The organism is Microvirga aerophila (genome assembly GCF_003332305.1).
GTDB lineage: Bacteria > Pseudomonadota > Alphaproteobacteria > Rhizobiales > Beijerinckiaceae > Microvirga > Microvirga aerophila.
Map to the genome: position 1 here is coordinate 1 of NZ_QOIO01000045.1, position 49318 is coordinate 49318.

Genomic DNA, 49318 nt, shown 5'->3' on the forward strand with positions numbered 1-49318 from the left:
ATCAGCTCCGCCCCGGAAGTCCCTGACCGACCGGGGACCGATGCCCGCCAACCGTCGCACTTCGGCTTGATTCCACAGATCTCTAAAATGAGATCGGTAGGAATGGGGAAATCACCTTCTGATAGGCGAAGGCGCTTTCTCGGTGCGGCTGGCACGGAAACTCCGACTTCTTTGCAAAAAGAACCGTCATTGGCTCCATAGCGCCGGTCGCTTGGCAGGAAGACGGTTCGCCCAAGACTGGGTCCTTAGAGCTTCCTCTCCATGAAAATCGTGATGGGCTGCAAGCTTAACGGAACCGCCCGGAAAGGGCTGCTGCGGGTGAAGCCAAAGGCCTCGTACAGCGCTATGGCGTCGGTCATGAACGTGACGGTTTCCAATCGCACGCCTGCGTATCCGTCATCGCGCATTCTCTCTAAGCAGGCGGTCATAAGGCCCTTCGCAACGCCTTTGCCTCTTGCCTCGGCGCGAACGTACATTTTCTGTAATTCGGCAATCCCGTCATTTGACCTCGAATAGCCAGCGCACCCGGCAACATCTTTGTCCACGCGGGCCAAGAAGAATGCCGCGCCGCGTTGGCTGAACTTTTCCATCAGAGTTTCTACAGTGTGTCCGTAGATGTATTCCATCAATTCAACATCGGGCACGCCGAACCTGCGAGACTGTTCGGCGTCCCATGTGCCCATGGCATTGATGAGCGCATGCGCCTCTTCAAAGTCAGGCAGAGAACTGATTGCGTGGATTTCCATGAAGCGGCCCTCCCAAAGGGAGCAACTGCCGAGTGGCAGATCCTACCTTATAGCGCAGATTCGCTTAATTGCGCCGATGCACCGGTGCTTTAGGCGGAGGTCCTGGCCTCGTGGTCCACAGATCGCAGCGGGCCGGTAGGGCTTGGCGATAAACACCGCCTGCTCGGGCAGATCGCCGTGAGCCGGTGCGGCGCGACCGGACACGATGCTGATGCGCGGCCAGCAATCGCGGGCCTGTCGAGCCAGTTCGAAGCCGTTCATCGAGCCGCAGTCCATCTCGGGCCATTCGACAACTTCACGGTGATGCTTGTGCGAGGTGATGGCACCCAGATTGTCTTCAAGCATGCCAACTTCCGCGATTCATCCAGCAGAGCCGGTCCAACTGACTGACCAAAATGCGGAGCGTTAACATAACCAATAACCTATCCTATCGGGAGCGGACGGTCGCGAGTGAGCGGAGAGGAGCGGCTGTTACGATAAACCTCACAAAGCGTTGAGCTTACTCAGGTAGCCCTGCCGCTTGCATGCCCTCGACGAGGCGCTGCGTATCCTCAGGGCGTTTAAGCAACTCTTTCGTAGCAAGGCAGGTCAGCGAGAAGTCAGGTGTCCGATTAAGCACCTCCGCTGCATGATCACGGGCGCGATCCATCTGGCCCAGGAGCGCGCAGCATGCAGCCTGATAGGCATGAGCCCAGACCGGTGTTGATGAAGAACGACGAAACGCCGCGAGGGCCTCGTCATATCGGGAGGCTACAAAATGAGCCACTCCAACCATGTTCCACCACCATGCCGGATCAAAATAGGGGTCGATCCGCTTGGCCTGCTCAAGCCAAGCGATGCCTTCATCGGCCCGCCCCAAGAACGTGTAGAGGACGCCCATGCCAGCGATCTGCTCCGGATCACACGGGTTGAGTTCAAGCGCCCGCAGCTTGTGCTGCTCGGCAAGATCGAAGGCTTTCCAGTGCAGATACACCCAACCCAGGATGTCGTGGCAGACCCTGTCATGCTGATCTAAGGCAACGGCCTTCTTTGCAAGTCCCAGGGCGCGATCCAACAGAGACTGCGATAAGCTCATCTCCCACCACCACTCAAGGGTGAGCAGGTAGGCAAGCCGTGCATGGGCCTGAGCGTAGTTTGGATCAAGCTCAAGAGCCCTCTCGTAGAGGCGGCGGGCCTCCGCCTCAGCCTCGGGCTCAACCACGGGGAGTGAGCGCCCATGCAGAACGCACTCATAAGCGGCCAGACTCGCAGGTGGCTTGCGCTTCGCGCGCTCGGCACCTGCTGCTCCAAGCCGCCCCACCAAGGACGCAACAATGACACGAACGATCTCGTCTTGGATCGCGAAGATATGCTGTTGGGTACGGTCGAAGCGTTCAGACCAAAGATGATTGCCGGAGATGGCATCAGTCAGTTGGGCTGTAATCCGAAGCCGGTCACCCAGGCGACGAACGCTTCCCTCGACGATGTAGTCAACGCCAAGCTCCTGCTTTAGCTGCCATCCGTCCACATTTCGGTCGCGCCACCCAAAAGTGGAGCTTTTCGCCCTGACAGTAAGCTCATGAAAGCGGGACAGATCAGTGATGATGTCCTCGGTGATGCCGTCGCTGAAATACTGCTGTGCCGGATCATCGCTCAAATTAGCGAATGGCATGACAGCAATCGTCAACCTGCCGCCATCGCTTCGGGATGCTTCTTTGCCACGCCTCTGCTTGTGCTCCATGATAGTGGGATCGGCGACATGATAAACCTGAACCGGCTCTTCCATGTTCTTGACGACATGTGAACCAAGATCATTGTAGGCCAGAGGCAGGACTTTTCTGACAAAGGCATGCGCTGTGCCTGAAATGCACACACCCCCTGGCTCAGCAAGGCTCTCCAGCCGAGCCGCAATATTGACCCCGTCGCCCATCAGATCGCCGTTTTGAACCATCACGTCTCCAACATGGACCCCGAGCCGAAACCGGACACGCTGCTCGTCAGGGATATCCAGGTTGGCCTGTGCAAGTGCCGCCTGCACCGCAATGGCACACTGGACCGCATCAACGGCACTCGGAAACTCGGCCAGGACGCTATCGCCAGCCGTATTGGCGATCCGCCCACCATGCTCGGCGATAAGGCGGCTCATGATCTGACGATGAGCCGTCAGAGCGTGGAGAGTTCCGACCTCATCCTGCTCCATCAGGCGCGAATAATTTGCCACGTCAGCCGCGAAGATCGCTGCCAGTCGCCGCTCGATCTTATGCTCCTTCCGAGCCATGGGACCCTCGGTGCGGTTCCGGAAAGGATTCCGATGCGGGTGAGGTGTCCAGCCTCGGCCTGCACTGGGCAGCCCTTTGACTGTCAAGCTTCAGCGAGACCATCATGAAAAGACCCGCCGGAACGGGTCTTCAACTCCTGCGATCCTCAGTTCTCTGGTGCGGGTTGCGAGTCAGGGACCTCGGGTGGGCTCACCTGAAATGCGACAAACTTCAAGGGCGTCTGGTCCGTGTTGGTCGCGCGCATGACCGTGTTGATCGGCTCCAGGTATGCCTCACCCGCCTTGGTGACAATCGGGTCCTTTCCCTTGATCTCGACGGTTGACGTGCCCTCGATCACGTAAACCACAACAGGGGTCGGATGGGTGTGCCACCCGCCGATCTTCCCCGGTTCGAGGGTTGCGGTCTCAACCGGCGCCTCAAGCCGGTCCGCCTTCGGGAAGTTGGTGGTGACCTCCTTGAGGATAAAGGGTGAGGGTGATGCTTGCTGTTGCGCTTGGGCAGATAAGGCGACACACGCACAGGCGGCTCCGAGAACGATGCTCTTCATATCGTGCTCCTCCCTGTGAGGGAGGAGCATTATAGCACGAACGCAGCCATCGTTGCTGACCTCCTTCGAGCCACTCTGGATCGACAGAGCCTGCCACGTGAACCCCGCCCGTGGGGGATTTAACTTTGACAAGTTAGCCGATGAGGAATGGAATCGTTGATGCCGCCTGCGTCCCTTGGACGGTGATGGGTCATACATGGAGGAGACCATGGGTGAAATTGACCGGCGATCTGCTCTTCTGGACATCTACTCGCCCCTGAGGGACAGAGCCGGAAGGAATTGCTGCGATGACGGGGATTGTCGCCCTGCGCCCTACCGGGTGATGCCGACCGGGGTACAGATGGGTACCGTCAAGTTGTCGGAGAAGGATACGCGAACCCTGGTTTGAGGCTGGATCAGGCGACAGTCACGACGCCGGTTATCTCAGTCCAGGCCTGGAACGCCCGAGCTCGGGCACGGCGATGATCAGCGGCCTTGGAGTGGGTAGAGCGGCGGAAGAGGTTTGCTACCTGATCGTGGACTGAGAGAAAGCGTTGGGCCTGACCGGCTGACTTGAAGCGCTTCATGATCCGCTCCCGTCGTCGGGTCGGCTGATGGCTGTTTTCCGCGCGATTGTTTAAGCCCTTATGCTGCCGATGCTCGACGCCGGGCATGACTTCTCGCTTTGCAGCGGCATAGCTGGCCAGTTTGTCGGTGATCATTACGCGAGGAGCGATCCCCTGCTTCTTGAGCAGCTTCCGCAGCAAGCGTTTGGCTGCTTTGGCATTGCGGCGGCTCTGAACCAGGATATCGAGCACGGCCCCGTGCTGGTCAACGGCGCGCCACAACCAATGCTTCTTGCCGGCGATGCTGATCGCAACCTCATCAAGATGCCATTTGTCTCCGGATGCGGGCAAACGCCGGCGGATCTGCTTGGCAAAGCTCTGGCCAATCTTCATCGCCCATTGCCGCACCGACTCATGACTGACCAGGATACCGCGGGCTGCGAGCAGCTCTTCGACCATGCGCAGGCTCAACGGAAACCGGAAGTACAGCCAGACGGCGTAGCTGATCACTTCAGCCGGAAAGCGGTGGCGAGCAAAGCGGGAATGGCGAAGCGGTGTCATTTCTCACGTATGCCCCGATCCGGTCACCTTCGGGTTAATTTGACGGTGCCGCCGGGCCTGCCGACGAGGTAGGCTCGGCTCCCTCGGACGGGGCGCATCGGACACCTGCACCCCATTGGCAAGGCGCGACACTACGTTTGCAGGTGCGCCCTGAACTGGAGGACACGCAATGGTCAACAGCCCGACACACCGCCTCCAGGCGTATAGTGAGTTTTCACTCGTGCTCGACCCGTCCATCTACGAGGCACTGCCTGACGACTGGCTCATCGGGATAACGGACGTTGTCGACTCGACCTCAGCCGTCAAGGCGGGGCGTTATAAAGACGTCAACTACGCAGGCGCCTCCGTGATTGCCGCTCTTGGCAATGCCTGGGGTACGTTCGACTTTCCTTTTGTGTTTCGGGGCGACGGAGCTGCCTTTGCTTTGCCGCCACAGGGCCTCATGGTCGCGACCTCGGCTCTCCAACAGGTTGCGGCTTTTGCCAGAGCCAGTCTTGGTCTCACTCTTCGTATAGGGCTGCTGTCGGTGCGCGACATCCGCTCCCGCGGACGCGACGTGAGGATTGCCCGATACGCGGTCTCGGCAAGCGCGACCTATGCGATGTTCGCCGGGGCGGGCTGAAATGGGCGGAGCAGCAGATCAAGAACGAGCGGTATCTCGTCAAGCCGGGTAAGCACACCACGCAGCCGGACCTGACCGGGCTGACCTGTGACTGGACGCCCCTTCCCAGCCAGCAGGGCGATATACTGTCGCTATTGGTCGAGCCTCATGATCATACCAGTCCGGAAGTCTTTGCTGGGGGTGCCAAGCGGGAAGTACGGCATCAGCCACCGCGACCTTGCCGAGATGATGCAGGAACGTGGTGTCACCGTTGATCCATCCACGATCTTTCGTTGGGTTCAGCGCTATGCCCCAGAGAACGAGAAGCGGATCCGACCGATAGCAGAGTCGTCCCCGGTGTCTCGGTTCCCGGGACGCCAATCGTTGATCACGCGCTCGAGTACGCCCGACAGAGATGAAAGCCGTACCTGTATAATCACGTCGTTCGCTCATGGCTCTTTGCCACCCGGCTCGGACAGCTTCAGAGCATTGAGCACGACTCGGAGGTCGTTGCCGTTCTGCACCGGGTCACTCCTCACGAGGTGGAGGACGTCACGCTATCCTCATTGAGACCGGACTTCGCCTGATCGAGGCCCACTCAACTCACCCGCCCCCCTCAACATCATTACCGCATCGCACGTCGGTTTAGTGCAGAAGCGCTTATCGGCGCCGGAGCAGCGAGAACAGTGTGATGCCAAGTGCGACAATGTCGGGAGAGATCTCCGCCAAATGCATCTCGAAAAGGCGGCACGGTCCCGCATAGAGAGGCTTTCATGCAAGACCGTGCCGTTCAATACTCACATACGGGGCTTCGCGTTCTGCCCCTACAACCGAGTTTATTATACCCGTAATGCATGGCTGATGTATCAGTAGGGCGAAGGAACAGACAGGGCAAATGGCGTGATTGCAGGAAGTAGATTGCGGGAACGCACTCATTCGCTCCGCAAGAGGTGGTCTGGATCATGCTCTCTCGGCCGGCAGCTCGGGGGTACCTCCTGTCAATGGCAATGTCTGCCCGCCGCGGCCGCGAACTGTCTTTACAGGTCCGGCGTATGCATGTGTAGCCGCGGCGCCGGTCCTGACTTCACGTCAGGCCCCTTGTAGGTGTAGCGGAAGGTACAGCATGGGGCTCCGGCCATGATCGTTTGGTCACGCTGCAGCGTCATGTTCGGATCGTATCCCTCGCAGAACGTGCCGTCTCGATTGCAGGACAGGAGGTGCCCAATTTCACCAAGTCCCATTTCCTTGTACATCTCAGCGTAACGGCAGCGGGTGACGTTGAAGTCGAACTTGGTGTCGCTGGCCTCCAGCACGTCGATCTCAAGGGCGCCGTCGGACGTCCAAAGGTTATACAAGGCGATGAAGTCCCTCATGGACGTTTGCCCCTCGGGAGCCCGTTGGGCGAAGTACTGGCCTTCGGCGATTGCGGCCTTGCGGATGGCGGCGTCGAGGATCTCGGCCGCTTTCTCCTCGCCGAGTTGGCGGACCATCTCCTCGTAGATCGGCCCGATGACCTGAGCCTGCAGGCGGCGCTTCGTCAGTGTCGGTGTTTCATTCATCTTTCCGCTCGTGCTGTTTCAGATCGAACCAGCCAACCCGACCAGGCAGCCGAGACTGGCGAACCCGCTCGCGCATGAGCCAGAATATCAGGAGGTCGACATTGGCGACAGCACAAACTCTGACTGGAGGCTCGTGGTAGGGTGGACGGTCTGTCATTGGAGTTCTCCTGGTTGACTGTATGGTCCTGTTTCGTGTTCCCGCGGATCAGATGCCCATGTAGACGAGCTTGGTGAACAGGCTGGGGTTCACGGCGAACTGGCCCCACTTGGCGTCATAGGAAGCGGTCGGCTTGGCTGCGATGGTGTCATCCAGCGACCGGCCCTGTTTCTTGAGGGCAGCCACCTTGTCGCGGATGTCGACGAGCATGTCGCGGTAGGCCTTGAGCTCCGTCTTGTTGCTGGCCGGAGGCCCATGGCCGGGGATCACGATCGTGTTGTCCTGCGCCGCCGCCAGATTGGCCTCGGCGGCCCGGATCGTCCCGTCGATGCTGCCGCCGGTCGAGTAGTCGATAAACGGATAGAACCCATTCCAGTACGTATCGCCGGTATGCAGGATATCCGCCTCCATGAAGGTGACAGAGAGGTCGCCGTCCGTATGGGACGGCCCGTAGTACTTCAGTGCAAGCGTCGCACCGTTCGCCTTCAGGGTTCTGTCGGTGGCGACCACCTCGCTCGGAACGGCGTCGGCCGGGGAGGGAGGGAAGTTGAAGTTCCAGTCCTCGACCCGCGTAGCCTCTGCGAGATGTTTGCGGGCATTCTCATGGGCGATGATGGTGGCGCCTTCCTTCCTGAGCCACTCGTTGCCGTCGGCATGATCGAAGTGCCAGTGGGTGTTGATCAGGTAGCGGACCGGATCCTTGCTGAGGCTTCCTAGGGCTTCCAGGATGCGTGGACGAGACGCAGTGATGCCAGCGTCCACCAGAACCTTGCCGTCGGAGCCGGTGAGCACGGCGATGTTGCCGCCGGAGCCTTCGAGCACGTTGACGTTGCCTCTCAGCTTGTGGATCTTGATCGACGCTTCCGCGGCCGATGCCCGGATGTTATCGACGATGGTTTTGGCTTGGGCAAACACCTCGCTTGGGGAGGGCCAACCGCCCGTGGCCGCGAAGGTGGTCGCGCCAACACAGCACAGGCAGAAGCCGCGGCGCGAGAGATAGGGGTGGTGGACATAGGTCATGCGAGAGCCTCCTCAATCCTTCCGACGACGGAAGGGTGGGCATGGACGACAGACGCGACAGGCAACAGCCGCAATATACACCAGCCAGCGAGGTTTGTGAGCAGTCGGTTTGGGGGTGAGCCTCCAGGGTCGCGTTGCGGCTTTGAGGTCAATACTTCATCAAAGCGAGGTGATGGGAGACAATGCCTCCCACCCCTCAACCATCATTCAGCAGACCTGCCGTCTGCGGCCGAAGCGCTTACAAACGGCCTGCTCACCCTGGACAACAACCACCTGATCATCAGGTGGTCGTGAGCGGCGCCGGGCTTGCCTATAGCAATGAAAAGATCATGCGCCTGAGATCGCATCAGCCCACAAGGCAAAACACAATCCACATCATCAGCTGATGCGGGCCTCGCACAAATTCAAATCGTCATTGGGCAATTGAACATGATCTGGAGCCCTCCGACCTGTACTGGTGCGCAACAAGCGGCTGTTGATCAGACAGTATGAACCCGCTATCGAATGGATGGTGCGTACATCAGGCCGCTCTCCATCCGTGAAGAATTCATGCTTGGCCGGAAGGGAAGCGCGGCAGCGGAGCAGCACCCGATCAGCGTGCCGACGATTCCCGCATTCCAAGCCTCGACAGGTAGCTCAGCGAACATGAATGCAGCGCAGGCCAAGCCTATGCCGAAAAGCAAGTTGGTCCACTTCAACCCCTTATTTGGACCTTCATATCTTATCTTGACGTCCTTTCTCGTCTGGTACCGGAGCACCTCAACATCTGAGTTGAGGTGGTTCGTGCGAGAAGAAAGCGGCAGTGCGGCGCACACGCCTATCCTACCCAAGCATCTGTTGGGCTATGCTAAGGAATAAATCGTCTAGACGTCGGACTAGATATGCATAGCGAAGCAATAGGGTCACACCATGCTTCGGTATAGGAGAAGATGACCTCTCGATAGATAGCCGCTCGCTGCCTGATATTGAAAAATGCATGTAGGTTCGACGAAGCGCATGAGCGGCATTTGCTCCAATGAACTCGAACACCAAGCATGCGGTTCAAAATGGCATCGGGAAGGCCGGCAGGTGGTTCTCCGCGAAACACGGATGAGCCATATGAACAGAATCGGGCAAGCATGCGCCGCTCGCTGGATCTTGGTCGCCCTGGTGATTGTCGCGCTCAGCGCCTGCACCTCGCGGTCGGGACCTGAAGTGCTGCAGCCGTCCGGTGTGGTTCGCGGCAGCAAGATCGTCACCATTTTTGTCGCGACCCTGCGAACGCCGGAGCCTGGATCGGCAACTGCATTCAGCAGCGGCCAGTCGCAGACACTTCGCTTCGCCCGGTACGTGATCTCGATCCCACCGACACACCGAACCGATGCGATCGAGTGGCCAAGTGACCCGCCTGATCCGGCTACCGATTTTGTCACCGTCGAGGCGGCGCGCCTCTCGGAGGCTGAGTTCCGATCCGGCATTGCCGGGGCGGAGAACAATGGACGGTCCATTCGGCTTTTCGTTCACGGATATAATAACAGCTTTCAGGAAACAGTTTATCGCCTCGCGCAGATTACCGCAGATGCTCACGATAATCGGGTCGCGGTGCTGTTTGCCTGGCCGTCCCATGGAAATCCGCTTAGCTACAGCGCGGACCTAGCGGCGGCGGGAGCATCGACGGACGGTCTTGCGAGGACCATCGAAATCCTGGCTGAGCGGCCGCGAGCGCGGGTCGTGTTGCTTGCTCACAGCATGGGAGGATGGCTGACGATGGAGACACTGGCCAAAATGAGCCGCGAGCGTCGTCGAGCGATGTTCGAGCAGTTCTCGAATGTCGTTTTGGCCGCTCCCGATATCGACGTCGTCGACATGGTACACCAGCTCGAGATCATCGGTCGGCTTCCGCGTCCTCTCACGCTGCTCGTATCGAGCGATGACACCGCTCTGACCCTGTCCCGCATCATCACCGGGGGGCGGCGTGTCGGCGCCGACGATGTCCACGATCCGTGGGTTCAGGCGGCGGCCAGGCGATATGGCGCCCGCGTTGTCGACATCTCGGAACTGACGACGTCCGACAGCTTCAGGCATGCGCGCTTTACCGCAATGGTCGCTCTCTACTCAAAATTTCAGGCTCAGATCGAAGACCCGCTCGGAAAGCGCTATGCTGGACCAGGCGTGTTCGTGTTCAAAGCCGCGACCTCGACGCTAGAGCCAATCGACCGGTGAGCGGCCGATTCGATCAACACTCTTAAAGCTGGGTCAGGGGCAGATGGCATCGTCGCAAGGAACAGATACTTCATCGCGAGGAACAGAGAATGCATGCATTCGCGCCCCTACGCTCGGGGCGGCCAAGGCTGCTGGCACGCGGACCACGCTTTATGTCGGTCTCACCCTGTGTCTGATTGCGCTGACGGCCGCCGTCCTGCTTGCCATGGGTCGGATGCCGATCTGCACCTGCGGGACAATCGAGGTCTGGCACGGGACAGTCAAGGATTCGGGCAATTCCCAGCACCTGACAGACTGGTACACCCCATCCCACATTATTCACGGCTTTCTGTTTTATGGCGGCACGTGGCTCGTCGGCATCGTGCGAGGGCGGCCGCTGCCGCTGGGCGTGGCGTTCCTGCTGGCTCTCGGCATCGAATGCGCCTGGGAACTGGCCGAGAACACGAACACGGTTATCGACCGCTACCGTGCGACGAATATTGCTCTCGACTACTATGGCGACAGTGTCATCAACTCAGTCATGGACATTGGCGCCATGATCGTTGGCTTCTGGCTCGCTCGGATCTGGCCCGTCTGGCTGACGGTGATGGTCGCTCTGCTCATGGAGCTAATCGTCGGATACTGGATCCGCGACAATCTCACCCTCAACGTCATCATGCTGATCTATCCCATCGAGGCCATCAACCAGTGGCAAGCGGGGAACTGACCAACCTGCTATCAAGCTGACCCACACTTCTTCATGTTTTAAGCGGTCAGCCGATCAGGCCTACTCGCGTGTTCTCAGCTCGGCGATGGCAGCAATCAAGCCGGATTGGTACTTCTCGAGCAGGAGCGCTATCACGTTCCCGGCGCTCTGACTTCCAACTCTTTTGACCAGGAAGCGGTTTAAGCTATCCTGTCTTGCACGGCATCGCTCAAACGCTTGCTCTGCAAGTTGCTCTGCCGTCTGGTTCGCCTGAAGCCTTCCCCTTATGACGGATGCAGCACAGACCTGCCATTGATCGTTGAGGGCTCTTGCCTCCTCAAAGACCGTGAGAGGATCGAACTCGTCAGCCTCGACGGAGGGGCCAACAATCAATGAGGCGACCAGGCATCCGGCGGCCAGCACACTACGCCAGCCATTCACTCGAATACGTGCGGATAGAAAAGTACCCGTATGTTCGGCCAGCGGAAGAGCGCGCCGGAGGGAATGCCGCCCGAGATCGACAGGGTGGCGGTGAACGGGAACCAACGGGACATCATACATGCTTATGCGTCCCGGTTGAGATGCTTAAGGCACGCAGAACCTGCTCTACCCAAGCGGAGCAATCCGCCTCCATTTGGCAGGGCGGGTTGGGCATGAGAACACGCTCCATCGCGTGCGCCAAACACCACCTCGCGAACTGCTCCGCGGTGGAATGGGTGTCCTGGATCTGGATGCTGCCGGCAGCCACGTGGATGTCGAGGTACTCCGCAATCCGTTCGACCGTCGGGCCAAGGGTTTGCGTGAAGAACTCTTCGCCCAGACGTGGGAAACGGCCGAGGGCACCGATGACCAGGCGCAGGGTAGCCACTGTCGCTGGAGCTTCCATGACCTTGAGAATTGCGATCCCGATCTGCCTCAGAGCAGCGGCTGAGTTCGGATCCTCCAGATCGGGGGATGGCAGCTCCCTTATGATGCACCCTGCTTCCGCGCCGATCAGCGACCTGAACAAATCATCCTTACTGTCGAAGTGGTTGTAGAGCGTACCCTTCGAGACTCCCGCTTGGACGGCGATCTCGTCCATGCTGGCTTCCGCATAGCCGTTTAGGAGGAAGACCTGTCGGGCGCCGTCGAGGATCTGACGCTTCTTGAGGATGCTCCGAAGATCAGCGGTACGGCCGTCACCCGCGGGAGGTATGTTACCGTGCATGATACATCCTTGAAACCTGTGACGTGGTTGATGGTGGGCCCCGGCACCGCTGCCGGGGCCCGGCGGGATGCTCATGGGGCCTGCGTGGAGGGGGCACAGGACTGCAAGCTGAGCTTCCCGCGGTGGGTAGATCGTTGTCGACGTGGACGCTCAGCGCGGTTTGATCGCGCTCCACTGTTTAGCGGAACCGCCTGAAGCGGGATCTCGTCCAGCTCTCGATTCACCTGAGGCCGGGGTTGCAACACAACCGGCTCCGATGACTGTTCAGCCTGCGATTTTGCGTATCGGGAAAGGCCGACCTTGATCGCGATCAGCGCGGGCGCGGCGACGACAAAAAGCAGGGCCACTGCATTGAACGCCGTATCGAAGGCGATCACGGTGGATTGACCTGTAACGACCCTGCCCAGCAGGCTCATGGCGGCGCGGCTGGCGGCCACGGCGTCCATTCCTTTTGCTGCCAGCATGGCTGTTGTCGTCGTCAGCCGCTCACTGACCGCAGGAACGCCTGCGGTGACGTGGGAGCCCAGCACCGCGACGTTGCCAGCGACGTTATGGTCGATCAGGGTCTGGAGCCAGGCGACTCCCATGAGGCCGCCAAGCTGACGCCCCGAGTTGAAGAGACCAATCCCGGACGCAAGATTGCGGCTGCTGAGATTGGTGAACGCGATCAGGGTGATTGACAGAAACAGAAAGCCGAGACCCAGGCCCCGCAACAGGATGGCCGCCATCATGTCGTCCGCGCCGCTTTCGCTGGTCGAGCCCGACAGCATCCACATCGCAACCATGATCAGCAGGATTCCAAAGGGCACCGTGGCGAACGGAGGAACGCGGCGGACCTGTATGAGGAAGGCGGCGATAAGGAGTGCTCCGACAAAAAGGGCGCCACTTGGCAAAAGGAGCAGGCCGGCATCGGTCGGCGTGAACGCAAGGATGGAGACGGCGAATGAAGGGATCAGGAACGCGCTCCCGAACAAAGCGGCGCCGGCAACAAAGCTGACGACAAAGGCAAAGGTGAAATCGTCAGACCGGAACGAGGTAAAATCAAGCAGGCCCTGATCCTTTGCCATGACTTGTTGGCCAAGAAAGGCCAGCAGGGTGGCTGTGCCGATCACCGTCAGCCACAGAATGCGTGGCTCCTCGAACCAGTCCCATCGGCTGCCCTGGCTGAAGACATAGGTGAAGCAGAAAAGCGTGACGGAGATCAGGACAAAGCCGATCCAATCAAACGGACGGCGCGGGGTTGTCGCGGGCGTTGGGCCGTCCGCAATCAGGAGCAGGCCAGCGGCCGCTAGCGCTACCGGAACAACGCTGAAGAAGATCCATGTCCAGGAGTGGGTATCGAGCAACCAGCCTTGTAGGGCAGGGGCGATCGTCGCGGGCGCGACGACCGACCCCATCGCAAACAGGGCCTGAAGGATCGGCTGGTGAGATTTTGGATAGGCGAGAAAGATGATCGCCTGCCCTCCTACAAGCAGGGTGCCGCCGGAGAAGCCTTGTATGACGCGGAGCGCGACCAGTAGGTCCAACCGAGCGGTGAGGGCGGCCAAACCGCAGGCAGCGCCCATAATCAGGATTGAGCCGATAATCAGACGACGCGGATTGATCCGTGTCATAAGCCAAGGAGCAGCGATGAACCCGATCAGCTTGCAAGCGGTGTATCCGACATCGAGCCAGGCGAACTCATCCGGCGTGGCATAGGTGTCGCCGATGATATCGCCCCGCCCAAGTGACAGGACGGTGCTGGCGATCGCCTCCGTCAGCGCGGCAAGCACGATGCCTGTAACAAGAAGGACTCCTGTCGCAGGCTTGTCGCGGCTCGGCAGGGCGACGACGGCCGTGGTCACGAGCCGCTTCCTTCGGTGATCTCGACCCGCGCGGACAGGCCGGGCACGAGGCGGCCGGGCAACGGATTGTTGGCGAACCGGATCTTGACCGGAACGCGCTGGACGACGCGAACGAAGTTTCCTGTCGCATTGTCTGCAGGGAGCAAGCTGAAGGCGGACCCGCTCCCGGGCGCGAAGCTGTCCACCACGCCTTCGAGCGCCTCATTCGGATAGCCATCGACGGTGATCCGGGCGTGCTGACCGGGCCGGATATGCTCGAGCTGGGTTTCCTTGAAGTTCGCCACGATCCATACATCGGCGACTGGAACGATATCGAGCAGGGCGCCGCCCGGCGCGACCAGCCGGCCAACGCGGACTTGGCGGTTGCCGATCACACCGCCGACCGGCGCATGGACCACAGTATTGTCGAGATCGATCTGGGCAAGATCGCGTGCCGCCTGGGCCTGCGCCACGGCCGCCACGGCCGCTTCGCGCTGCGTAGCAAGGACGGCGATACGCCGCTGCTGAGCCTCAACCGTTGCTGCCGCCGCCGATAGGCCCGCCTCGGCTTGCAATCGTGCCGCGTCGCTCTCATCGATCTGGGCCTGGCTGACAGCGTTGCTGCGGATCAGCTGGCGGTGGCGGCCGGAGGCTTTGGTCGCGCGGTTCAACTCGGCCACAGCCGATTGCTTCTGGGCTTCGGCCTGCCGGATGAGCGCATGCTGGAGTTCAGTCTCGGCATCGACATTGGTCAAACGAGCCTGAGCCGCTTCAATATTAGCAACAGCCTGCGCAAGCCGGGCCCGGTAGTCCCGATCGTCAATCCGGAACAAAACGTCGCCCGCCCGGACCGTTTGATTGTCCTCGATCTCGACCTCGGTGACGTAGCCCGCGACCTTCGGGGCGAGGGAGGTCACGTCGCCGCGAATGTAGGCGTTGTCCGTCGACGTCTCGTCGCCTGAGCGGGCCCAGGCCCATCCCGCAGCTGGAACCACCACGGCGCCAAGGCAGAGCAACAGGCCGATCCGCTTTTTCTTGCTGAGACGCGCCATGGCGCCCTCCGGTAATGGTTGTTACCAGCCGAATACGGTAATGCGCGTTACCAGTCAAGAGGATCTAAGCACCTGGATCTCATGCTCAATCTTCTTGATGCAGTCTGTTAGTGCAGTGCCTTGGAGCATGACCATTCAACGGACGTCGCGCTATTAATCTGGTGGCGTGGGCATCCACTCGATAGGTCTACGACGACTAAACGGAAGTTTAGGTTAGACAGAAGACGGCGCTGCCATTGACAAGTGTGGTAACGAGCGTTACCGATCCAGGGAATCTATCGGGAGAAGAGGTTCGAAGCCTGTGGGTGCAGCAAAGACAGGACGGCCAAGTGGCCGCCGGCAAGCCCTTCTACAAGCGGCTGCCGAGGTTTTCTTCGAACAAGGGTTCGTAGCGACCAGCATTGGTGCGATCATCGAACGTGCCGGTGGCTCGAAGCGCAACATTTACAGTGAGTTCGGCAACAAGGAGGGCCTGTTCTCAGCCATCGTCACAAGCACCGCGGACAGGGCTTTGTCGACCTTGGCGATTGAGCAGATCGAGGGACGCGATCTGCAGGAGACGCTGACAGCGTTCGGTCGGCAGCTCATGGCCATTTACATGTCACCCACCTTGATTGGCGTTTATCGGATTGCTGTCACCGAGGCCAACCGCTTCCCTGATCTGGTGAAGTCGTTCTATGAACAAGGACCGGGCCGAGCCGCGTCCCAACTCGCAGAGGTGCTTGAAGGCGCCAAGGAACGAGGGGAAATCCGGGCGGATGATTGCCTGCGTGTTGCCGGGCATTTCGTCGGCATGATCCGCGACAACCTTCATCTGCAGGTCGTTCTCGGACTCCGCCCACCCCCGTCGGAGCAAGAGGTGCGAGAGGCGGTCGCTTCCGCCGTCGAGATCTTTTTGAACGGCGTTCGACCTCGCCGAGACAAATAGAATATTTTCCGATCTCGAGTGTTCCCTTAGCGGGACCTCCGATCCTGGGGTCTCCTGGGTCACCGATGCCCACAATTCATGCTGGCGCGAGCCGAGCCAAGCCATATGCGAAGTGGCATGGCCACATTCGGGTAGTTTAGGCAACATAATTTCAAAGGTCAGAGAGATGCGCTTCCGTGATGCGTCCAGGGTAGGAGCATGAGTTCGCCTGCCCAAAACATCGGAACAGGTGCTATATTCAGCACTGACAGGCCTCAGGCTTTCTTTGTTCGGCAGGAGCAGCCGATGACGAGAGCGTCTCACTCACCGACCGAAACTATCCCCGATGCCATGCGTGCGCTGCAAATTATCGAGTGCATGCCCGGCCACGCGTGGTCGGCTGACGCCACCGGAAGGTTCACTTACGTCAGTCCAAGTATCCTGGCGTTCCTTGGCAAGGCACCCGTCGACCTCAATCCTTCCGGGAATGAGGATGAGTTCGGCTGGCGTCGAGCCATCCATCCCGATGATTATGATCGTGTCGCCGCCCGGTGGCGGCATTGCCTTGAAACCGGCGATCCTTATGACGTCGAGCATCGCCTGAGGTGTGTCGATGGCGTCTATCGCTGGTTCCGAATCTCAGGACGCCCGTCCCGCGATAGCCAGGGGCGCATTACCCAATGGTACGGCACAACGATAGACATTGAGGACCAAAAGCGGGCCGAGGCGGCGTTGCGCGATCGGGAGCGGGAACTCTCCCAGCTCGTGGACATGGTTCCGAGCCATGTTTGGCGTCTCACACCTGACGGCGAGCCGACCTTCTTCAACAAGCGCATGGTGGATTATCTCGGTTTGGATGTGGCGGATACGGACAAGCCCGGTATGAGCCGACTGGAGGCGGTCATAGAGTGCGTCCATCCGGACGACGCGGCGGCGTTCAGGGACACTCTCCAGCGGTGCCTTGCCACGGGCGAGAGCTTTGCGTTGCGGTATCGCCTGCGCTGTGCCGATGGCATCTACCGCTGGATGTCGAGCCGCGCCGAGCCGCTGCGAGATCATGATGGCAATATCGTCCAGTGGTACGGGCTCTGTCATGACATCGACGATCAGATGCGTGCCGACGAGGCCTTGCGGCAAAGCGAGCAGCAGCTTCGGCAGATGATCGACGCCGTGCCGGTCCGCATCTGGAGCGCGACGCCCACGGGCGAGATCGTTCACTTCAACAAGCAGTACCGTGATCATTTTCGCTCCGTCATCGCGAATTTCGACGATTCCGTAGAGCCGCGCATCGAAACATTGCTACGAGAGCTGATTCATCCCGAAGATGCTCCCGAGGTGCAGCATACGTTATGGAACTGTTTCGAAACCGGCGGCGGGTGCGTGATGCGGTTTCGGTGGCGGGAGAAAGATGGCCTCTACCGGTGGGCGGAGTGCCGGGTCGCGCCTCGTCGTGATCAAGACGGAGCAATTGTGCAATGGTACGGAGTTTCTCTCAATGTCGACGATGAGATGCGAGCGCAGGAGGCGCTTCGGCGGAGCGAGCGGCAGCTTCAGCAGATGATCGACGCCGTGCCGGCTGTCATCTGGTGTACGACCCCGGAAGGGATCCCGTGCTATCTCAACAAGCGGGCGACGGATGTCATCGGCATCACGTTGAAGGATTTGATCGCGCCTGACGGCTCGCGGTACCTAACGGTCGTTCATCCGGAGGACCGGGACGTGGTGGATCAGGCGCTCGCACGTTCGATCGAGACGGGCACGTCCTTCGTGGGGAGATATCGCCAACGCCGATCCGACGGCCGTCATCGCTGGGTCGAGAGTCGTGCGGAACCGTTGCGTGACGACTCCGGCAAGATCGTCCAGTGGTACGGCGTGAGCGTCGACATCGACGACTTGGTGACCGCACAGGAGGCCTTGCGTGACCGGGAGCGGGAACTGTCTCAGCTCGTGGACATGGTCCCGGTCCACATCAGGCGTCTGACACCTGAAGGTGAGCCGACCTTCTTCAACAAGCGGTTGCTGGACTTCTTTGGTCTGGGGAGCCCGGCCCAATTGGACAAGCCCGGCATGAGCCGGCTGGCGGCCGCCATCAAGACCCTCGTCCATCCCGATGACTCAGACCGTCTGCTGGCGACCGTCCGCCACTCGGTGGCTACCGGCGAACCCTACTCCATGAAATACCGCATGCGTCGGGCGGACGGAGCGTACCGCTGGGTTGATGGCCGCGCGGAACCGCTGCGGGATCAAAGCGGGGCGATTGTGCAATGGTACGTGATTTCCATCGACATCGACGATGAGATGCGTGCGCAGGAAGCGCTGCGCGAGCGCGGGCAGGAGCTTTCGCAACTCGTGGATATGGTCCCGAGCCTGCTCTGGCGGCTATCCCCTGAGGGCGAGCCGACTTTCTTCAGCAAGCGGTTGATCGAATTCTGTGGCTTGGATGTCGGGGCCCTCCAGGGACCGGGCAAGAACCGACTGTTGGCTGCCATCGCGACCCTCTTCCATCCCGACGACCAAGCCAGGCTGGCGGAAGCGCTTACCCACTCCCTCGTCACCGGTGAGAGTTTTGCCCTGACCTATCGCCTGCGCCGGGCCGATGGGATTTACCGCTGGATGTCGGGCCGTGCCGAGCCGCTCCGGGATGAGAGCGGAGGCATCGTTCAGTGGTTTGGCCTCTCGCACGACATCGACGGTGAAGTTCGAGCGCAGGAAGAGTTGCGCCTGGCGCGGGAGAGCCTGGCCCGGGCAAGCCAGGCCGCAAGCCTTGCTGAGCTTTCGGCATCCATCGCACACGAGGTGAACCAACCCTTGGCGGCGATCGTCACCAACTCCAATGCCTGCCAGCGCTGGCTCTCGGCGACCCCTCCGAACCTCGAGCGCGCTCAGAAAACCGTGGAACGCATCATTCGTAATGCAAATGCCGCCGCCGACGTCGTGAGCCACATCCGCGCCCTGTTCAAGCACTCCGTGGAGAGCCGGACGAGCACGGCGCTCGGCAGCGTCATCGCCGAGGCACAGAACCTCATGGCCGAAGAGGCGGCCCGGCGCCGCATTCGCATGAATGTTGAGGTTGAAAGCGACCTTCCGCCTATCGCGCTCGATCGCGTCCAGGTTCAGCAGGTCCTCGTCAATCTCATCCGCAACGGCATGGAGGCGATGGACTCAGTCACAGGCAACAGAGTTCTCGGCATCCGTGTGCACCGATCGGACGATGTGGTTCAAATCGACATCAGTGATCGCGGCCCTGGTGTCGAGGATCCGGAGAGGATGTTCGAGCCCTTCTTCACGACGAAGGAACACGGCATGGGCATGGGGCTGGCAATCAGCCGATCGATTGTCGAGTCTCACGGCGGGCGGTTATGGGCCGAGAATAACGAGTCACAGGGGGCGACGTTCACCTTCACGCTGCCAGTTGAAGTAAAAAGTCACCATGACGCCCGGACGCCCGCATTGTCTCCGTCATAGGGAGCAAGCGCGTGGCCGGGCGGCGAGCGAAGTATGGAGACAACGGCGGTCACCATCTTTGGCCCTCGCTTCCCTTCCTCGTGGAACTCGGAGGCATTCCCATGAACACGCCCGACGTCAAAGCTGAACGCCCGCTGGTTCTCATCGTGGATGACGACGAGGAGGTCAGGACCGCGCTCCAGGAGCTCATGGAGTCCGTCGGCCTCGATGCGGTTGGTTTCGCGTCGCCTCGCGAATTGCTGGACTCTGAGCTTCCCGACCGCCCCGGCTGCCTGGTGCTCGACGTCCGTATGCCCGGGGCAAGCGGCCTCGATCTTCAGCAGCAACTGGCAGCGAAGGGCAACCTGAAGCCGATCATCTTTCTCACCGGCCATGGCGACATTCCGATGACGGTCCAGGCCATGAAGGCCGGAGCCATCGATTTCCTCACAAAGCCGGTCCGCGATCAGACCCTGCTTGATGCGGTAACACTTGCTATCGAACGGGATATCGCACAGATGGCGGATGCCCGTCGCGCCAGGAAACACCTTGACCGGTTTGCGACCCTGACCCTCCGTGAGCGGCAGGTCCTGCGCGAAGTGACGCGCGGCCGGCTCAACAAACAGATCGCTTTTGATCTCGGCATCAAGGAGATCACGGTCAAGCTTCATCGCGGCAATGTCATGCGCAAGATGCAGGCGGCGTCCGTCGGCGAGCTGATCCGCGCCTGGGAGACGCTGCCCGGCGACCTACGCGATAAGGCGTGAATCCTAGACCTCGGTATGGTTTCCAAGTGGAATGATTCAGCGCAGCCTTGCGAAGTCGGCCTGACAGGCCGCAGCAGCAAAGGTCACCCACTTGTTCAATCCGCCAGTCATCGCGGTCGTGGATGACGAGGAGGCCATCCGTGATGCCCTCTCCGATCTCCTTCTGGTTATGGGTTATTCCTGCCAAGCCTTCGACCGGGCCGAAGCCTTCCTGGCCGCCGATGCACCCAATCGCTTCGACTGTCTCATCACCGATATTCGAATGCCAGGCATGAACGGTCTGGAGTTGCTCCAGCATCTTAAAGCAGCCGGCTCGACCCTGCCGGTGATCATCGTGACCTCCATGAACGACCCCTTGGTTCGGAGCCGGGCACTCGAGAGCGGGGCGCACGCATATCTCACAAAGCCGGTTACCGACGACGTCCTCCTTGAGAGCCTCAAGACCGCGCTGCCGGGCAGGCAGATCCCAGGTGAAGATGAAGAAGGCCCGTCAGGCAGCTAGAAACCGGCAAGGTCCGGCGCCACCTCCAAGGCCGGACCTAAACCTCGGTATAGGCATCATAGACGTTCCGAGTGGTCATCTACGCCGCTGGCTCAATAGAAGGATCTCCGGGAGGCAGGCATGCTTCCAACACCTCCATAGATTCGGTCGCGGGTTCGGCGGTCAGCAGGAGACAACCATGAACTTGCACAACACCTCACAGCCCTCACTCAAGCACTGTGCCGACAAGGTGAACGCGAAGTACATCCACGGTAGACCGGAGCCCGAGTTGGTTCCGTCGCGCTACGCGCTAAAAGTCGGCGCGATTGACGTAATAGTGATCAGCGATGGGGTGCTATCGCTGCCCGGCGCAATGTTGGGGCACAATGTCGACCCGGCTGTCCGGTCGTCATGGCTGGAGGACAGGTTCCTGCCGCCGGACGTGCTCGAGTGGGCACTGAACGTGGTCGTGGTGCGGAGTGGTGGCCGGACCATCCTCATCGACGCCGGAATGGGTATGGAGTTTCCGGACTTGCCGCGGGCCGGGCGGTTGGTTCAGCGACTGGAGGCCGCCGGACTCGATCTGGCATCCGTGACCGACGTGGTGCTGACCCACCTCCATATGGACCACGTGGGCGGGCTGCTCGTCGACGGAGTGAGGGACCGGCTGCGTCCGGACCTGAGGATCCACGTGGCAGCCGCCGAGGCCAAGTTCTGGGAGGCGCCTGATTTCTCCCGTGTGTCCATGCCGCCGGGTTTCCCGGACGCGCTTCGGCGGACGGCCAAACGGTTCCTGAACGAGTACGACAGCCAGTTGAGGCCGTTCGAGCAGGAGTACGAGGTGGCCCCAGGGGTGATGGTCACTCGCACCGGCGGTCACACCCCCGGGCACAGCGTGGTCCGCCTAGCGTCCGGCGGCGACCGGCTGACGTTCGCCGGCGACGCCGTGTTCCAGGTCGGGTTCGACCATCCCGACTGGTACAACGGCTTCGAACACGACCCCGAGGAAGCGGCCCGCGTCCGGGTCCAACTCTTGCGGGAGCTGGCGGCGAAGCGCGAGTCGCTGGTGGCCACGCACCTGTCGTTCCCGTCCGTCTGCCATGTGGCGGTCGACGGCGACGTCTTCCGATGCGTACCGGCCCCCTGGGAGTACTGACCGCTTGTTACGTTAGGGCCGAACCAGACCGCCCGTATACGTTTGAATACTCGGTCGATCATCCTGCGCCCGCGCCGCACCGGCTTGTGCTCCGGCAGCATGCCGGTGTAGGGGCTCTGCTCGGGATCGATCCGGCCGACTTCTATTTCGCTGTCAATCGATGAGATGAGATATCTGACGAGGACGCCGTCAGCGAACGTCGAGATACATCTTTGGCGGTTTCTCTGTGAAGGATAACCGGCTGAGCGTTGAGCGATTCACCCATGTGCGACGCACCTTCAACTCTATTGGGCACGGGAGCGGACCGGTGCGACGGATCGAGTTCGAGACCTGTAATGCGGCAGCATCGAAGCCTCAGATCGTCCTGACAGGGAGTCCACTTCGGGCCCACGTTGCCAACTCAATTCATCCAGCGGATCTGAGGCAATTTCTATGCAACTCCCATGCTGTCACAGGTAAGACCTAAACTTCGGTATAGTCGTCGTAGACTTATCCAGAAGGTATCCAGGCCTTGGGATTAATAGCGAGATCTCCGCTGGGCATGCATGCTTCGAAGGCAATGACAGAGCCCATCACGGAGATAGTCTATGGACACAGCAACCTCAGAATATGCCAAAGCATCCCACTTGGAGTCTCATGTCCAGCGTTTGAACTATGCAGCGCAGTCACCTGAGCTCTTCAAAAAGCTCACCGACTTCTCAACTTCCATCAGGAAAGGCAGCATCGAGGCGTCGATTATTCACCTGGTTGAGATCCGCGCGTCTCAGCTCAACGGCTGCAGTTTCTGCCTCGACATGCATGTGAAGGAGGCAAAGATCCATGGTGAGCGCGAACTGCGGCTTCACCATATCGCAACGTGGCACGAGTCGCCGCTGTTCGAGCCGCGGGAACGCGCCGCCCTTGCCTGGACCGAAGTGCTGACACGGCTGCCCGAGGGCGGCGTGCCGGATGATCTCTATGAACGTGTTCGCGGCCACTTCTCCGAGAAGGAGTTATCCGACCTGACCTTTGTGGTGATGGCAATCAACGCCTGGAACCGGGCAGGGGTGGCCTTCCGGTCTGTACCGGGATCGGCCGACAAACTCTACGGGCTCGACAAGGCTGGTCTGAACTGAGCCGGGCCGTCTTAGCACACAAGCATCGACCCCCGAACGCCAGCAAGGCTCTATTACAGGAGATTGAACATGAAGATCGTCATCAATGGTGGAACCGGTCTGATCGGTTCGAGGACAGTCACCCGCTTGCGTGGTGCCGGGCACGACGTGGTTGCCGCGTCGCCCCAAAGCGGCATCAACTCGGTCACGGGCGAGGGCCTCGCCGAAGCGGTGAAGGGAGCCCAGGTCATCGTCGACCTGTCGAACTCGCCTTCCTGGGAGGATGCCGCCGTTCTCGAGTTCTTTCAGAAGTCAACTGGCAATCTCCTCGCCGCCGCAAAGGCGAACGGGGTCAAGCATTACGTGGCCTTGTCCGTCGTCGGAACGGAGCGGCTGCAGGCGAGCGGCTATTTCGTGGCCAAGCAGACACAGGAGACACTGATCAAAAACTCGGGTGTCCCCTACACCCTCGTCCATGCGACGCAGTTCTTCGACTTGCTGGGCTTCCTGGTCAACTCTTGGGCGCTCGGCGATAAGGTGGTTGTGCCCACGGCCCTGATCCAGCCGATCGCCCCGGATGACGTCGCCGACGTGATGGCGGAAGTGGCGTTGGCCTCGCCCCGCAACGGCATCCTTGAGATCTCTGGCCCGGAGCGGTTCCCCATACGCGATCTGGTGGCGAAGTATCTGGCTGCGACGGGGGACGCCCGGGCTGTCGAAGCCTCGGCCGATGTCCCCTATTCCGGGGCCAGGCTCGAAGAGGCCACGCTGGTTTCGGACAACAATCCACGCCTCGGCAAGATCGATTTCGATCAATGGTTCCAGTCCAGAGCTAAAGCTGCCTGAGTGGCTGCTGTCACCATCGGTCCAACTGAGATCAATCCAGAAAGGCATCCATGATGATCAAGGAACTCTGCAGCGCAGCCGTCGCGCTGCTCCTTATCGCCAGCACCGCCGGCGCTCACGACACCCGCTCGACCGGCGAGATTTCTAAGGTAACGCTCGTCTACGAGCATGAACTTCCGAACGTGCCAGGCAAGAGCATGAAGGGCGTTCTGGTCGAATACGGGCCTGGAGGCTATGACGAAGCCCATACGCATCCATCATCGGCCTTCATCTATGCGACGGTCCTCGAAGGAGCGATCCAAAGCCAGGTCAACGACGGACCGGTCAAGACCTACCGCACTGGCGAAAGCTTCTCGGAGTATCCGGGCGATCGCCACGCTGTGAGCAAAAACGTCAGCACGACGGAGCCTGCACGCCTGCTGGCCGTCTTCGTGGTCGACACCGCTGAGAAGGAACTGCTCTTCCCAATCAAGCCGGCCACGCGATAGGACGGCTATGGTCGTGTGAATGTGTCTGCAAACCAGAAGGAGGTAGACATGCATAACGATGACTGCTGCAAACCGCACCGGCGCTCATTTCTGGCAGCGATGGCCGGCATCACGGCGACGGGTTTGACGGCGACAGGATCAGGTGCTGCTGCCCAAACTGCAGCTCCCAACTTTTATGCTGATCCCGCCAACCCGGCTCTCCCGAAAGGGAGCATGAAGTTGGACGCGTCCAGGGCAGCCCTGGTCGTCGTTGATCCGCAGATCGACTTCATGAGCCCGCAAGGCAAAGCATGGCCGGTCGTGGGCGAAAGCGTCACCGAGCACAATGTCGTTCCGAATCTCGGTCGTTTGTTTGAAGCTGCGAAGACAGCCGGAATGGTTGTCGCGATCTCTCCCCACCACTACTATCCTTGGGATCACAATTGGAAAATCCAAGGTCCGCTTGAGGTCTTTCAACATCAGGTGGGAATCTTTGATCGGACAGGCCCCTACACGGTTGATGGCTTCCGCGGATCCGGCGCGGACTTCTTGCCGGAATTCAAGAAGTACATCGAGGATGGTCAGACGATCATTTGCTCGCCGCATAAATTGTATGGGCCGCAGGCCAACGACCTGCCCCTCCAGCTCCGCAAGCAGCGGGTCGATCAGATCGTTCTTGCCGGGATGCTTGCCAATATGTGCATTGAATCGCACTGCCGGGAGTTTCTGGAACAGGGCTTTGAGGTTGCTGTCGTCCGAGATGCCATAGCGGCACCGAAGTTTCCGGAAGGCGATGGCTATCTCGCGGCGCTCATCAATTTCCGCTATATGGCGAACGGCCTTTGGACAACGGACGAAACGGTCCAAATGCTTCAGAAGACCTGAGCCTAGATTACTGTGTGGATAGATGACCGTCAGACGTGCGGGCCATCAATCAAGAAAAAGCTCACAGATCAACGTCCTTTGTGACGTCAGTGCTTGCTGGGTCTGTCGCTCTAAAATTGTCTTATCAATGGAGCCGCAAATGGCTGCACCGGGAATGTGCAATCCTGCCTGCCGAGATGTGATCGGACTCGGCTTGAGTGCAGCGCTAGTCGCCTGCTTACCCGCCGTGCCCGCAGCCGCTCAGCCGGCGGGCCATGTCAACTTACCAAATGAAAGGGACAACAACATGAATATAATCACCACAAAGGACGGCACCCGGATCTTCTACAAGGACTGGGGGCCCAAAGACGCTCAGCCAATCGTGTTCCATCATGGCTGGCCATTGAGTGCCGACGACTGGGATAACCAGATGATGTTTTTCCTGGCGGAAGGATATCGCGTGATCGCCCACGACCGCCGGGGTCACGGGCGCTCGGACCAAACCGACGGCGGCAACGAGATGGACACCTATGCAGCCGATGTCACCGAGCTGGTCACGACGCTCGACCTCAGGAACGCAGTCCACATCGGCCACTCGACCGGTGGCGGCGAGGTCACCCGGTATGTGGCACGAGCGCGACCAGGACGCGTGGCCAAGGCCGTGTTGATCGACGCGGTCCCGCCGGTGATGGTCAAGAAGGATTCAAACCCTGGCGGGACGCCACTCGAGGTATTTGACGGATACCGTGCCGCCCTGGCCGCCAACCGCGCCCAACTTTACCTCGATATCCCGAGCGGCCCATTCTACGGCTTCAACCGGCCCGGCGCGAAGGTGTCGGAGGGACTGATCCGCAATTGGTGGCGGCAGGGCATGATGGGGAGCGTCAAGGCCGGGTATGAGTGCATCAAGGCCTTCTCCGAGACCGACTTCACCGAGGATCTGAAGACAATCGACGTGCCGGTGCTGGTGATCCACAGCGAAGACGACCAGATCGTGCCCTATGCCGATTCAGCGCCGCTGACCGTCAAGCTCCTGAAGAATGGCACGCTTAAAACCTACAAGGATCTGCCGCACGGCCTGTGCCAGACCCATCCCGAGATCGTGAATCCGGAGATCCTTGCCTTCATCAGGGCCTGAACGTCGGTCTCCACAGGTGCATCAAGGGTCGGCCGGAAATTCCGCCGACCCGCCGACGCCGGCAGAGGCGTCATGATCCATTCGCACTGCCGATCTGATAGGAAGGATATGACGATGCCTGGGACAGATAACAGAGTGGTCGCCGGTGTCTCGGTTCCGGACACTCCGATCGTTGATGCCGCTCTCGCGTACGCTCGGCAGCGATGCGAACCATACTTGTTCAATCATGTCGTTCGTTCCTGGCTGTTTGCCACCCGCCTCGGCCAGCTTCAGAACATCACGCATGACGCTGAGGTCGTTGCTGTCGGAACTTTGCTGCATGATATCACGCTCAATGAACGGTTTACCGGACCACGGCGCTTCGAGGTGGAAGCCGCCGATCTCGCCAGTAGCTTCGCAAGAGAAAGCGGCGTCGACGAACGCCGGGCCCAACTGATCTGGGATAGCGTCGCCCTCAACTCGACACCCTCGATCGGGCTCTACAAGGAGACAGAGGTCGCACTGTGTACCGCCGGCATCTGCCTGGATGTCATCGGCTTGCAGTATGATCGCATCCCATCCAAAGAGATCGACAAAATTGTCGCTGAATTCCCGAGGCTTGGCATGAAGAAGCGAATGGCAGGATGCTTCTGTCACATCGCGAAGGTAAAGCCCGAGTTGACCTACGATAACTTCGTTCGAGATTTCGGAGAGCGCTTTGTCGAAGGCTACAAGGCTCCTTCATCTGTCGATTTTGTAGCGGATGCCCCGTTTCCTGAGTGACGCAGAGATTATTGCTGCGACAGAAGCCTCCCCGTGAAGGCAAGGCGTAGAGTTTGCAGGGTGATCCAGCCGATGACCAGGTTGGCGCCGATGAAAAGCGGGATGGCCAAGCAGGCAATCGGCCCCGCCTGTCCCCGCTCGACGAAACGCAGGGCCGCAAGCGGCAGGGCGGAGACGCCGAAGGTGTAGGCCCAAGCCGCGGGCGAGAATGCCTGCTGTCGAAGCCAGGGCACAAGGCGCAGCATGACGAGGGCTTGGAGCAGCGCGTATCCGAACAGCATCTGGACGAAGCGGTCCGGCGGCCCCTCGGTCACGGCAAGGTATGCCACGGATCCGACGGCAGGGGTCGCGAGGTGCAGTCCCATCGTGGCCCGCAATGCTATCGGCAATGTATGGGTCATCAGGCGATGCAGCACGATCGATTCCAGCACGACGAGCGAGAGGAAGCCTGCCCCGAAGAACAGCAGCCCTGGCTCCGAGTAGCCGAAGGAACCGCATGCGATGGCGCTGACGAAGCATCCGCCGACCGTAGGCATGTACAGGGCCGGCGTGGTCGCCTCTGTCTGGCGTCCGCCCTGCCACAGCTCACCCACGACCCACGCGCTGTACAGGATCTGGCTCGCAACGCCCAGCACGAACATCGCCCAGGCGATGGCAGCGATGTACGGAGCGACCGCCGTGGAGGCGATCATGGTCGCCACGGGTATCAACGCAATGAAGAAGCCTTGGATGGGATGCCGGAGTTCGGCGGCGGCCTCCTCGCGGGACATGGCCCATTTCCATCCGTAGAGGACGATCCAGAGAAACCACACCGATCCTGCAGCTACGGAGAGAGCTTCTCCCGGAAAGGCAGGGGCATCCCAGACCCTCGCGGCCGTGCGCCATCCGTTGCCAAGGCCGCCTAGGCCGAGGACCATGCCGAAGAAGGTCGCCGGGACGACGGGCGACAGGAGATACGCCGATCGTGCTCGGTTGCGTTGTGTCGGATTCTGCATGGGTCGTCAGGTTAGCCAGAATCGGATGACGAGGCTGACCGCTCCCGTCGTGCCGACGCCGGCGGCCCAGAGGCCCACGAACCACAGCCAGCGGCGCACGGCGGAGCCCTGTTCGAGATCGTTGGTCATCAGTGGTATCCCTCGTGTCCGGTCTTGCCGCGGAACACCCAATACGAATACCCGGTGTAGGCGAGGATGATCGGGATTAGGACACTCGCACCGACCAGCATGAACTGGAGGCTGGAATGCGGCGCCGCGGCCTGGTGGATGGTGACGGCATTCGGCACCACGTATGGGAACATGCTGACACCCAACCCGAGGAGGCAAAGGGCGAACAGCGCCAGCGTCAGCAGGAACGGCCAGTACTCCCAGCGGCGCATCAGGCTCACCAGCAACATCCCGGAGCAGAGGCCGACGAGCAGCGGCACCTGGGCGGTGAACAAGACCTGAGGCCAGGCGAACCAGCGCTCGTAATAGGCGCCGCTGAGGAACGGCGTTGCTACGCTGACAAGGCCGATGCAGGCGATCAGTGCGATGGCGAGCTTGCCGGCGAGGCGGAAGCTGTGGTTCTGGACGGCACCTTCGGTCTTCATCACCAGCCAGGTCGCACCCAGCAGGGCATAGCCGACCACGAGGCTGACGCCGACCAGCAGGCTGAAGGGCGTGAGCCAGTCCCACCAGCCGCCGGCATAGGAGCGTCCCTCGACCACGATACCCTGAAGCAGGGCGCCGAGCGTGATGCCCTGCGCCAGCGTGGCGACGATTGAACCCGTGGTGAAGGCGAAGTCCCAGTAGCGACGGTGGCCCGGATCGCGCCAGCGGAACTCGAAGGCGACCCCGCGGAAGATCAGCGCCAGCACCATGGCGATGATCGGCGCGTAGAGGGCCGGCAGGATGATGGCATAAGCCAGCGGGAAGGCCGCCATGAGGCCGCCGCCGCCCAGCACCAGCCAGGTCTCGTTGCCATCCCAGACCGGGGCGACCGAGTTCATGGCGCTGTCGCGCTCCGGACCCGGCGCGAAGACAGGGAACAGGATGCCGATGCCGAGGTCGAAGCCGTCCATCACCACGTAGGCAAAGACGGCAACCGCGATGACGAAGGCCCAGAGGGTGGGGAGGTCGAGAAGGGTTGTCATGGTTCAGGCCTCCGCGCCAAGGGTGCGGTCCGGATCGACGGCCGGAGCCGGGGTAATGCCGGCCGTGCGAATGGGATGGTCAGGACCTTCCTCAGGGCCGGTCTCGCCCGATTGGGGCGGCTTGCTCATGAGCTTGAGAATGTAGCCTGTGCCGGCCCCGAACACGATGAAGTAGACCACGATGAAGGTCAGCAGCGACGCGGCGACCGCCGGAGCCTCAAGCGGTGAGACCGACTCGGCAGTCCGGAGCAGGCCATAGACGGTGAAGGGCTGGCGCCCGACCTCCGTGGTAACCCAGCCGGCGATTACGGCCACGAATCCCGCGGGCCCCATGGCCAGCGCCAGCCAGTGCAGCGGGCGCCAGTCGTAGAGCCGGCCCCGGAACCGGCCCCACAGGCTGAGCACTCCGAGGCCCAGCATGAGAGTGCCCAGGCCCACCATGATGCGGAAGGACCAGAACACCACGGGCACATAGGGCCAGTTGGCGCGGTCGAACGTGTCGAGCCCATCCACCGGAGCATTCAGGTCATGCTTGAGGATGAGTGACCCTACTTTCGGGATCTCGATGGCATAGCGCACCGTGCCGGCCTCCTGATCGGGGATGCCGAACAGGATCAGGGGAGCGCCATGCGGGTGGCTCTCGAAGTGACCTTCCATCGCCATGACCTTGGCGGGCTGGTGCTCCAGAGTGTTGAGCCCGTGCATGTCGCCCACGAAAATCTGAAGCGGGGCGACAACGGCGACCATGCCCATCGCCATCGAGAACATCACCTGGGCGCCCTTGTTGGTGCGCTCGCGCAGGAGATGCCATGCCCCGACACCGCCTACGACCAGCCCCGTCGTGAGGTAGGAGGCGAGCACCGTATGGACGAGGCGGTAGGGGAAGGACGGGTTGAACACGATGGTCCACCAATCTTCGGGAACGAACTGTCCGGCCTCGTTGATGGTGTGACCGACCGGGGTTTGCATCCACGAGTTGGCGGACAGGATCCAAAAAGCCGAGATGCAGGTGCCGATGGCGACAGCAAGGGTCGCGGCGAAGTGCAGCCGTCGCCCGACACGCCCCATGCCGAACAGCATGATGCCGAGGAAACCGGCCTCGAGAAAGAAGGCTGTCAGAACCTCGTAGGCCATCAGCGGGCCGACGATCGGCCCGGCCTTGTCGGAGAACACCGACCAGTTGGTGCCGAACTGGTAAGACATGACGATGCCGGACACGACGCCCATGGCAAACGCCAGGGCGAAGATCTTGAGCCAGTACTTGAACAGGTTGAGATAGACCTCGCGCCCGGTCCACAGCCACAGTCCCTCCAGCACGGCAAGATAGCTCGCCAGCCCGATCGAAAACGATGGGAAGATGAAGTGGAACGAGATCGTGAACGCGAACTGGAAACGTGCCAGGAGCAGGGCGTCGAACTGGTCAAACATTGGGCTCTCCCTTGGATGAGAGGGCGGTAGTCGATTGGGCCTGTTCGTTGACGTGAAAACGAAAGACGTCGGGACTCGCGTGGTGCGCCACGACGTCGAAGTCGTACTCGCCGTCAAGGTCCAACTCGACCAGGATATTCGCTAAAGGGGCCATGATGATGGCCGTTCCGACGAAGCGGCGGAGGTCTTCGCGCTCCTCGGGCAGATTCTCGATCCTGCGGGTCGCATCGAATCCGACCGGATTGGTTTGGACAACCGCTGCAGTGGCTAGGGCGCTCTCCATGGTTCATCTCCAACGGTGTTGCGGTCGAACGAGAGGGTGATGCAACACCCCGGCGGGTCACTGCAGGTCGCATTGCCCCGCGCTTGCTGTATGGGTTACCTGTACATGCAAGGTGCATACATATGGCTGCATGCAGTGTAAAGGGTGCATCTGGTCAAAGCGGGGATATGCGGCATTTCGCTCAGAAGCTGGCGGAATCGTAGTGCACCAGTTATATGTATTTGGGAATTATTTGTATGGTTCATCAAACCATACAAATGAATCTGGAAGGTCAGGAGAGATAGATGGATACCCGCTTTGGCTCCTATAGCATTGCGTCTTCGGACCGGTTTGATCCGGAGCAGTTCTTCCGAGGATCCTTGGCTGATCTCAAGGCGGACGGCCGCTACCGGACCTTTCTCGAGCTGGAGCGCAGGGCAGGGCAGTTCCCCCTCGCTGATGCACCGGGGCGGTCCGACCCTGTCATCGTGTGGTGCTCGAACGACTATCTCGGCATGGGCCAGCACCCGGTGGTGCTCAAGGCCATGCACGAGGCCATCGACCGGGTGGGGACCGGGGCTGGTGGAACCCGCAACATCTCCGGCAACACCCGCGACCATGTCCTGCTCGAGCGCGAGCTTGCCAACCTGCACGGCAAGGAGGCGGCCCTCGTCTTCGCCACCGGCTACGTGACCAACGAGGCGGCGCTCTCGACGCTGGCGGGAATGATCCCGGGCTGCATCGTGTACTCGGATGCCCTGAACCATGCCTCGATGATCGCGGGCATCCGGCATTCCAAGGCCGAGAAGCGCATCTTCCGCCACAACGACGTGGAGCACCTCGAACACCTGATGGCGGCCGACGATCCGGCGCGGCCGAAGCTGGTGTGCTTCGAGAGTGTGTACTCGATGGATGCGGACGTCGGCCCAATCAAGGCGATCTGCGACGTCGCCGAGCGCTACGGCGCCATGACCTATCTTGACGAGGTCCATGCCGTCGGATTGTACGGTGAGCGCGGCGCTGGCGTGGCCGAGCGCGAGGGCCAGATGCATCGCCTAACGGTGATCCAGGGAACCTTGGGCAAGGCCTTCGGCTGCGGCGGCGGCTACATCGCGGCCTCGGCTCCCCTGATCGATTTCGTGCGTAGCCATGCGCCCGGTTTCATCTTCACCACGTCGATGCCTCCTGCCGTCGCGGCCGCCGCGCGGGCGAGCGTGGCCTATCTCAAGGCCAGCACCTCCGAACGCAAGCGCCACCAGGAGGTTGTCGCCACGGTGAAGAGCCGACTCAAGGCCGCGGGAATTCCTGTCATGCCATCCGAGACCCACCTGGTTCCGGTGTTCGTGGGCGACGCCCATCTGGTCCGGCGCATCTCGGATGAGTTGCTGACGCAGCACGGGATCTACATCCAGCCGATCAACTACCCCACCGTGCTACGCGGTACTGAGCGGCTGCGGATCACGCCGACCCCGCTCCACACAACCGAGCAGGTCGATCACCTCGTCGAGGCCCTGACGGCGGTGTTTCGGACGCACGGGCTTGAGACGGGGCAGGCGGCATGACGTTCGAACGCGAGAACGTCCGGCGTATGGCCGGATACGTCCCGGGTGAGCAGCCCCGTCGGGCGGTGGCCAAACTGAACACCAACGAGAACCCGTTCCCGCCCTGTGATGCGGTTCTTGCGACCCTGGCCGGGATCGACGGGGAAATGCTGCGCCGCTATCCCGATCCCACGGCCTGGGGCTTCCGCACCGCGGCGGCCCGCCTGCACGGCCTCACGCCGGACCACATCGTGGCCACCAATGGCGGCGACGAGCTCCTGCGACTGGCACTGACGACGTTCCTGCCTCCCGGTGCCCCGCTCGGCCTCGCGGAGCCGAGCTACTCCCTCTATCCGGTGCTGGCGGCGGTTCATGACAGCCCGCTGTGCCCGGTGCCGTTGGCTGATGACTGGTCGGTGCCGGCCGACATTGCACGGCAATGGAACAGAGCCGGAGCCAGGCTCGCGATCCTCGTCAACCCGCATGCCCCATCGGGGCGACTTACAGCGGCTCAGGAACTGGCGGAAGTGGCACGGACCTTCAAGGGCGTGCTGGTGATCGACGAGGCCTATATCGATTTCGTTGATCCGGGAATTGCACACGACACCATCGCCTTGGTGCGGGAGGCCGACAACGTCCTGCTCCTGCGGACCATGAGCAAGGGCTATTCCCTGGCCGGGCTGCGTCTGGGCTACGGGATCGGCTCGCCAGGATTGGTTTCACCGATGCTGTCGAAGACCAAGGATTCGTACAACGTGGATGTCGTTGCCCAACGGGTAGGGGAGACGGCTCTGCGTCACAACTGGGAGGCGGCTGAGAGATGGGCCTTCGTTCGCGAGGAGCGAAGCCGGATGGCACGCGAACTCTCCGTTCGAGGGCTCATCTGCGCTCCCTCCCAGGCGAATTTCCTGCTCGCGACGATGACTTCACGGCCTCCCGGGACAGCAAGGCGTCTGCTGCGGGAATTGGCGGACGAAGGAATCTTCGTCAGGTGGTTCGACCAGGAGCGGCTCCGCGACAGCCTCCGGATCTCGCTCGGCAGGGCGGCCGAGAACGATGCGTTGCTCGCTGCGTTTGATCGTCTCCTTCCTCAACCGTCCTGACATCGTCCGGACCCTTCGTCTGGGGATCGGAAGGGAAGTGCAAGGTGCTTCCCTTATCAAGGATTCACTCGGCCGAAGCCTCCAGGGACTTGCCGTTCTTCGACGGAAAGTACGTGTACGAGAGAGTGATGTCGTGAACATCGGCCATGCCCGGATCATCCGCGATGGCCGGGTCGATGTAGAACACCACCGCTGCCTCCATGGTCTCGCCTGCCTGGAGGGTGTTCTCCTGGAAGCAGAAGCATTCCAGCTTCATGAAATGGCTGCCGGCCAGCTCGGGCAGGACGTTGTACGTCGCCATGGCCGTCGCCGGGGCGACGCCCGTGTTCCGGATCGTGTACGTCACTGTCTGGGTCTCGCCGACCTTGATCTTGATCGCGGGCGTCTCGGGCGTGAAGCGCCATGGGAGATTGGGTGCCACGTTCGCGTCGAACCGGATGGTCAGCGTGCGGTCGAGCACCCTATCGGCGGGCCTGGAGGCGAGCATTGGCGTGCCACCGAAGCCCGTAACGGTGCAGAACAGGTTGTAGAGCGGGACGGAGGCATAGGCGAGGCCGAGCATGCCGGCCGCGACGGCCAGGCAGGTCAGGGCCGTGTTGCGGGTTCGTCCCGCAGGCGAACGATCGGTGTCGGACATGGCAGCAACCTTCGAGGGCAGGGACCGACAACTCAGCGGCGGGGACCGACGGGGCCTGGGGAGGGCGGTCCCTTCTCCGCTACCTGCCGCGGGACGGCGAAGCGGCCTTCCTCGGCCTTGTGGAAGTACTGGCTCGCAACCAGCATGCCCTTGGCGATGCGGATCGGCGGGATGCAGGTCAGCAGCAGAAACGGCCCTGATGTGAGCAGGTGAACCCAGACGGATGGCTCCCACATGATCTCGACCCAGACACCGAACCCGGCCGCCGGAATGCCCATGATGATCATGATGAAGAAGGCCGGACCGTCGGCCGGATCGGCGAAGGAGTAGTCGAGGCCACACGACTCGCAACGTGGGGCGAGTGTCAGGAAGCCATTGAACAGGCGTCCCTTGCCGCACCGGGGGCAGCGGCACTTAAGGCCGTGCTTGAGGATGGCGTCCTTCGCGGTGAGGTTCATGGTCATGTCGGCTCCTTCCGGCCTGCACCCCCGGCACCCAAGGGCACCCAGCTATGTATGGATTGACGTCCCATACAAATAGACGTAAATTCTCCTGCGAGGCCGGGCCAGCTTTAGCCTTTCGCGGATTTGCAGCGGCCTCACACGCGCACTATGTATGTTATGAGTACTCCCTACATTTACAAGACAAGAAGGTCAATAACACATGTTGTCCTGGATGCCGCGGCTTGAAACGGGACATGGGCCCAAGTACCGGGCCATCGCCGAGGCACTGCTGGCCGACGTGCAGTCCGGGCGCCTCAAGCCGGGCCATCGCCTGCCGCCGCAGCGCCAGCTCGCGAAGGAGCTCAGGGTGGACCTCACTACCGTCACCCGTGCCTTCAACGAGGCCCGTCGGATGGGGCTGATCGAAGCGAACACCGGGCGGGGCAGCTACGTGCGCGGACAGGCTCCGGAACAGAACAATGTCGCGCCTGCCGGATCTCCGATTATCGACCTGAGCATGAACATGCCCCCGCAGCCGCCGGCGGCGAAGCTGCGCGAGCGCATTCAGGAGGGAATCGCGGGCGTGCTTTCGTCGCCGCACGGGCTCATGCACCTGCACTACCAGGAGAGCGTGGGTGCCGGACCGGACCGAACTGCTGCCGCCCGCTGGCTCGCAGCCCGCCTTGGCGCGGTTCCCATCGACCGCGTCGTGGTGACCGGCGGCGCTCAGACGGCGCTCTATGCCATCGTGCGGATCCTGGCGGATCCCGGCGACGCCATCTGCGTTCCGGATCTCACCTATCCGGGACTGCGGGCTATCGCCGAGCAGCTCAACGTGCGGCTGGTCCCGGTGGCCATGGACGGGGAGGGGCTCGATCCTGCCGCCTTGGAGGAGGCGTGCGGGCACGAGCGACCGAAGGCGGTCTATTGTGTCCCGACCATCCACAATCCGACGACCGCGACCATGTCGGCCAAGCGGCGCGAGGCCATCGCCGAGGTGGTCCGCCGCCACGGGATCGCGATCATCGAGGACGATGCCTACGGGGCATTGCCCCGGCAGGCCCCCGCGCCGATCGCGGCCCTCGCGCCCGACCTCACTTGGCACATCGCCACCCTGTCGAAGTGCGTGACGCCCACCCTACGCACCGCCTACGTCGTCACGCCGGGCATGGCCGAAACCCTACGGCTCGCGGCGGAGATCCGCGCCATGTCCCTGATGATGCCGCCGCTTATGGCGGCTCTCGCCTCAAGATGGATCCTGGATGGCACGCTGGACGCGATCACGGCAGCAATCCGCGAGGAAAGCGCGGCCCGGCAGGCTATCGCAGGTCGGGTCCTGCAAGGCCTCGAGTTCCAGGCCCACCCGGAGGGGCATCACCTGTGGCTGACCCTGCCGGAGCGCTGGCGCCGGGCCGACCTCAATCTCTATGCACGACAGTCGGGTCTTGCCTTGGTGTCGAGCGAGGCCTTTGCGGTCGGGCCTGCTCCGGATGCTATTCGCGTCTCCCTTGGCGCGGCACAGAGCCAGGCGGTGCTGGAACGGGGGCTCAACCTGCTTGGAGCCGTCCTGTCGCATGGCCCCAGTGCTCTGTCCTCGATCGTGTGACCTTGGTGAAGAACAGACACCGTGTGGCATCCTAGAATGATCGTTTCATCTAAGGGTATCTGTCACTGGGTTGGGGAACCAATGGACGACACCCGCTTCATCTGACGGCAGGGGTCGGATAAACGCTGATCACGCGGAGGAACGGAAGTGACTTTGACGATCCTCATCCAACAACGAGATCATTGACCTCAGGGTGACGGCTGACCCAGCCCGTCATGAACGAGCACCGGACAACCGCCTGACGCCCACTCTCACGGATCTGCCGGAACACGCCCTCTGCCAGTTTGGATCCGATCCCCTGACCCGATAGCTGTTGAGGCACGTCGGTATGAATGAGAACGACCTTGCCATCCTCCAGCCGGTAATAGGCTGCCGCAATCGTGTCTCCGATGGCCATCTCAAAGCGGCGAGCGGCTGTATTTTCAGTGACTCTGTCGTCCATAGGGTTGCTCCTGTTGGTATGCTGGCGGCAAAGGCTGCCTTTGGTGATAACAATTAATTTCGCGTACGCAGACACACCGATCCGTTCCGACGATGCCAGTTGAGGCGGTGCTGTTCGTGCACTGATCCGCTCTCATTGATCACATTTCAGATGGCAGTATGTCGGTACCTGCCGCAGCGCACGCGGGATGAGAGAATACTGTCTTTCCCCCTGTCACGACCCCAAGGACGCAAGTGTGGCTTGGTGCTTCAATGGGCATGGGCAGAAAGGTTTAGCAGCCACCATACCAAGGTATAGGTCCATTCGACCGCTGCATAGTCTGGCCGCGCCTTGCCTAGACCAGAACATAGCTTTCGCGATCGGTGAAACGAGCCATGATTGGACAACTGCCCTTTGAGGGGACAGCCCCAATAGAGGCCTCCTCAGATAGGAGCAGGCTCTCTGAAGCTTAAGGTAAGGAACACAAAATGGGACACGTTCTGCCCAGTGGGGGCGGCAAAGCTCTGATGAATGTCGACGACGCAGCGTTGCTCCTGCTCGATCATCAGACGGGTCTCTTTCAGACTGTCAAGGACATCACGGTCGCTGAATTGCGTGCCAACGTGTCGGCACTCGCCCAGATTGCTACTCTGCTGAAGCTGCCGATCATTACAACGGCCTCGGAACCGGAAGGGCCAAATGGTCCGCTGATGCCGGAGTTAGCCGAGCTGGCGCCCCATGCCATCTACGTGCCGCGGAACGGCGAGGTGAATGCCTGGGACAATGATCTGTTCGTTCAGACGGTCGAGGAGACGGGCAAAAAGACGCTGATCATGGCCGGCGTCTGGACGAGCGTATGCGTCATGTTTCCGGCCCTCGATGCCAAGGCCGCAGGCTTCAACGTTTATGCCGTTGTTGATGCATCCGGTGATCCCAGCCAAATGGCCTCCCGCACGACCCTTGCCCGGTTCGCTCAGTCCGGGGTCGTGCCGACAACCACCAATGCGGTAATCTGCGAGCTTCACCGCACTTGGCGGCGCCCGGAGGCGGCGGCAATCGCCGACATCTATACCGTCGCCACACCCGACTATCGCACCGTCATGGAGAGCTATCAGAAGGCCAAGGACGTCGGTTCGGCGCAGAAGCAATACCAGGACCGCATGTAAGGGCATGTGCACACGGGCATTAGCCTGAACGGAGGAGATCCGATGAGAATAATGATGAGTGCCGCAGCGACAGCGTTGTTGCTGACCGTGGGAAATGCCGATGCCCAAGCGCCTGGTTCGCCGGATAAGGGAGTAAACCTTCCTGGCTCCAAGAACGCGAAAGTGACGGAAGTCTACCAGCGGGCTTTGCCGGGAATCCCTGGCAAGAGCATCAAGGGCGTTATGGTCGAATACGGACCCGGTGGATATTCGCCGTCCCACACCCATGCAAAATCCGCAATCATCTACGCAACGGTGATCGAAGGTGCTGTTCGCAGCCAGGTCAACGAAGGACCTGTCGTGACCTATCAGACCGGTCAGAACTGGACGGAGATGCCTGGCGATCATCATCGTGTCAGCGCCAATGCGAGCGAGACGCAGCCGGCCAAGATCCATGCTGTCTTCGTTGTAGACGACGTGGACACTGAACTGACGGTCCCGGACAAGAAGTGATGAGCCTTCCGGCTTCTCAGTGAAAGCGTGGGCTCGCAGGACGACAAAAGGGCGTCTGGCAGAGGTCGCGACCAACCGGTTTCCATGGAGGCGGATCATGAACGACTTTGGCGCCGGGAGGATCAGGGACGAGCTCATTCTGATCGCTCGCTTCCTGCTTGCCTTGTTGTTTCTGATATTTGGCTGGGAGAAGCTCGGTGATTATTCAGGGACCGTCGCCTACATGACGCAGAGCGGCGCTCCCCTGCCGACGATCGCCGCTCTCGTGGCGATCGTGGTCGAGTTCGTATTGTCAATCGCGATCATCCTTGGCATCTGGACGCGGCCCTTAGCGGTGGTGCTGGCGCTCTATAGCCTTGCTACTGCGTACATCGGCCATCCCTACTGGAGCATGGAAGGGGTCAACCGCTCTGCGAACATGATCAACTTCTACAAGAACTTCAGCATCATCGGCGGCTTCATGCTGCTGTATCTGACAGGCCCGGGCAAATACTCGATTGATGCAAGGCTAGGATTGGTTCGTACTCCACCGCTGCGATCTCAGATGCACTGAGCTGCCGCAGGCCGGCGAGTGTCAAGTCGGCCATCGTTCAGGGGCTTGGACTCAAGCTCGAGCGATCTCGAATAAGAGACAGGAACTTCGGTCATGTCGATGCCCCATAACTCTTCCCCTGTCGTTGATGGGCTAGGGGCCACGACTTCTAGCCCAGCCGACATAATCCTGTTCAACGGCAGGATCACGACGCTTGATCGTCAGAAGCCCGAAGCGTCGGCGCTGCTCATCCGGGACGGACGCTTCGCGGCCGTCGGTGAAGAAAGGGAGGTGATGCCTCTCGCCGAGCCGACCACGCAGCGGATCGACCTCAAGGGACGACGAGTCATCCCAGGGCTGATCGACAGCCACATGCACATCATCCGCGGTGGGCTGAACTACAACATGGAGCTCCGTTGGGACGGCGTCCGTTCCCTGGCCGATGCCATGCGCATGCTCAAGGAACAGGTGGACCGCACCCCGGCTCCGCAATGGGTGCGCGTCGTGGGCGGCTTCACCGAGCATCAGTTCGCCGAGAAGCGCCTGCCCACACTCGACGAGATCAACGCCGTCTCGCCCGACACGCCCGTCTTCATCCTCCACCTTTACGACCGTGCGCTGTTGAACGGTGCCGCCCTGCGGGCCGTCGGCTACACGAAGGATACGCCAAACCCGCCCGGTGGCGAGATCCAGCGCGATGCAAACGGCAATCCCACGGGCCTGCTGATCGCCAAGCCCAATGCCACCATCCTGTACGCCACCTTGGCGAAGGGTCCGAAGCTCCCGCCCGAGTACCAGAAGAATTCCTCGCGTCACTTCATGCGCGAGGTCAACCGGCTTGGCGTGACCGGCGTGATCGACGCCGGTGGCGGCTTCCAGAACTACCCGGACGATTATCGGATCATCGAGGAGCTGCACCGGGAAGGCCAGCTCACGGTGCGCCTCGCCTACAACCTCTTCACCCAGAAGCCGAAGGAAGAGCTCAAGGACTTCGACAGCTGGTCCAAACAGGTCAAGCCGGGCCAAGGTGACGATCTCTACCGCCACAACGGCGCGGGCGAGATGCTGGTGTACTCCGCAGCCGACTTCGAGGACTTCAAGGTCGAGCGTCCCGAGATGCCGCCCAACATGGAAGGGGACATTGAGCCGGTCGTCCGCCTGCTGGTCGAGATCCGCTGGCCCTGGCGGATGCATGCCACCTACAACGAGACCATCACCCGGGCGCTCGACGTGTTCGAGACGGTGAACCGGGACATTCCCTTCGATGGCCTGCACTGGTTCTTCGATCATGCCGAGACCATCGACGACCGCAACATCGACCGCATCGCGGCGCTTGGCGGCGGCATCGCCGTCCAGCACCGCATGGCGTTCCAGGGCGAGGACTTCGTCGAGCGCTACGGCAGCAGGGCGGCCGAGCGCACGCCGCCGATCAAGCGCATGCTGGAAGCCGGCGTGCCGGTGGGCGCCGGCACGGACGCCACCCGTGTTGCCTCCTATAATCCATGGGTGTCGCTGTCCTGGCTCGTGACCGGCAAGACGCTGGGAGGACTGACGCTCTACCCCTCTGCCAACCGTCTCGACCGGGAGAGCGCTCTGCGGTTGTGGACCGAGGCCAACACCTGGTTCTCCAACGAGGCCGGCAAGAAGGGGCAGATCAGGCAAGGCCAACTAGCCGATCTGGCGGTGCTGTCCGACGACTACTTTGCCGTGCCGGAGGACAGGATCCAGGACATCACGTCCGTTCTCACTCTGCTCGGAGGCAAACCGGTCCACGGCGATGCCGAGTTCAAGGATCTCGCGCCGGCCCTCCCACCGCCGATGCCAGACTGGGCGCCAGTCCGTACCTTCGGCGGCTATCAGGAGCGCCGCGCCGGTCTTGAATCCGATAGCAAATACGCCTTCGCCGCGGCCTGTGGCTGCGCCAACACCTGTGGAGTGCACGGCCATTCCCATGCCGCTGCATGGGGCTCGACCCCACCGACGTCGGACTCGCGCTCCTTCTGGGGCGCCCTCGGCTGCTCCTGCTGGGCCTTCTGATGAGAGGATAACATGACCGACATCACTGTTCCCCGTCTGTTTGCCCAAATCCTGGAGCTGCCAGCTTTCGATTACATCGTCCGCGGTGCGCTCGTGTCGCCATTCCTGATGAGCGGAGTTGTGAAGCTCCTCGATTTCACCGGAGCGATGAACGAGGTCACCGGGCTCGGTCTCAAGCCCGCAGGGCCGTTTGCGGCGGCCGTGATCGTTGCCCAACTCGGCGGATCGCTCTTGTTCCTCACGTCACGCTACTGCTGGCTGGGCGCTGGCATCCTGGCAGGCTTCACGGTCCTGGCGACTCTGTTGGCGCATCCGTTCTGGGCCTTCGACGGACCAGACCGCGGGCGTCAGACAGCAACCTTCTTCGAGCATCTCGCCATCGTTGGCGGACTCGCCATGGCAGCCCTGTTCGTCAACGGACGGAGTGCCCCCCAATGAGGGCGGCCGAGACCACGGCGTCCACAGGCACACCGGCTCCGCCTCCCGGCGCGTTCGCGCCCCTGCGGCATCGCCTGTTCGCGGTGATCTGGGCCGCCACTGTGCTCGGCAACATCGGCACCTTCATGCGCGATGTCACCTCAATCTGGCTCGTCACCGACCTCTCCGTCTCGCCGGCTGCGGTCGCGATGATCCAGGCCGCCGGCACCCTGCCGGTCTTTCTCCTCGCCATTCCGGCCGGCGTCCTGTCGGACATCCTCGACCGACGCCGCTTCCTGATTGCGATCCAGATCGGGCTTGCGGTTGTGAGCGCCATCCTCGCCGCCCTGGCTTGGACCGGCACAGTCTCGGTCGTGAGCCTCGTCGCGCTCACATTCCTGGGTGGTGTCGGAGCGGCGCTGATGACGCCAGCCTGGCAGGCCATCGTGCCGGAACTTGTTCCCCGCCCGGACCTCAAGGGGGCGGTGGCGCTCAACTCGCTCGGCATCAACATCGCCCGCTCGATTGGGCCCGCCCTCGGTGGCCTCCTTCTCGCCACCCTGGGGGCCGCGGCGGTCTACAGCATCGATATTCTCACCTATGTCGTAGTCGGCGCGGCCCTTCTGTGGTGGCGGCGGGACGCCGGAACCGATGACGGCCTGCGGGAGCATTTCGGCGGGGCCCTGCGGGCGGCCCTGCGCTATGCCCGCGCCAGCCATGAGCTCCACCGGATCCTGTGGCGAGCCGTCCTGTACTTTGCCTTCGCCAGTGCGGTCTGGGCGCTCCTACCCATCATGTCACGCCAGGAGATCGGCGGCGGCCCTGGCTTCTTCGGCCTGATGCTCGGCAGCGTCGGAGCCGGGGCGATCGCGGGCGCGGTGGGGTTGCCGACTGTTCGGGCGCGGCTCGGCCAAGACCGGCTGGTGCTGGTAGCCTCGCTCGTCACGGCCGCTGCCACGGCCCTGCTCGCCCTGACCGACTCGGCCGTGCTCGGCATCCTTGTGGCGTTCATGCTCGGCAGCGCCTGGATCGCGATGCTGACCACGCTCAACGCCACCATGCAGGGCATCCTGCCGAACTGGGTCCGCGGCCGGGGCCTGGCAATCTACATCACCGCCTTCAATGGTGCGCTGGCGGTGGGAAGCGTGAGCTGGGGCTCCCTCGCACAGAGCATAGGAACCGATCCGACCCTGCTTCTGGCCGGAGCGGGACTGGCGCTGGCGGCAGCACTGGCCCACCGGGCTCCCCTGCCGAGCGGCGAAGAGGATCTCACGCCATCGATGCACTGGCCCGAGCCGATCCTGGCTGAGACCGTGGCCCAGGACCGCGGGCCGGTGATGGTCACGGTGACCTACCGCATCCGGCAAACGGACCGGCCTGCCTTTCTCGCCGCCCTCAACCGGCTTTCCGAGGAGCGCCGCCGCGACGGTGCCTACGCTTGGGGCGTTTCCGAGGATGCGGTCGACCCGGAGCGCGTGGTGGAGTGGTTCTTCGTTGAGTCCTGGGCTGAGCATCTGCGCCAGCACCAGCGTGTTTCGCAGGCGGACGCCGCGATCCAACTGGAGGCCCGCCACTTTCATCAAGGATCCCAGGAACCGACGGTCCAGCACCTTTTGGCACTCAATCCACGCCGGTCAGCAGCATTGACCAGCGTTCACTAACAGGAGGAGCATCCATGGCAGACATTGCATCACTTCTAACCCCGTCTGAGTGTACGATGCTGTTCATCGACCACCAGGCGGGCCTCGCGTTTGCCGTAGAGTCCGTTGATCGTCAGACTCTCCTCAACAATACCGCCGCCCTGGCCCGAACCGGCCTCGTCTTTGGCCTTCCTATCATCGTTTCGACATCGGCGACAAAGGTCTATAGCGGACCTCTGATGCCTGCGATCCAGATGGTCATTCCGGATGTGGAGGCGATCGACCGCAAGAGCATGAACGTCTGGGAAGACGAGGCGGCCCGCGCGGCCGTCGAGGCAGCGGGCCGAAAGCACCTGCTCGTCTCCGGCCTTCTGACGGAGGCCTGCGTCTCATTCACCGTACTCTCGGCCCTGGCGGAAGGTTACGAGGTGTCCGTCGTTGCAGATGCATGCGGAGGTCTGACTCCCACAAGCCATGATCTTGCTCTCCGCCGCATGGCATCCGCCGGAGCCCACATGACATCCTGGATCCAGGTCCTGCTTGAGCTGCAGCGCGATTGGACCCGTCACGAGACCTATGATGGGGCACGCTTCATCGTGGAGACCTATGGCGGAGGCTACGGCATCGGTCTGAGCTACGCTCGCGATATGATCACACCCCCACCCCTGGCCGGATCTCCAAAATGAAGTGTTCCTGCAGCCCGATTTCTCGATCCGCAGGACGGCACCTGGATCAAACCACAAATCACGAAAGGAGGATATGCGATGGCAAAGGATCTTGAGAAGCAGTTGGAATACTTCGGCGTGCCGTGGGAAGAGGCCCATGGGTATGCCCAAGCGGTTCGGGTCGGCAACACGATCTATGTGTCGGGCCAGCTCAGCCACGATGACGACGGCAAACTCGTTGGTCCGGCCCCCGTCAATGCATCCGGGAGGGTTACGGATACCTCAAACATGGAGCTACAGATGCGCACCACCTATGCCAACGCTGCCAAGCTGTTGGCTCGGTTCGGAGCAACGCTGGACCATGTGGTCGAGGAGACGATCTACGTCACCGATGTCGATGCGGCTTTTGCCGTCGCCGGGCCTGCCCGCGAGGCTGCCTATGGCAAGGAGCAGCCGGAATGCGCCAGTACATTGGCCGGCGTCACCCGTCTGGCCTTCCCGGAGCAACTGGTCGAAATCAGTTTCACGGTGGTCCCCCCAGGCTAGTGACCGGCCAATGCACCATAAGCTGATATGAAGACCTAAACCTTCGTATGCCCGCGACTAGACCTCGGGCTGAGTGTCGCCCGATCCACACCCGGGTAAAATATTGACAGCAGGCCGACGGCCTACGCCGACCCGCGGCATTCTCCTTCGAACCGATCAATCTTGCATAAGGAGTGAAAGCGATGAGAATTGTTGTGGTAGGTGGCACCGGACATATCGGCTCCAGGCTCGTTACAGCCCTAAAGGACTGTAATCAGGATGTAGTGGTTGCCTCACCGTCTTCGGGCGTCAACACAATCACCCGCGAAGGATTGGCTGAAGCATTGAATGGCGCTCAAGTCGTTGTTGATGTGACGAACTCTCCGACGTTCCAGGATGACGTTGCGCTGGAGTTCTTCCTCGCATCGGGCCGGAATCTTCTGGCAGCGGAGGAAGCCGCTGGTATCCAGCATCACGTCGCCTTGTCTGTCGTCGGTACTGATCGTCAGCCGGAGAGCGGTTACTTCAGGGCGAAGATGGCACAGGAGAACCTGATCCGGGCGTCGCATCTACCCTATACGATTTTAAGATCGACGCCGTTCTTCGAGTTTCTCACCGGGATTGTCGAAAGTGCCGCCGATGGCAACGTGCTTCGGCTGTCGCCGGCTCCGATCCAACCCATTGCGGCCGATGACGTTGTGGCAGCCTTACGCGAGGTGGCGATGGGTCGGCCGCAGAACCGCGAGATTGAGATCGTCGGTCCGGACAGGTTCGGCCTCAATGAGATTGCCGAACAAATCCTAACAGCCAACGAAGATAACCGAATGGTCATTGCCGACCCTCAGGCTTTGTATTTTGGAGCGGTGCTGCAAAACGATACCTTTGTGTCAGGCGATCATCCGCGATTTGCGCCAACACGCTTTGAAGACTGGCTCAGATCATACGTGGCCGATGAATTACCTGTGGCCTTTTAACACGCGGTTGAGCACGCGGCCATCGGAGCAAGACCCTCAGGCATTCAGATCAGAGGGAAGCGGGTGACGAAATGTTCAAGCATAGCGATTACGTGCCTAGAAGCCGGATTGAGCAGTGGGTTGAGGCGAGACTGCCTATCATCGGCTTTTCCTATGATACGGCAGTGTCGTACCCGGTGCCGCGGAACCTGAACTATTTCTGGACCTTCGGCGGAATACTCACGTTCATGCTCGCGTCGCAGATCGTCACCGGCATCGTCCTCGCGATGCACTACGTGCCGAATGCTGATTTGGCCTTTCAGTCGATCGAGCGCATCATGCGCGACGTCAATTATGGATGGCTCATCCGGTATTTGCATGCCAATGGCGCGTCGATGTTCTTCATCGCGGTGTACATCCATATCTTTCGCGGCTTGTACTACGGATCCTACAAGGCGCCCCGCGAGATCATCTGGATCCTTGGCATCATCAACCTCCTGATCATGATGGCGACCGCGTTTCTGGGGTATGTCCTACCCTGGGGGCAGATGTCCTTCTGGGGCGCGACCGTCATCACCAATCTCTTCTCGGCGATCCCGCTCGTTGGCGAGACGATTGTTGAGTACCTGTGGGGTGGCTATTCGGTCGGCAACGCAACCCTGAACCGGTTCTTCTCGCTGCACTACCTGCTGCCCTTCATGCTTGTTGGCACCGTCACGCTTCACGTCTGGGCGCTCCACCACGTGGGGCAGAACAATCCGACAGGTGTGGAGATTACGGACTTCAGAAAAGATACGGTGCCTTTCACGCCGCATGCGACCCTGAAAGATCTCTTTTCCATCGTCACCTTTATCATCTTCTTCGCCTACTGGGTGTTCTACATGCCCAACTATCTGGGCCATGCGGACAACTACATCCCGGCGAACCCGGCCGTCACCCCTTCCCACATTGTCCCCGAATGGTATTTCCTGCCGTTCTACGCGATCTTGCGCGCCATCCCTGACAAGCTTGGCGGCGTGATCGCGATGTTCCTGGCGATCCTCCTCGTGGCGTTCCTGCCCTGGCTCGACACGTCCAAGGTGCGCTCGATGTCCTATCGTCCAGTCGCGCGGCCGCTGCTCTGGATGTTCGTTGCCGCCTTCATCGGCCTTGGATATCTCGGCAGCATGCCGGCGGAAGGCGGCTACGTGATCGCCGCACGGATCCTCACCGTGCTTTACTTCGGATACTTCGTAGCCTTGCCCATCGTCGGCTTGTTTGAAAAACCGCTCCCGCTGCCCCTGTCGATCGACGAGCCTGTGCTCGCCCGCCACCAAAGGCCCGAAGTCTTGGTTGGCAGGTCCGTCATACGCAACAGAAAATTCGCGAGTGGTTAGGCTATGCACATAGGTCGACAGTATAAAATCGCTGACTTTCTCGCTTGGACAAGATGGGAGTCTGGTTGGATACTCTCTTGGTCCTTGCTCGTCACTATTATTCTTCAAGTCACAAACTGGCATTTTCTAACAGTGCCGTCGTCCATTCTGGCCCTTGTAGGATCGGCACTCGCAATCACTCTCGCGTTTAAGAACCAGCAATGTTACGCGCGCTTCAACGAGGGCCTTACGCTGGCGGGGCAGGTAAGCGCGACCAGCATGGTCCTGGCCAACAGATTGATGTCGATGGTCGACAGGCGAGATGCCGCAACACCAAGCCCAGGGCTGAGAGAGATATTTTATCGCCATTTCGCGTGGCTGACTGCGCTGCGCTTCTACCTGCGTGAAGGCAGATCCTGGGAGAATACGTTTGATCCGGGAAACGTGAGCTTTCTCGCCCGGACCCCAAGTCCTGAAAGCCACTCTGCCCTTGGTGAGGAGTTGAAAGCCTATTTATCGGATGCAGAAGTGCAGAAAGTCATGACGCATCAAGGCGACAAAGAGGGTCTAATTCTTCATTGGCAGTACGAAGCTGTCAGGGATCTCCATGCTAAAAGCCTCGTCAACGAGTACCCTTTTACATTGCTGACGGCTGCACTTGATGATCTTGTCCGCTTGCAAGGTGCTTTGAAGCGGATAAAAAACTATCCCTACTCGCGGAACTACTATTCTATAGCGGTCATTCTGGTGAAGATCTTCGTTCTAATGGTTCCGTTTGGTCTCTATTCGGAAGCGCGGGAGTTGGGCGACCCAGCTGGGATCGGGAATTGGACGGCCTGGTTGAACGTGCCCTTCAGCGTGGTCGTTGGCTGGATCTTTATGTCGATGGAGAAGGTCGGCGAAAACTCGTCGAACCCGTTCGAAGGGAATTCCAATGATGTCCCCATCTCATCAATCACGCGGCGGATCGAGATGGAGATGCGGATCATGATCGACGGGAAGACCGACCTCAAGCCAATTGTAGCAAAGGACAGCATCCTGTTCTAGTGTAGTCGGAGCATCCGCGCCCACTTCTGGTCTTGGATCGATACCATGGTGCCATTTTGCAGGAGCGCAGTCTCGGACGACGGGACATCCGAAAGGGAGGAACTCGCAGCATGGTTGATTGGTCCGGCACGCCTGTCTGGCAACGCAGTTGCGGTGACCTCCGGGCTCGCGGAGAGGTTGACCAGGATGGGCGTTCCGTTGCACCGGCTGCGCATCGCCATGCGCGTCGACAACCCGCTTCTGACAGCATGGGGCATCGTCTGGGGACCTGAGACAGCGGCCGAGATCTTCACCATCAGCCAAGCCCTCCGCGAATCGTCCACTTACGTTGGCAGCCCGTCCCAGCATGTTATGGAGACCGGAACCTGGTTCCGGCGGCGGCTCGACCAGCTTGGGCCCGAGGATCACACTGTCCTCCACGAGCTGGCGGGTGTCGGCTTTGCGGACTATCTTGCGATTCCGGTGACCTTCGCGAATGGGATCATTCAACCGGCAGTGTTCGCCACACGGCACGGCAGCGGGTTTGCTGACAGTCACATCGCTCTGATCAACGGCCTCTGCGTTCCTCTCTCGGCTGCGCTGGAAGCGATTGCCATGCGGCGCTCGACTGCAAGCCTGCTGGCCACCTTCCTGGGCGAAGGCCCAGCCGCGCACGTCCAGGCCGGAGCGATCCATCGCGGCGACATTGTCGAGACCGAAGCGGCCATCCTGCTCACTGACATGCGCGGGTTCACTCCTCTCTCGCTGGTATCACCCCCATCACAGCTGCTGGCCACGCTGGGACGCTACTTCGAGGCTGTGGCCGATGCCGTTCGGGCGGAGGGAGGCGACGTTCTCAAGTTTCTGGGTGACGGAGTCCTGTCGATCTTCCAGGTGACCGAGGACGGCCGCACGGCTGCCTGCACAGCGGCTGTGCGTGCCGTGTCGCGGGTCGTCGCGTCAGCCCGGACCGAGGATCTGCCCCCCTTCGTCGCTGCCCTGCACGTTGGCCCAGTGATGTATGGCAACATCGGAAGTCCCACTCGTCTGGATTTTACAGTGGTTGGAACGGCGGTGAACATCGTCAGTCGTCTGGAGGGGATCGCCAAGGCGAGCGGCGAGACGGTGGTCTGCTCAGAGACCTTTGCCTCTGCCGTGCCGGCGACGCTCACCCGAACCATAGGTCGCTCCGCGATCAAAGGGTTAGACGGCGAGCACGAAGTTTTCGCCATGGCTGTCGAACGGGACAGTCGAGCGTAAACAAGGCCGTGGCTGTCAGAATACGTATCTCTGGCTGCGTTCAGAGAGTATGAGACATCAAGGCCTCTGTGCATGGAACTGGGAAGGAGAAGAGCTGATGAGCTGGAACCCCGCCGATGACCCGCAGCCGGGCGACAAGCTCGCCTGCGACGCCATCGAGACGGTCGTCGTGTCCCGGGCCCGTGATCTCGGCAGCTTCGAGGTGCGCCGGGCGCTGCCCTCGGCGCAGCGGCAGATGGTCGGTCCTTTCATCTTCTTCGACCAGATGGGACCGTCCGAGTTCCTGCTCGGGTCCGGCATGGACGTGCGGCCGCACCCGCACATCGGGCTCTCGACCGTCACCTACCTGTTCGATGGCGAGATCATGCATCGGGATTCGCTCGGGACCGAGCTGCCAATCCGCCCGGGTGAGCTCAACTGGATGACGGCAGGCCGCGGCATCGTGCATTCCGAACGGACCGCGCCGGAGCTGCGCACGACGGGCTCGAAGCTCTTCGGCATCCAGAGCTGGGTGGCTCTGTCGGCGAAGGACGAGGAGACCACGCCCGGCTTCGTCCATTACGAGGCGGGCGAGATGCCGGTGCTTGATGGTGACGGCAAGACCGTGCGCCTGATCGCAGGCTCCATCCTCGGCGCCAGCTCCCCGGTGAAGACGTCGAGTGCGATGTTCTACGCCGATGTGGCACTCCAAGCGGGGGCCTCGGTACCGCTGGATCCGGACTACGACGAGCGGGCGATCTACACCGTCTCGGGAGAGGTCGAGATCTCTGGCGACGTGTTCCCGCCCGG

At 61.2% G+C, this 49318-nt stretch carries 48 protein-coding genes and 2 pseudogenes; 31 read left to right on the forward strand and 19 right to left on the reverse strand.

Annotated features, from left to right (window positions below; translation table 11 throughout):
- Positions 1-245: 245 nt before the first annotated feature.
- The 5 genes from DRB19_RS21055 to DRB19_RS21075 all read right to left on the reverse strand — a co-directional run bounded on the left by DRB19_RS21055 (position 246) and on the right by DRB19_RS21075 (position 4657).
- Positions 246-746 carry a GNAT family N-acetyltransferase gene (locus DRB19_RS21055; protein WP_114187997.1) on the reverse strand — a complete coding sequence of 167 codons (501 nt, stop codon included), beginning with the start codon at positions 744-746 and terminating at the stop codon, positions 246-248.
- A 42-nt stretch (positions 747-788) separates the two neighbouring features.
- Complete coding sequence (locus DRB19_RS21060; RefSeq protein WP_114187998.1) at positions 789-1091, reverse strand: hypothetical protein; 303 nt, start codon at positions 1089-1091, stop codon at positions 789-791.
- 154 nt (positions 1092-1245) lie between these two features.
- Positions 1246-3003 (reverse strand): adenylate/guanylate cyclase domain-containing protein, encoded by a 1758-nt coding sequence (locus DRB19_RS21065; RefSeq protein ID WP_114187999.1) that lies wholly within the window; start codon positions 3001-3003, stop codon positions 1246-1248.
- Positions 3004-3149: 146 nt separating this feature from the next.
- Positions 3150-3551, reverse strand: a complete 402-nt coding sequence (locus tag DRB19_RS30085) for a cupin domain-containing protein (RefSeq protein WP_162815789.1) — start codon at positions 3549-3551, stop codon at positions 3150-3152.
- 395 nt (positions 3552-3946) lie between these two features.
- On the reverse strand, positions 3947-4657 hold the full coding sequence (locus DRB19_RS21075; protein ID WP_114188001.1) for an IS6 family transposase: 711 nt from the start codon (positions 4655-4657) through the stop codon (positions 3947-3949).
- Positions 4658-4826: 169 nt separating this feature from the next.
- Here DRB19_RS21075 and DRB19_RS30610 point away from each other — a divergent pair.
- Together DRB19_RS30610 and DRB19_RS21085 are read left to right on the forward strand one after the other, a co-directional pair.
- Positions 4827-5470, forward strand: a pseudogene (locus DRB19_RS30610) (DUF3095 family protein); the annotation flags it as partial.
- A 1-nt stretch (position 5471) separates the two neighbouring features.
- Positions 5472-5594 (forward strand): annotated as a pseudogene (locus tag DRB19_RS21085) (IS6 family transposase); the annotation flags it as partial.
- A 701-nt stretch (positions 5595-6295) separates the two neighbouring features.
- On the opposite strand, the gene DRB19_RS21095 reads toward DRB19_RS21085, so the two are convergent.
- A complete protein-coding gene (locus tag DRB19_RS21095) occupies positions 6296-6817 on the reverse strand; it encodes an L-2-amino-thiazoline-4-carboxylic acid hydrolase (protein ID WP_114188002.1) in 522 nt (173 codons plus the stop codon).
- A 205-nt stretch (positions 6818-7022) separates the two neighbouring features.
- A complete protein-coding gene (locus DRB19_RS21100) occupies positions 7023-7994 on the reverse strand; it encodes an MBL fold metallo-hydrolase (RefSeq protein ID WP_114188003.1) in 972 nt (323 codons plus the stop codon).
- 1098 nt (positions 7995-9092) lie between these two features.
- On the opposite strand from DRB19_RS21100, the gene DRB19_RS21110 reads away from it, so the two are divergent.
- Positions 9093-10196 (forward strand): alpha/beta hydrolase, encoded by a 1104-nt coding sequence (locus DRB19_RS21110; RefSeq protein WP_245439712.1) that lies wholly within the window; start codon positions 9093-9095, stop codon positions 10194-10196.
- A 43-nt stretch (positions 10197-10239) separates the two neighbouring features.
- A complete protein-coding gene (locus DRB19_RS21115; RefSeq protein ID WP_114188005.1) occupies positions 10240-10902 on the forward strand; it encodes a DUF2585 domain-containing protein in 663 nt (220 codons plus the stop codon).
- Positions 10903-10962: 60 nt separating this feature from the next.
- Here DRB19_RS21115 and DRB19_RS21120 read toward each other — a convergent pair whose 3' ends face one another.
- From DRB19_RS21120 to DRB19_RS21135, 4 genes are all read right to left on the reverse strand, one after another.
- Positions 10963-11442 (reverse strand): hypothetical protein, encoded by a 480-nt coding sequence (locus tag DRB19_RS21120; protein WP_162815790.1) that lies wholly within the window; start codon positions 11440-11442, stop codon positions 10963-10965.
- A complete protein-coding gene (locus tag DRB19_RS21125; protein ID WP_162815791.1) occupies positions 11435-12088 on the reverse strand; it encodes a TetR/AcrR family transcriptional regulator in 654 nt (217 codons plus the stop codon). Before DRB19_RS21125 ends, DRB19_RS21120 begins: the two co-directional genes overlap by 8 nt.
- A gap of 71 nt (positions 12089-12159) precedes the next feature.
- The gene (locus DRB19_RS21130) at positions 12160-13932 is read right to left on the reverse strand and encodes a DHA2 family efflux MFS transporter permease subunit (protein ID WP_162815792.1); all 1773 of its coding nucleotides are present in this window, start codon (positions 13930-13932) and stop codon (positions 12160-12162) included.
- Positions 13929-14963 carry an HlyD family secretion protein gene (locus tag DRB19_RS21135; RefSeq protein WP_114188008.1) on the reverse strand — a complete coding sequence of 345 codons (1035 nt, stop codon included), beginning with the start codon at positions 14961-14963 and terminating at the stop codon, positions 13929-13931. Before DRB19_RS21135 ends, DRB19_RS21130 begins: the two co-directional genes overlap by 4 nt.
- Before the next feature lie 301 nt (positions 14964-15264).
- On the opposite strand from DRB19_RS21135, the gene DRB19_RS21140 reads away from it, so the two are divergent.
- The 11 genes from DRB19_RS21140 (at position 15265) to DRB19_RS21190 (ending at position 26889) form a co-directional block, all read left to right on the forward strand.
- Entirely contained in the window at positions 15265-15891 is a 627-nt protein-coding gene (locus DRB19_RS21140) for a TetR/AcrR family transcriptional regulator (RefSeq protein WP_114188009.1), read from the forward strand.
- 285 nt (positions 15892-16176) lie between these two features.
- Positions 16177-19335, forward strand: a complete 3159-nt coding sequence (locus DRB19_RS21145) for a PAS domain-containing protein (protein WP_114188010.1) — start codon at positions 16177-16179, stop codon at positions 19333-19335.
- A 101-nt stretch (positions 19336-19436) separates the two neighbouring features.
- Positions 19437-20081: a response regulator transcription factor gene (locus DRB19_RS21150; protein WP_114188040.1), complete on the forward strand. Its 645-nt coding sequence runs from the start codon at positions 19437-19439 to the stop codon at positions 20079-20081.
- A gap of 91 nt (positions 20082-20172) precedes the next feature.
- Complete coding sequence (locus DRB19_RS21155; RefSeq protein WP_210207506.1) at positions 20173-20583, forward strand: response regulator transcription factor; 411 nt, start codon at positions 20173-20175, stop codon at positions 20581-20583.
- 178 nt (positions 20584-20761) lie between these two features.
- Entirely contained in the window at positions 20762-21718 is a 957-nt protein-coding gene (locus DRB19_RS21160; RefSeq protein ID WP_114188011.1) for an MBL fold metallo-hydrolase, read from the forward strand.
- 587 nt (positions 21719-22305) lie between these two features.
- Positions 22306-22833, forward strand: a complete 528-nt coding sequence (locus tag DRB19_RS21165) for a carboxymuconolactone decarboxylase family protein (protein ID WP_114188012.1) — start codon at positions 22306-22308, stop codon at positions 22831-22833.
- A gap of 69 nt (positions 22834-22902) precedes the next feature.
- Positions 22903-23658 carry an SDR family oxidoreductase gene (locus DRB19_RS21170; protein WP_114188013.1) on the forward strand — a complete coding sequence of 252 codons (756 nt, stop codon included), beginning with the start codon at positions 22903-22905 and terminating at the stop codon, positions 23656-23658.
- Between the two features lie 53 nt (positions 23659-23711).
- Complete coding sequence (locus tag DRB19_RS21175) at positions 23712-24146, forward strand: cupin domain-containing protein (protein WP_114188042.1); 435 nt, start codon at positions 23712-23714, stop codon at positions 24144-24146.
- 48 nt (positions 24147-24194) lie between these two features.
- On the forward strand, positions 24195-25010 hold the full coding sequence (locus tag DRB19_RS21180; protein ID WP_114188014.1) for a cysteine hydrolase family protein: 816 nt from the start codon (positions 24195-24197) through the stop codon (positions 25008-25010).
- 286 nt (positions 25011-25296) lie between these two features.
- Entirely contained in the window at positions 25297-26127 is an 831-nt protein-coding gene (locus tag DRB19_RS21185; RefSeq protein WP_114188015.1) for an alpha/beta fold hydrolase, read from the forward strand.
- A gap of 114 nt (positions 26128-26241) precedes the next feature.
- Positions 26242-26889: an HD domain-containing protein gene (locus DRB19_RS21190; RefSeq protein WP_114188043.1), complete on the forward strand. Its 648-nt coding sequence runs from the start codon at positions 26242-26244 to the stop codon at positions 26887-26889.
- Between the two features lie 8 nt (positions 26890-26897).
- Here DRB19_RS21190 and tehA read toward each other — a convergent pair whose 3' ends face one another.
- The 5 genes from tehA to DRB19_RS21210 are packed head-to-tail and all read right to left on the reverse strand — an operon-like array spanning position 26898 to position 30731.
- On the reverse strand, positions 26898-27884 hold the full coding sequence (tehA, locus tag DRB19_RS21195; protein ID WP_114188016.1) for a dicarboxylate transporter/tellurite-resistance protein TehA: 987 nt from the start codon (positions 27882-27884) through the stop codon (positions 26898-26900).
- Between the two features lie 6 nt (positions 27885-27890).
- Positions 27891-28013, reverse strand: coding sequence for a DUF2474 domain-containing protein (locus tag DRB19_RS30810; RefSeq protein ID WP_210207507.1), 123 nt, complete (start codon positions 28011-28013; stop codon positions 27891-27893).
- Complete coding sequence (cydB, locus tag DRB19_RS21200; protein ID WP_114188017.1) at positions 28013-29020, reverse strand: cytochrome d ubiquinol oxidase subunit II; 1008 nt, start codon at positions 29018-29020, stop codon at positions 28013-28015. Before cydB ends, DRB19_RS30810 begins: the two co-directional genes overlap by 1 nt.
- Positions 29021-29023: 3 nt before the next feature.
- Positions 29024-30448 (reverse strand): cytochrome ubiquinol oxidase subunit I, encoded by a 1425-nt coding sequence (locus DRB19_RS21205; RefSeq protein WP_114188018.1) that lies wholly within the window; start codon positions 30446-30448, stop codon positions 29024-29026.
- The gene (locus DRB19_RS21210) at positions 30441-30731 is read right to left on the reverse strand and encodes a hypothetical protein (RefSeq protein ID WP_114188019.1); all 291 of its coding nucleotides are present in this window, start codon (positions 30729-30731) and stop codon (positions 30441-30443) included. Before DRB19_RS21210 ends, DRB19_RS21205 begins: the two co-directional genes overlap by 8 nt.
- A gap of 284 nt (positions 30732-31015) precedes the next feature.
- Between DRB19_RS21210 and hemA the strand changes: the two genes are divergently transcribed.
- Complete coding sequence (hemA, locus tag DRB19_RS21215; RefSeq protein ID WP_114188020.1) at positions 31016-32272, forward strand: 5-aminolevulinate synthase; 1257 nt, start codon at positions 31016-31018, stop codon at positions 32270-32272.
- A complete protein-coding gene (locus DRB19_RS21220) occupies positions 32269-33354 on the forward strand; it encodes a pyridoxal phosphate-dependent aminotransferase (protein ID WP_114188021.1) in 1086 nt (361 codons plus the stop codon). Before hemA ends, DRB19_RS21220 begins: the two co-directional genes overlap by 4 nt.
- Positions 33355-33418: 64 nt before the next feature.
- Here DRB19_RS21220 and DRB19_RS21225 read toward each other — a convergent pair whose 3' ends face one another.
- The gene (locus DRB19_RS21225) at positions 33419-33991 is read right to left on the reverse strand and encodes a cytochrome c oxidase assembly protein (protein ID WP_114188022.1); all 573 of its coding nucleotides are present in this window, start codon (positions 33989-33991) and stop codon (positions 33419-33421) included.
- Between the two features lie 32 nt (positions 33992-34023).
- A complete protein-coding gene (locus DRB19_RS21230; RefSeq protein WP_114188023.1) occupies positions 34024-34455 on the reverse strand; it encodes a DUF983 domain-containing protein in 432 nt (143 codons plus the stop codon).
- 199 nt (positions 34456-34654) lie between these two features.
- On the opposite strand from DRB19_RS21230, the gene DRB19_RS21235 reads away from it, so the two are divergent.
- Positions 34655-36040, forward strand: a complete 1386-nt coding sequence (locus DRB19_RS21235) for an aminotransferase-like domain-containing protein (protein ID WP_114188024.1) — start codon at positions 34655-34657, stop codon at positions 36038-36040.
- A gap of 163 nt (positions 36041-36203) precedes the next feature.
- Here the strand turns inward: DRB19_RS21235 and DRB19_RS21240 are convergent, their stop codons facing one another.
- Positions 36204-36482, reverse strand: a complete 279-nt coding sequence (locus tag DRB19_RS21240) for a GNAT family N-acetyltransferase (RefSeq protein WP_114188025.1) — start codon at positions 36480-36482, stop codon at positions 36204-36206.
- Between the two features lie 467 nt (positions 36483-36949).
- Between DRB19_RS21240 and DRB19_RS21245 the strand changes: the two genes are divergently transcribed.
- From DRB19_RS21245 to DRB19_RS21305, 13 genes are all read left to right on the forward strand, one after another.
- On the forward strand, positions 36950-37627 hold the full coding sequence (locus tag DRB19_RS21245; protein ID WP_114188026.1) for a hydrolase: 678 nt from the start codon (positions 36950-36952) through the stop codon (positions 37625-37627).
- Between the two features lie 51 nt (positions 37628-37678).
- A complete protein-coding gene (locus DRB19_RS21250) occupies positions 37679-38119 on the forward strand; it encodes a cupin domain-containing protein (protein ID WP_373867378.1) in 441 nt (146 codons plus the stop codon).
- Between the two features lie 97 nt (positions 38120-38216).
- Positions 38217-38672 (forward strand): DoxX family protein, encoded by a 456-nt coding sequence (locus DRB19_RS21255; RefSeq protein WP_114188028.1) that lies wholly within the window; start codon positions 38217-38219, stop codon positions 38670-38672.
- Between the two features lie 99 nt (positions 38673-38771).
- A complete protein-coding gene (locus DRB19_RS21260) occupies positions 38772-40688 on the forward strand; it encodes an amidohydrolase (RefSeq protein WP_245439719.1) in 1917 nt (638 codons plus the stop codon).
- A gap of 12 nt (positions 40689-40700) precedes the next feature.
- Entirely contained in the window at positions 40701-41126 is a 426-nt protein-coding gene (locus DRB19_RS21265) for a DoxX family protein (protein ID WP_114188030.1), read from the forward strand.
- A complete protein-coding gene (locus DRB19_RS21270; protein ID WP_114188031.1) occupies positions 41123-42766 on the forward strand; it encodes an MFS transporter in 1644 nt (547 codons plus the stop codon). Before DRB19_RS21265 ends, DRB19_RS21270 begins: the two co-directional genes overlap by 4 nt.
- A 14-nt stretch (positions 42767-42780) precedes the next feature.
- Positions 42781-43431: a hydrolase gene (locus DRB19_RS21275; protein ID WP_114188032.1), complete on the forward strand. Its 651-nt coding sequence runs from the start codon at positions 42781-42783 to the stop codon at positions 43429-43431.
- 78 nt (positions 43432-43509) lie between these two features.
- Positions 43510-43956, forward strand: a complete 447-nt coding sequence (locus DRB19_RS21280) for a RidA family protein (protein ID WP_114188033.1) — start codon at positions 43510-43512, stop codon at positions 43954-43956.
- A 182-nt stretch (positions 43957-44138) separates the two neighbouring features.
- Positions 44139-44909, forward strand: coding sequence for an SDR family oxidoreductase (locus DRB19_RS21285; RefSeq protein WP_114188034.1), 771 nt, complete (start codon positions 44139-44141; stop codon positions 44907-44909).
- A 71-nt stretch (positions 44910-44980) separates the two neighbouring features.
- Positions 44981-46264 carry a cytochrome b gene (locus tag DRB19_RS21290; RefSeq protein ID WP_114188035.1) on the forward strand — a complete coding sequence of 428 codons (1284 nt, stop codon included), beginning with the start codon at positions 44981-44983 and terminating at the stop codon, positions 46262-46264.
- Between the two features lie 84 nt (positions 46265-46348).
- A complete protein-coding gene (locus tag DRB19_RS21295; RefSeq protein ID WP_162815793.1) occupies positions 46349-47290 on the forward strand; it encodes a bestrophin family protein in 942 nt (313 codons plus the stop codon).
- A 186-nt stretch (positions 47291-47476) separates the two neighbouring features.
- A complete protein-coding gene (locus DRB19_RS21300) occupies positions 47477-48529 on the forward strand; it encodes an adenylate/guanylate cyclase domain-containing protein (RefSeq protein ID WP_245439713.1) in 1053 nt (350 codons plus the stop codon).
- A 97-nt stretch (positions 48530-48626) separates the two neighbouring features.
- The coding region (locus tag DRB19_RS21305) for a pirin family protein (protein ID WP_162815794.1) at positions 48627-49318 on the forward strand (692 nt) is incomplete at its 3' end.

Coding starts and splice junctions, on each gene's coding strand:
- DRB19_RS21245 (WP_114188026.1), top strand. CDS start 36,950: ATGGGACACGTTCTGCCCAGTGGGGGCGGCAAAGCTCTGATGAATGTC.
- DRB19_RS21240 (WP_114188025.1), bottom strand. CDS start 36,482: ATGGACGACAGAGTCACTGAAAATACAGCCGCTCGCCGCTTTGAGATG.
- DRB19_RS21165 (WP_114188012.1), top strand. CDS start 22,306: ATGGACACAGCAACCTCAGAATATGCCAAAGCATCCCACTTGGAGTCT.
- DRB19_RS21250 (WP_373867378.1), top strand. CDS start 37,679: ATGATGAGTGCCGCAGCGACAGCGTTGTTGCTGACCGTGGGAAATGCC.
- DRB19_RS21255 (WP_114188028.1), top strand. CDS start 38,217: ATGAACGACTTTGGCGCCGGGAGGATCAGGGACGAGCTCATTCTGATC.
- tehA (WP_114188016.1), bottom strand. CDS start 27,884: ATGCAGAATCCGACACAACGCAACCGAGCACGATCGGCGTATCTCCTG.
- DRB19_RS21060 (WP_114187998.1), bottom strand. CDS start 1,091: ATGCTTGAAGACAATCTGGGTGCCATCACCTCGCACAAGCATCACCGT.
- DRB19_RS21100 (WP_114188003.1), bottom strand. CDS start 7,994: ATGACCTATGTCCACCACCCCTATCTCTCGCGCCGCGGCTTCTGCCTG.
- DRB19_RS21260 (WP_245439719.1), top strand. CDS start 38,772: ATGCCCCATAACTCTTCCCCTGTCGTTGATGGGCTAGGGGCCACGACT.
- DRB19_RS21180 (WP_114188014.1), top strand. CDS start 24,195: ATGCATAACGATGACTGCTGCAAACCGCACCGGCGCTCATTTCTGGCA.
- DRB19_RS21065 (WP_114187999.1), bottom strand. CDS start 3,003: ATGGCTCGGAAGGAGCATAAGATCGAGCGGCGACTGGCAGCGATCTTC.
- DRB19_RS21285 (WP_114188034.1), top strand. CDS start 44,139: ATGAGAATTGTTGTGGTAGGTGGCACCGGACATATCGGCTCCAGGCTC.
- DRB19_RS21150 (WP_114188040.1), top strand. CDS start 19,437: ATGAACACGCCCGACGTCAAAGCTGAACGCCCGCTGGTTCTCATCGTG.
- DRB19_RS21300 (WP_245439713.1), top strand. CDS start 47,477: ATGGGCGTTCCGTTGCACCGGCTGCGCATCGCCATGCGCGTCGACAAC.
- DRB19_RS21280 (WP_114188033.1), top strand. CDS start 43,510: ATGGCAAAGGATCTTGAGAAGCAGTTGGAATACTTCGGCGTGCCGTGG.
- DRB19_RS30085 (WP_162815789.1), bottom strand. CDS start 3,551: ATGAAGAGCATCGTTCTCGGAGCCGCCTGTGCGTGTGTCGCCTTATCT.
- DRB19_RS21265 (WP_114188030.1), top strand. CDS start 40,701: ATGACCGACATCACTGTTCCCCGTCTGTTTGCCCAAATCCTGGAGCTG.
- hemA (WP_114188020.1), top strand. CDS start 31,016: ATGGATACCCGCTTTGGCTCCTATAGCATTGCGTCTTCGGACCGGTTT.
- DRB19_RS21075 (WP_114188001.1), bottom strand. CDS start 4,657: ATGACACCGCTTCGCCATTCCCGCTTTGCTCGCCACCGCTTTCCGGCT.
- DRB19_RS21185 (WP_114188015.1), top strand. CDS start 25,297: ATGAATATAATCACCACAAAGGACGGCACCCGGATCTTCTACAAGGAC.
- DRB19_RS21135 (WP_114188008.1), bottom strand. CDS start 14,963: ATGGCGCGTCTCAGCAAGAAAAAGCGGATCGGCCTGTTGCTCTGCCTT.
- DRB19_RS21145 (WP_114188010.1), top strand. CDS start 16,177: ATGACGAGAGCGTCTCACTCACCGACCGAAACTATCCCCGATGCCATG.
- DRB19_RS21290 (WP_114188035.1), top strand. CDS start 44,981: ATGTTCAAGCATAGCGATTACGTGCCTAGAAGCCGGATTGAGCAGTGG.
- DRB19_RS21125 (WP_162815791.1), bottom strand. CDS start 12,088: ATGCACGGTAACATACCTCCCGCGGGTGACGGCCGTACCGCTGATCTT.
- DRB19_RS21120 (WP_162815790.1), bottom strand. CDS start 11,442: ATGTATGATGTCCCGTTGGTTCCCGTTCACCGCCACCCTGTCGATCTC.
- DRB19_RS21230 (WP_114188023.1), bottom strand. CDS start 34,455: ATGACCATGAACCTCACCGCGAAGGACGCCATCCTCAAGCACGGCCTT.
- DRB19_RS21235 (WP_114188024.1), top strand. CDS start 34,655: ATGTTGTCCTGGATGCCGCGGCTTGAAACGGGACATGGGCCCAAGTAC.
- DRB19_RS21110 (WP_245439712.1), top strand. CDS start 9,093: ATGAACAGAATCGGGCAAGCATGCGCCGCTCGCTGGATCTTGGTCGCC.
- DRB19_RS21275 (WP_114188032.1), top strand. CDS start 42,781: ATGGCAGACATTGCATCACTTCTAACCCCGTCTGAGTGTACGATGCTG.
- DRB19_RS21225 (WP_114188022.1), bottom strand. CDS start 33,991: ATGTCCGACACCGATCGTTCGCCTGCGGGACGAACCCGCAACACGGCC.
- DRB19_RS21115 (WP_114188005.1), top strand. CDS start 10,240: ATGGCATCGTCGCAAGGAACAGATACTTCATCGCGAGGAACAGAGAAT.
- cydB (WP_114188017.1), bottom strand. CDS start 29,020: ATGACAACCCTTCTCGACCTCCCCACCCTCTGGGCCTTCGTCATCGCG.
- DRB19_RS21210 (WP_114188019.1), bottom strand. CDS start 30,731: ATGGAGAGCGCCCTAGCCACTGCAGCGGTTGTCCAAACCAATCCGGTC.
- DRB19_RS30810 (WP_210207507.1), bottom strand. CDS start 28,013: ATGACCAACGATCTCGAACAGGGCTCCGCCGTGCGCCGCTGGCTGTGG.
- DRB19_RS21170 (WP_114188013.1), top strand. CDS start 22,903: ATGAAGATCGTCATCAATGGTGGAACCGGTCTGATCGGTTCGAGGACA.
- DRB19_RS21095 (WP_114188002.1), bottom strand. CDS start 6,817: ATGAATGAAACACCGACACTGACGAAGCGCCGCCTGCAGGCTCAGGTC.
- DRB19_RS21190 (WP_114188043.1), top strand. CDS start 26,242: ATGCCTGGGACAGATAACAGAGTGGTCGCCGGTGTCTCGGTTCCGGAC.
- DRB19_RS21205 (WP_114188018.1), bottom strand. CDS start 30,448: ATGTTTGACCAGTTCGACGCCCTGCTCCTGGCACGTTTCCAGTTCGCG.
- DRB19_RS21160 (WP_114188011.1), top strand. CDS start 20,762: ATGAACTTGCACAACACCTCACAGCCCTCACTCAAGCACTGTGCCGAC.
- DRB19_RS21270 (WP_114188031.1), top strand. CDS start 41,123: ATGAGGGCGGCCGAGACCACGGCGTCCACAGGCACACCGGCTCCGCCT.
- DRB19_RS21055 (WP_114187997.1), bottom strand. CDS start 746: ATGGAAATCCACGCAATCAGTTCTCTGCCTGACTTTGAAGAGGCGCAT.
- DRB19_RS21175 (WP_114188042.1), top strand. CDS start 23,712: ATGATCAAGGAACTCTGCAGCGCAGCCGTCGCGCTGCTCCTTATCGCC.
- DRB19_RS21220 (WP_114188021.1), top strand. CDS start 32,269: ATGACGTTCGAACGCGAGAACGTCCGGCGTATGGCCGGATACGTCCCG.